This is a genomic window from Streptomyces sp. NPDC050264, from assembly GCF_040655895.1.
In the GTDB taxonomy this organism is placed as follows: domain Bacteria; phylum Actinomycetota; class Actinomycetes; order Streptomycetales; family Streptomycetaceae; genus Streptomyces.
Window position 1 is genome coordinate 114,808 of record NZ_JBFAKV010000024.1, and the last position, 45,263, is coordinate 160,070.

At 67.7% G+C, this 45,263-nt stretch carries 49 protein-coding genes and 1 pseudogene (1 of these 50 running past the window's edge); 25 read left to right on the forward strand and 25 right to left on the reverse strand.

Going from position 1 to position 45,263, the window contains the following annotated elements:
- The 3 genes from AB0J02_RS33880 to fdxA (AB0J02_RS33890) all read right to left on the reverse strand — a co-directional run.
- Positions 1-514, reverse strand: the 5' portion of a protein-coding gene (locus tag AB0J02_RS33880) for an IclR family transcriptional regulator (protein ID WP_363197665.1). Its footprint begins 314 nt before the window's first position; 514 of the gene's 828 nt are visible here — the first part of the coding sequence; its start codon is at positions 512-514; its stop codon lies beyond the left edge, outside the window.
- 166 nt (positions 515-680) lie between these two features.
- Positions 681-2,003, reverse strand: a complete 1,323-nt coding sequence (locus AB0J02_RS33885) for an FAD-dependent oxidoreductase (RefSeq protein WP_363197666.1) — start codon at positions 2,001-2,003, stop codon at positions 681-683.
- A 2-nt stretch (positions 2,004-2,005) separates the two neighbouring features.
- Entirely contained in the window at positions 2,006-2,326 is a 321-nt protein-coding gene (fdxA, locus tag AB0J02_RS33890; protein ID WP_363197667.1) for a ferredoxin, read from the reverse strand.
- Positions 2,327-2,687: 361 nt separating this feature from the next.
- Between fdxA (AB0J02_RS33890) and mftD (AB0J02_RS33895) the strand changes: the two genes are divergently transcribed.
- Positions 2,688-3,869: a pre-mycofactocin synthase MftD gene (gene mftD / locus AB0J02_RS33895; RefSeq protein WP_363197668.1), complete on the forward strand. Its 1,182-nt coding sequence runs from the start codon at positions 2,688-2,690 to the stop codon at positions 3,867-3,869.
- A gap of 77 nt (positions 3,870-3,946) precedes the next feature.
- Here the strand turns inward: mftD (AB0J02_RS33895) and AB0J02_RS33900 are convergent, their stop codons facing one another.
- On the reverse strand, positions 3,947-5,176 hold the full coding sequence (locus AB0J02_RS33900; protein WP_363197669.1) for an FAD/NAD(P)-binding oxidoreductase: 1,230 nt from the start codon (positions 5,174-5,176) through the stop codon (positions 3,947-3,949).
- A 252-nt stretch (positions 5,177-5,428) separates the two neighbouring features.
- Between AB0J02_RS33900 and AB0J02_RS33905 the strand changes: the two genes are divergently transcribed.
- From AB0J02_RS33905 to AB0J02_RS33920, 4 genes are read left to right on the forward strand one after another with little or no spacing between them, the layout of a single operon-like run.
- On the forward strand, positions 5,429-6,175 hold the full coding sequence (locus AB0J02_RS33905) for an SDR family NAD(P)-dependent oxidoreductase (protein WP_363197670.1): 747 nt from the start codon (positions 5,429-5,431) through the stop codon (positions 6,173-6,175).
- A 4-nt stretch (positions 6,176-6,179) separates the two neighbouring features.
- The gene (locus AB0J02_RS33910) at positions 6,180-6,797 is read left to right on the forward strand and encodes a carboxymuconolactone decarboxylase family protein (RefSeq protein WP_363197671.1); all 618 of its coding nucleotides are present in this window, start codon (positions 6,180-6,182) and stop codon (positions 6,795-6,797) included.
- Positions 6,794-7,276, forward strand: a complete 483-nt coding sequence (locus AB0J02_RS33915; RefSeq protein WP_363197672.1) for an HtaA domain-containing protein — start codon at positions 6,794-6,796, stop codon at positions 7,274-7,276. The genes AB0J02_RS33910 and AB0J02_RS33915 overlap by 4 nt, the downstream gene beginning before the upstream one ends.
- Before the next feature lie 3 nt (positions 7,277-7,279).
- Positions 7,280-7,993, forward strand: coding sequence for a TetR family transcriptional regulator (locus tag AB0J02_RS33920; RefSeq protein WP_363197673.1), 714 nt, complete (start codon positions 7,280-7,282; stop codon positions 7,991-7,993).
- Positions 7,994-8,067: 74 nt separating this feature from the next.
- Here AB0J02_RS33920 and AB0J02_RS33925 read toward each other — a convergent pair whose 3' ends face one another.
- Positions 8,068-9,009 (reverse strand): SDR family NAD(P)-dependent oxidoreductase, encoded by a 942-nt coding sequence (locus AB0J02_RS33925; protein WP_363197674.1) that lies wholly within the window; start codon positions 9,007-9,009, stop codon positions 8,068-8,070.
- A gap of 172 nt (positions 9,010-9,181) precedes the next feature.
- Here AB0J02_RS33925 and AB0J02_RS33930 point away from each other — a divergent pair, with 172 nt between their 5' ends.
- From AB0J02_RS33930 to AB0J02_RS33955, 6 genes are all read left to right on the forward strand, one after another.
- Positions 9,182-10,834 carry an NAD(P)/FAD-dependent oxidoreductase gene (locus tag AB0J02_RS33930; protein WP_363197675.1) on the forward strand — a complete coding sequence of 551 codons (1,653 nt, stop codon included), beginning with the start codon at positions 9,182-9,184 and terminating at the stop codon, positions 10,832-10,834.
- Positions 10,831-11,760, forward strand: a complete 930-nt coding sequence (locus AB0J02_RS33935) for a hypothetical protein (RefSeq protein ID WP_363197676.1) — start codon at positions 10,831-10,833, stop codon at positions 11,758-11,760. Before AB0J02_RS33930 ends, AB0J02_RS33935 begins: the two co-directional genes overlap by 4 nt.
- The gene (locus AB0J02_RS33940; protein WP_363197677.1) at positions 11,757-12,092 is read left to right on the forward strand and encodes a DUF4286 family protein; all 336 of its coding nucleotides are present in this window, start codon (positions 11,757-11,759) and stop codon (positions 12,090-12,092) included. The genes AB0J02_RS33935 and AB0J02_RS33940 overlap by 4 nt, the downstream gene beginning before the upstream one ends.
- Positions 12,093-12,229: 137 nt before the next feature.
- Entirely contained in the window at positions 12,230-12,670 is a 441-nt protein-coding gene (locus AB0J02_RS33945) for a helix-turn-helix domain-containing protein (RefSeq protein WP_363197678.1), read from the forward strand.
- A gap of 86 nt (positions 12,671-12,756) precedes the next feature.
- Positions 12,757-13,350: a zinc-binding dehydrogenase gene (locus AB0J02_RS33950; protein WP_363197679.1), complete on the forward strand. Its 594-nt coding sequence runs from the start codon at positions 12,757-12,759 to the stop codon at positions 13,348-13,350.
- Positions 13,347-13,562, forward strand: a complete 216-nt coding sequence (locus AB0J02_RS33955) for a hypothetical protein (RefSeq protein ID WP_363197680.1) — start codon at positions 13,347-13,349, stop codon at positions 13,560-13,562. Before AB0J02_RS33950 ends, AB0J02_RS33955 begins: the two co-directional genes overlap by 4 nt.
- A 6-nt stretch (positions 13,563-13,568) precedes the next feature.
- Here AB0J02_RS33955 and mftG read toward each other — a convergent pair whose 3' ends face one another.
- Positions 13,569-15,188, reverse strand: a complete 1,620-nt coding sequence (gene mftG, locus AB0J02_RS33960; RefSeq protein WP_363197681.1) for a mycofactocin system GMC family oxidoreductase MftG — start codon at positions 15,186-15,188, stop codon at positions 13,569-13,571.
- A 235-nt stretch (positions 15,189-15,423) separates the two neighbouring features.
- Here mftG and mftA point away from each other — a divergent pair, with 235 nt between their 5' ends.
- The 6 genes from mftA to mftF all read left to right on the forward strand — a co-directional run bounded on the left by mftA (position 15,424) and on the right by mftF (position 20,690).
- Positions 15,424-15,564 (forward strand): mycofactocin precursor MftA, encoded by a 141-nt coding sequence (gene mftA / locus AB0J02_RS33965; protein ID WP_363197682.1) that lies wholly within the window; start codon positions 15,424-15,426, stop codon positions 15,562-15,564.
- 82 nt (positions 15,565-15,646) lie between these two features.
- On the forward strand, positions 15,647-15,904 hold the full coding sequence (mftB, locus tag AB0J02_RS33970; protein WP_363197712.1) for a mycofactocin biosynthesis chaperone MftB: 258 nt from the start codon (positions 15,647-15,649) through the stop codon (positions 15,902-15,904).
- A gap of 5 nt (positions 15,905-15,909) precedes the next feature.
- Entirely contained in the window at positions 15,910-17,154 is a 1,245-nt protein-coding gene (gene mftC / locus AB0J02_RS33975) for a mycofactocin radical SAM maturase (protein ID WP_363197683.1), read from the forward strand.
- Positions 17,155-17,156: 2 nt separating this feature from the next.
- A complete protein-coding gene (gene mftD / locus AB0J02_RS33980; RefSeq protein ID WP_363197684.1) occupies positions 17,157-18,362 on the forward strand; it encodes a pre-mycofactocin synthase MftD in 1,206 nt (401 codons plus the stop codon).
- A 4-nt stretch (positions 18,363-18,366) separates the two neighbouring features.
- Entirely contained in the window at positions 18,367-19,179 is an 813-nt protein-coding gene (gene mftE, locus AB0J02_RS33985) for a mycofactocin biosynthesis peptidyl-dipeptidase MftE (RefSeq protein ID WP_363197685.1), read from the forward strand.
- Positions 19,176-20,690, forward strand: coding sequence for a mycofactocin biosynthesis glycosyltransferase MftF (gene mftF, locus AB0J02_RS33990; protein WP_363197686.1), 1,515 nt, complete (start codon positions 19,176-19,178; stop codon positions 20,688-20,690). The genes mftE and mftF overlap by 4 nt, the downstream gene beginning before the upstream one ends.
- Positions 20,691-20,745: 55 nt before the next feature.
- On the opposite strand, the gene mftR is transcribed toward mftF, so the two are convergent.
- From mftR to AB0J02_RS34015, 5 genes are all read right to left on the reverse strand, one after another.
- On the reverse strand, positions 20,746-21,366 hold the full coding sequence (mftR, locus tag AB0J02_RS33995) for a mycofactocin system transcriptional regulator (RefSeq protein WP_363197687.1): 621 nt from the start codon (positions 21,364-21,366) through the stop codon (positions 20,746-20,748).
- A 149-nt stretch (positions 21,367-21,515) separates the two neighbouring features.
- The gene (locus tag AB0J02_RS34000; RefSeq protein WP_363197713.1) at positions 21,516-21,713 is read right to left on the reverse strand and encodes a ferredoxin; all 198 of its coding nucleotides are present in this window, start codon (positions 21,711-21,713) and stop codon (positions 21,516-21,518) included.
- Between the two features lie 2 nt (positions 21,714-21,715).
- Positions 21,716-22,885 carry a cytochrome P450 gene (locus AB0J02_RS34005; RefSeq protein ID WP_363197688.1) on the reverse strand — a complete coding sequence of 390 codons (1,170 nt, stop codon included), beginning with the start codon at positions 22,883-22,885 and terminating at the stop codon, positions 21,716-21,718.
- Between the two features lie 52 nt (positions 22,886-22,937).
- The gene (gene fdxA, locus AB0J02_RS34010; protein ID WP_363197689.1) at positions 22,938-23,258 is read right to left on the reverse strand and encodes a ferredoxin; all 321 of its coding nucleotides are present in this window, start codon (positions 23,256-23,258) and stop codon (positions 22,938-22,940) included.
- A 252-nt stretch (positions 23,259-23,510) separates the two neighbouring features.
- Entirely contained in the window at positions 23,511-24,068 is a 558-nt protein-coding gene (locus AB0J02_RS34015) for an isochorismatase family cysteine hydrolase (protein WP_363197690.1), read from the reverse strand.
- 226 nt (positions 24,069-24,294) lie between these two features.
- Here AB0J02_RS34015 and AB0J02_RS34020 point away from each other — a divergent pair, with 226 nt between their 5' ends.
- The 3 genes from AB0J02_RS34020 (at position 24,295) to AB0J02_RS34030 (ending at position 26,658) form a co-directional block, all read left to right on the forward strand.
- Positions 24,295-24,897 carry a TetR family transcriptional regulator gene (locus AB0J02_RS34020; RefSeq protein WP_363197691.1) on the forward strand — a complete coding sequence of 201 codons (603 nt, stop codon included), beginning with the start codon at positions 24,295-24,297 and terminating at the stop codon, positions 24,895-24,897.
- 458 nt (positions 24,898-25,355) lie between these two features.
- Positions 25,356-25,577, forward strand: a complete 222-nt coding sequence (locus AB0J02_RS34025; RefSeq protein ID WP_363197692.1) for a hypothetical protein — start codon at positions 25,356-25,358, stop codon at positions 25,575-25,577.
- 34 nt (positions 25,578-25,611) lie between these two features.
- Positions 25,612-26,658 (forward strand): zinc-binding dehydrogenase, encoded by a 1,047-nt coding sequence (locus tag AB0J02_RS34030; protein WP_363197693.1) that lies wholly within the window; start codon positions 25,612-25,614, stop codon positions 26,656-26,658.
- Here AB0J02_RS34030 and AB0J02_RS34035 read toward each other — a convergent pair.
- Positions 26,648-27,178: a MarR family transcriptional regulator gene (locus AB0J02_RS34035; RefSeq protein ID WP_363197694.1), complete on the reverse strand. Its 531-nt coding sequence runs from the start codon at positions 27,176-27,178 to the stop codon at positions 26,648-26,650. The genes AB0J02_RS34030 and AB0J02_RS34035 overlap by 11 nt on opposite strands.
- Positions 27,179-27,305: 127 nt before the next feature.
- On the opposite strand from AB0J02_RS34035, the gene AB0J02_RS34040 reads away from it, so the two are divergent.
- Positions 27,306-27,821 (forward strand): YceI family protein, encoded by a 516-nt coding sequence (locus AB0J02_RS34040; RefSeq protein ID WP_363197695.1) that lies wholly within the window; start codon positions 27,306-27,308, stop codon positions 27,819-27,821.
- A 577-nt stretch (positions 27,822-28,398) separates the two neighbouring features.
- Here the strand turns inward: AB0J02_RS34040 and AB0J02_RS34045 are convergent.
- The gene (locus tag AB0J02_RS34045) at positions 28,399-28,971 is read right to left on the reverse strand and encodes a TetR/AcrR family transcriptional regulator (protein WP_363197696.1); all 573 of its coding nucleotides are present in this window, start codon (positions 28,969-28,971) and stop codon (positions 28,399-28,401) included.
- A gap of 182 nt (positions 28,972-29,153) precedes the next feature.
- Here AB0J02_RS34045 and AB0J02_RS34050 point away from each other — a divergent pair, with 182 nt between their 5' ends.
- Complete coding sequence (locus tag AB0J02_RS34050; RefSeq protein WP_363197697.1) at positions 29,154-29,891, forward strand: NAD(P)-binding domain-containing protein; 738 nt, start codon at positions 29,154-29,156, stop codon at positions 29,889-29,891.
- Positions 29,892-29,945: 54 nt separating this feature from the next.
- Here the strand turns inward: AB0J02_RS34050 and AB0J02_RS34055 are convergent, their stop codons facing one another.
- Complete coding sequence (locus AB0J02_RS34055) at positions 29,946-30,701, reverse strand: glucose 1-dehydrogenase (RefSeq protein ID WP_363197698.1); 756 nt, start codon at positions 30,699-30,701, stop codon at positions 29,946-29,948.
- Between the two features lie 17 nt (positions 30,702-30,718).
- On the reverse strand, positions 30,719-31,282 hold the full coding sequence (locus AB0J02_RS34060) for a nuclear transport factor 2 family protein (protein WP_363197699.1): 564 nt from the start codon (positions 31,280-31,282) through the stop codon (positions 30,719-30,721).
- A 131-nt stretch (positions 31,283-31,413) separates the two neighbouring features.
- On the opposite strand from AB0J02_RS34060, the pseudogene AB0J02_RS34065 reads away from it, so the two are divergent.
- Positions 31,414-31,800: pseudogene (locus tag AB0J02_RS34065) on the forward strand (IS5/IS1182 family transposase); the annotation flags it as partial.
- A 352-nt stretch (positions 31,801-32,152) separates the two neighbouring features.
- Here the strand turns inward: AB0J02_RS34065 and AB0J02_RS34070 are convergent.
- The 9 genes from AB0J02_RS34070 to AB0J02_RS34110 all read right to left on the reverse strand — a co-directional run bounded on the left by AB0J02_RS34070 (position 32,153) and on the right by AB0J02_RS34110 (position 40,839).
- Positions 32,153-34,093, reverse strand: a complete 1,941-nt coding sequence (locus tag AB0J02_RS34070) for an ABC transporter ATP-binding protein (protein ID WP_363197700.1) — start codon at positions 34,091-34,093, stop codon at positions 32,153-32,155.
- Between the two features lie 1,166 nt (positions 34,094-35,259).
- On the reverse strand, positions 35,260-35,688 hold the full coding sequence (locus AB0J02_RS34075; RefSeq protein WP_363197701.1) for an NUDIX hydrolase: 429 nt from the start codon (positions 35,686-35,688) through the stop codon (positions 35,260-35,262).
- A gap of 18 nt (positions 35,689-35,706) precedes the next feature.
- Positions 35,707-36,501: an STM4013/SEN3800 family hydrolase gene (locus tag AB0J02_RS34080; protein WP_363197702.1), complete on the reverse strand. Its 795-nt coding sequence runs from the start codon at positions 36,499-36,501 to the stop codon at positions 35,707-35,709.
- Positions 36,498-36,986 carry a hypothetical protein gene (locus AB0J02_RS34085; protein WP_363197703.1) on the reverse strand — a complete coding sequence of 163 codons (489 nt, stop codon included), beginning with the start codon at positions 36,984-36,986 and terminating at the stop codon, positions 36,498-36,500. The genes AB0J02_RS34080 and AB0J02_RS34085 overlap by 4 nt, the downstream gene beginning before the upstream one ends.
- Positions 36,979-37,623, reverse strand: coding sequence for a thymidylate kinase (locus tag AB0J02_RS34090; RefSeq protein ID WP_363197704.1), 645 nt, complete (start codon positions 37,621-37,623; stop codon positions 36,979-36,981). The genes AB0J02_RS34085 and AB0J02_RS34090 overlap by 8 nt, the downstream gene beginning before the upstream one ends.
- On the reverse strand, positions 37,620-38,657 hold the full coding sequence (locus tag AB0J02_RS34095; RefSeq protein ID WP_363197705.1) for a radical SAM protein: 1,038 nt from the start codon (positions 38,655-38,657) through the stop codon (positions 37,620-37,622). The genes AB0J02_RS34090 and AB0J02_RS34095 overlap by 4 nt, the downstream gene beginning before the upstream one ends.
- Positions 38,658-38,767: 110 nt before the next feature.
- Entirely contained in the window at positions 38,768-39,439 is a 672-nt protein-coding gene (locus AB0J02_RS34100; protein WP_363197706.1) for a hypothetical protein, read from the reverse strand.
- 435 nt (positions 39,440-39,874) lie between these two features.
- Positions 39,875-40,288: a hypothetical protein gene (locus AB0J02_RS34105; protein WP_363197707.1), complete on the reverse strand. Its 414-nt coding sequence runs from the start codon at positions 40,286-40,288 to the stop codon at positions 39,875-39,877.
- Positions 40,285-40,839 (reverse strand): ATP-binding protein, encoded by a 555-nt coding sequence (locus AB0J02_RS34110; protein WP_363197708.1) that lies wholly within the window; start codon positions 40,837-40,839, stop codon positions 40,285-40,287. Before AB0J02_RS34110 ends, AB0J02_RS34105 begins: the two co-directional genes overlap by 4 nt.
- A 224-nt stretch (positions 40,840-41,063) precedes the next feature.
- Between AB0J02_RS34110 and AB0J02_RS34115 the strand changes: the two genes are divergently transcribed.
- Positions 41,064-42,344, forward strand: a complete 1,281-nt coding sequence (locus AB0J02_RS34115) for an XRE family transcriptional regulator (RefSeq protein ID WP_363197709.1) — start codon at positions 41,064-41,066, stop codon at positions 42,342-42,344.
- Positions 42,341-42,880, forward strand: a complete 540-nt coding sequence (locus tag AB0J02_RS34120) for a GNAT family N-acetyltransferase (RefSeq protein WP_363197710.1) — start codon at positions 42,341-42,343, stop codon at positions 42,878-42,880. Before AB0J02_RS34115 ends, AB0J02_RS34120 begins: the two co-directional genes overlap by 4 nt.
- A 253-nt stretch (positions 42,881-43,133) precedes the next feature.
- On the opposite strand, the gene AB0J02_RS34125 is transcribed toward AB0J02_RS34120, so the two are convergent.
- A complete protein-coding gene (locus AB0J02_RS34125) occupies positions 43,134-43,991 on the reverse strand; it encodes a helix-turn-helix transcriptional regulator (RefSeq protein WP_363197711.1) in 858 nt (285 codons plus the stop codon).
- Between the last annotated feature and the right edge of the window lie 1,272 nt (positions 43,992-45,263).

Below are 45,263 nucleotides of genomic sequence, written 5' to 3' on the forward strand. Positions count from 1 at the left end.
TGATCTCGTGCCTGATCTGCGAGGGGAGGAAGGCGAGGATGGCGAGCCCGCTGGCGCCGGCGTGGAGGGGAAGCCAGACGCCCTGCGGCACCGTGTACCGCAAGGGGTGCGAGGACTCGACCGAGACGGCGAACATCATCTGCCGACGCTGCTCGTTGAATACGGCGAAGAACGAGGACTCGCCGCTGTGTTCCGTCAGCTCGGCCAGGATGTCATTGGCGGCCTCGCGCAGCGGGAAGCGCGTGTTGACGGTCCAGGCCAGGCGCAGGAACTCCATGCCGAGCCGGTAGTTGCCCGTCGCGGTGCGGCTGACCATGCCGAGCTCCTCCAGATCGCCGAGGAGGCGATGGGCGGTACTCGCGCTGACCCCGAGCCGGGAACCGACCTCTCGAACACCGTAGGTGTCGCCGCCTCCGTCGATCATCAGGGTGAGGATCTCGATGCCGCGTGCGAGGGGATGGCGCTGCCGCTCAGGGGCACCCGCCGTGCCCTCCGCTGTGATCTGCGTCTTCACTCCCAGCTCCTTCGGGCGCCCAGTCCCGCTCAGTAGAATCCGAATTTCCTTAAAGGGAACACTATCAGGGCTGCTCCATCGTGCCTGCCGATCGCAGAAGTACGTCGACGTAGCGCGAGAGGCCTCCCCGGGTGGGAGAGGCCTCTCGCGCTCAAGGGCTGCGGTGCTACGCCGCCACTCCGGCGGCGATCAGCATGTCGGTACGGTCGTGCAGCTTGACGCGGCCGCGCCCGCCGGCGGCACCGAGTGAGGCTTCTGCTGCCTCGATCGCCCGCCACCGGCTCCAGTCGACGACGGCCACACCGCGTGAGCGCAGTAGTGCGTCGATACCTTCGCGGCCGGAACCGGTTCCGATCAGGGAGGAGGCGTCGGCCAGCAAAGCGCCGGCGGTCTCGGCCGCGCACAGACGATTGGTTCCGATGACTCCGCTGGGGCCGCGCTTGACCCAGCCCACCGCGTACAGGCCGGGCAGGGGACGCTCGCCGTCGACCACGCGGGAGTCGCGATGGGGGATCGTGCCGGAGGCTTCGTCGAAGGGAACCCCGCCCATGGCCACCCCCCGGTAGCCGACCGCAGGGAGGACGAGTCCCGCCGCGAGGTCTTCCACGTTCTCCGGGCGGCTGGTGTGCGTCAGGCGGACGGTGCCGACGGCGCCCGCGCCCGCGAACTCCACTGGCGTGCGGTGGAACAGGAATCGCACGGACCGCTCCCGTCCGAGCGGTGCGCGCGCCGCGACCTTCCCCAGGGACGCGAGCAGGCGGGCGGTCGCGGGTTTTACCGCCACGTGGGCGCGGTCCTCCTCGGACAGTTCGAGGTCGTCCGGGGAGACAAGTACGTCCGCGCCCTCCACGCCCGCCAGCTCCAGAAACTCCTTGTTCGTGAATTTGGCATGGGCGGGGCCACGTCGCCCCACGATGTACACCTTGCGGATGCTGTGGCCGCCCAGCGCGTCGACGACATGCTCGGGCACATCGGTCCTGCGCAGTTCGTCAGGCGTGCGGACGAGCATGCGCGCGACGTCGAGCGCCACGTTCCCCACGCCGACCACGACGGCTCGGTCCGCTGTGAGGACCGACGTGTCGAAGCTGGCGTCGGGATGCCCGCTGTACCACGACACGAAATTGCGGGCCGCGACAACGCCGGGCAACTCCTCTCCTGGAACACCGAGTTGACGGTTGAGCGGAGCTCCGCAGGCGAGTACGACGGCGTCGTAGTGCGCGCGCAATTCGTCGATCGTGATGTCCGATCCGACCGTGACATTGCCCAGGAAGCGTACGGACGGCGACTCGTAGACCTCGGTGAGGGACTCCACGATCGACTTGATCTTCTGGTGGTCGGGGGCGACTCCGTACCGTACGAGACCGAAAGGCGTGGGCAGTCGCTCGAAGACATCGACCTGGACTTCGTGCCCGGTGTCCTCCGACAGAATCTCGGCACAGAAGGTCCCGGCGGGGCCGGAGCCGACGACGGCGACGCGCAGCGGTGACACGGTCAGCCCTCCTTGCGGGGGAGTGCCGCGACGAACTCGACGTCACGGTCTATCTTGCCGAGCTTCCGGGCGCCTTTGAGTGTCCCCATACCTTCGAAGAACTCGGCGTTCAGATCGAGGAACTGCACGTTGTCACTGGTCAGGTCGGCGTCGTAGCGGACCGCGGACATCGGGCAGGCTTCCTCGCACGCGCCGCAGTCGATGCACTGGTCGGGGTTGATGTACATCATCCGGCCGCCCTCGTAGATGCAGTCGGCCGGACACACCTGCACACAGCTCTTGTCCTGGATGTCCACGCATGCCTGTGTCACCACAAAGGTCACTTCTTCTCCCTGGAATCCGTCGGAAATGGGAAGGGAAGCCCGCGGCGGATGGCGCGCCACCGGAATCGGAGGGAGCCCTCGGAAGCGGTGGTCGTTCAACGGAACGAGCGATCCTTTCAACGGCGCAAGTGTCGGCATGAGGGTCGCGCATGTCAAGGGAGTGTCGGCGGGCGTGCTGGGGCTTCCCTTTTGGCATCGGGTGCCATTAGTCTCCGAGAGTTCGCCTGGCGGGTTCAGCGGGCTTCTGCCGCCCTGCCCTTGGTGGGGCGTCTCCTCAGCCGATGTTCGGCCGTCTCCGGTAGGTGGCCTGTCGGTCGCCCTGTCTCCCCTTCTACGACACGTAACGAAGGAAGTGCCGCACGTGGGTAAGAATCCCTGGTTCGAGACCGTCGCAGAGGCTCAGCGGCGCGCGAAGAAGTACCTCCCGAGTTCCGTCTACGGGGCTCTCGTAGCCGGATCCGAGCGCGGTCGCACCATTGACGACAACACGGCGGCGTTCGCCGAGCTGGGATTCGCTCCCCGCGTCGCCGGTCACTTCGCCCAGCGTGATCTGTCCACCAGCGTGCTGGGCGTCGACTGCTCGTTCCCCGTGGTGATTTCGCCGACCGGTGTGCAGGCCGTCCATCCGGAGGGTGAGGTGGCGGTGGCGCGCGCGGCCGCCGAGCGCGGAGTGATCATGGGGCTGAGTTCGTTCGCCAGCAAGCCCGTGGAAGAGGTGGCGGCGGCCAACGAGAACACGTTTTACCAGATGTACTGGACCGGCAGCCGCGAGGCCATGGTGCAGCGTATGGACCGTGCGCGTGCCGCAGGAGCGAAGGCTCTGATCGCTACGCTGGACTGGTCGTTCTCCAACGGCCGGGACTGGGGATCGCCGGCCATTCCGGAGAAGGTCGACCTCAAGACGGCGGTGAAGATGGCGCCGGAAGTCCTGCAACGGCCGCGCTGGCTCTGGACGTTCGGCAAGACCGGGCGTATTCCCGACCTGACCGCCCCCAACCTTCAGCCTCCCGGCGGCAGCGCCCCCACGTTCTTCGGCGCCTACTTCGAGTGGATGCAGACCGCGCCGCCCAGCTGGGACGACGTCAAGTGGATGCGTGAGGAGTGGGGCGGGCCGTTCCTGCTCAAGGGCGTGTCCCGGGTGGACGACGCCAAGCGTGCCGTGGACGCCGGGGTGAACGGCATCTCGGTGTCCAACCACGGCGGCAACAACCTGGACACGACTCCCGCCAGCATCCGTCTGCTGCCATCGATCGCCGAGGCGGTCGGCGACGAGATCGAGGTCCTGCTCGACGGTGGAGTGCGACGTGGGGGCGACGTCGCCAAGGCGCTCGCGCTGGGGGCGCGCGCGGTCCTGATCGGCCGCGCCTACCTGTGGGGTCTGGCCGCCAACGGGCAGGGGGGCGTGGCGAACGTCCTCGACATTCTGCGCGGCGGACTCGACTCCGCGGTTCTCGGCCTCGGCCGGTCCTCGGTCCACGACCTGTGCCCCGACGATCTGCACGTCCCCGACGGCTTCACACGTGCCCTGGGTACCTCGGCGTAGGTAGTGCCCAGGCGATGCGACAGTCGCACGGCGGAGGGGGCGGTCCCATGGGGACCGCCCCCTCCGCCGTGCTGCACTCATAGCAACTGTCGGACCGTGTCGGCGACGGACTCCGCGGAAGGACCGCTCGGCAGCTGTCGGCGTGCCTGGTTCAGGGCGCGCACCCAGTTCACGGTGACAGCCCCGCAGGTGATCCCCTGCGCGTCGGCGTGGATGACGGCTGCCCTTCCGTCCGCCTCCAGGTCGCCGACGACGATCGACCGGCCGGCCGGGTCGCGCCAGCCGACCGCGTTCACCTTCCAGTCGTACTGGTCCGACCATACGTAGTCCGACGGCTGGTACACCTCCTCCACCCCCTTGGCGATCGCGGAGGCGACGTGCCGCGCCTGGTCGCCGGCGTTCGTCCAGTGCTCCGCTCGCACTTCGGTGCCACGGCCCATGTGGGGCCAGCGGGCGACATCGCCGATCGCGTACACGTCCTGGACGCCGACCGCGCGCAGGAACCCGTCGGTGATGACGCCGTTGTCGAGCTCGATGCCACTGCCTTCCAGCCAGTCGGTGGCAGGCACGGAGCCGATGCCCACCACGGCCGTGGAGGCGATCAGGCGCTCACCACTGTCGAGTTCGACCGTCAGGGCGCCGGCCCGGCCCTTGATGGCGACCACGCCGGTCCCGAACCGGGTCTGTACCCCGTGCCGTCGGTGGAGCTCGACGAGACTGCCCGCGATCTCCGGACCGACGAGCCGCGCCATCGGCTCGGGCAGCGGGTCGACGACGGTCACCGGGCAGCCGCGGCCGATCGCCGCGGCGGCCACCTCGGTCCCGATGAAACCGCCTCCGACAATGACGACGGGTTCGCCCAGCGCCAGGCGTCCCGTGAGGGCGCGGGCGTCCGCCAGCGTCCGCAGCTGGAACACACCCGAGACCGGCCGCCAGGGGGAGGGGCGGGCGGCCGCTCCGGTCGCGACGACCAGCACGTCGTACGACATGGCCGTCCCGTCTGCGAGGTGCACCTGCCGTGAGTCGGTGTCGAGACCGACCGCCGCGACCCCGAGGCGCAAGGCGACATCCTGCGCGTCCAGTTCGGTCCGGGTGCCGAGCCGGATCCCGTCGACGGCGTCCGGGGACCACTCGCCCGCGAGCAGTTGCTTCGACAGCGGCGGACGGTCGTAGGGAAGCTCCGACTCCGCGCCGATGAGGGTGAGGCGGCCGTCGAAGCCGAGGGAACGGAGTCCCTGCACGGTCCGGATTCCCGCCAACGACGCGCCGATGACGACGACATGGCGAGGCTGGGCGGCTTCGAGCATCTGGGCTCCTGTAGCTAGTGCCTTCAAAGGAACATTTGATCCGTACAGTGAAACACTGACATCGTGATCTGGCGTTGGGTGTGGAGTCAATGGCTCAACATCCCTGGATGTCTTGACATCGCTTTTCGCGTGACGCCATGCTGAGGCCTTCACGTAACAGAACGTGCGTTTCGTTCGCCGGTAAATCTAAGAGATATCGAGGACACACCCCATGACCAGCGCTCCCATCGCGCGACACCGCAGAGGCACCCGATGACGGCCGCAGGCCGCGTGGCCGTCGTCACCGGAGGTGGCGCGGGCATCGGTCTGGCCATCGCGCAGCGACTCTCGAAGGACGGGTACAAGGTCGCGATCCTCGACGTCGTCGAAGGCGCCGCCGAACAAGCCGCGGCTTCTCTTGGCGGTGAAGCGCGCGGCTACCGTGCCGACGTCAGCGACAGGGAACAGGTGGATGCCGCACTGACCGCGGCCCGCCGTGACCTCGGTCCGCTCGCCGTCGTCGTGGCGAACGCCGCCGTCGCACTCCGGCGCCCGTTCCTGGAGATGACGGCCGACGAATGGAACCGCACCCTGGCGATCAATCTGACCGGAACGTTCCACGTCGTGCAGTCCGCACTGCCGGATCTTGTCGACGCCGGCTGGGGGCGCGTCGTACTGATCTCCTCGTCCAGTGCTCAGCGGGGTGCTCCCAAGATGGCGCATTACGCCGCTTCCAAGGGTGGCCAAATGGCCCTCACCAAAGCCCTCGCCGTGGAGTTCGCTGCCTCCGGCGTCACGGTCAACACGGTCGCCCCGTCGTCGATCGACACCCCCAGCGTGGAGAAGAAGCGCGCTACGGGCGCCATACCCTCCGCGCAGGACATGGCGAAATTCATCCCTGTCGGGCGGACCGGAACCGGTGCGGACATCGCGGCAGCGGTCTCCTACCTGGCCTCGGACGACGCTTCCTACGTGACCGGCCAGACCGTCAGTGTCAACGGCGGCTCCTTCATCGGGTGACAACATGACTCAGCCTCACGCTCCGCGTATTCCGCCGCGCCCCGTCGACGACTGGAACGACGAGGTGGACGAAGCCTTCTCCGCGCTGCGCGCACACGCGCCCGGCGCGAAAGCCTCCGCGGCGGATCAGCCCGCGGCGCGCCCGCGATCGCACATCCTCGGTATCTACGCCTGGCACCCGGCCCTGATCCGCGGCTGGCTCCCCTTCTCCAACCATCTGCGCCACTCCACGCTGTCCGACCGGGTGCGCGAGATGGTGATCATCCGGACGACCTGGCTCGGCTTCGGCGAGTACGAGTGGGCCCAGCACGTCCGGCTCAGTCAGGCGGCCGGTCAGCTGACCGAAGCCGAGACTGCGGCGCTCACCGAGGGCCCGGACGCCGTCCAGTGGTCTGCCGAGGACGCCGCGATCGTCCGGGCCGTGGACGAGATGTGCACGGTCAAGAACATCTCGGACGAGACGTGGAAGACCCTTGAGCAGCAGTTCTCCCGGGAGCAGCTGATCGACCTCGTCTTCACGGTGGGCACCTACGACATGCACTGCACGGCGTTCAACACGCTCGGACTCGAGCTGGAGCCTGGCATGACCCCGTTCCCCGACGGCCACCGGCCGAGCGCATGAGCGCGGCGGCACGCTCGGGGGTGCTGAGCTGGGGTGTGAAAGCATCCTTCGTCCATTACGTCCGGGCTGTGGCTGCGGGTACGTGCGAGGCGGTGGACGGCGCCGAGCTGGACGCCGACACGGTGTTCCGTTTCCCGCTCACCGAGGCGGACCGGAACGACGACGGCTGGACCCTGCGGTTCGAGGGAGGGGCGCGCTTTTGGGCCCACCACGGTTTCCTGGACGTGGAACTCCGCCGCCTGGCGCTCGACTTGACGTCCCACGCCTCGGGCGGCACGCTCAGCGCCGTGAACGGGGACGGCGACCGGGTTGTCCTCGGTACCCTGCCTCCTGCCGCTCCCGCCGAGCGCGGGGGCGTCATCCGCTGGTCAGGCCTCGTCCCCTGCCTGACCGAGGCCGGGGCAGAGCTCTTCGGCACCGTCTATCCACCTGGCTCCGAGCTGGCATCGCTCGATGCCCTCGTCCTGTTAGATTCGTAGGTCATGCCACCCACGTCCCCTCAGCAGTCCGCGCGGCGCAGCACGCCCCGAAGCGGCCAAGGCCGCAAGAACGTCCGCGGTGAAGCCACGCGTCGGCTCATCATCACCGCGGCCGAAAAGCTGTTCGCGGAGAATGGAATCTCCGCCGTACCGCTGCGCGACATCGGCGTCGCCGCAGGCCAACGCAATCACGCCGCTGTGCAGTATCACTTCGGCGACCGCGACGAGGTCGTGAAGGCGATCCTCGAACTGCGGGGAGCGGAGAGTGAGGAGAGCCGCACCGGCATCGTCGCCGAACTGATGACGGGGCCGACGCCGCCCACCGTCGTAGACGTCGTCGGCGCGTTCGTCCGTCCGCTCGCCATCCACCTTCGGGAGGACAACCACTACCTCGCCTTTCTCTCCCACTTCATCACCGAGGAGGGTGGGTACCAGGGCCTCGGCGACGTGCGCGCCGGCGCCTCCGTGCTCACCCTGCGGGCCACGCTGAGCCGGCTCGTACCGCAGATCCCCGAAGCGGTCCTCGAGGAGAGATGGTGGGTCGTCCTGACCGGTGCCGTGCACACACTCGCGCGGTACCAGGCGGCTCAGCGCAAGGGGCGAACCCACCTGACGGCCGGTATCGACGTGCTCGTCGACGATCTCGTGACGTTCCTCAGCGGCGGCCTGGCCGCCCCCCTCGTCGAGGGCGACCCGCGCGTCGAGGCGTCGGGCTGACCGGCGCTCGCCACACGCCCACCCGAAGGAGCCCGGTCGACGACCGGGCTCCTTCGGGTTTCAGCTGCCGGACATCAGGCGCCGAGGTGCGCCATGTACTTCGCCGTCCACTCGTGCAGGCTCTTGGGCACGTAGTAGTCGCCCTCGTCGGTGATGGCGCCCCAGTGCTGCGCGATCTCCTCGACCGACGGCGTCGCCGTTCCGGGGGACTGGTAGCCGGGGGTGACGCCGAGGAACCAGCGCGCGAACCGCTGGGCACCGGCGACGAGGATCTCGCCGTTCACCGAGCAGTCCTCGTGCGCCAAGTACGCCACCATCGGTGAGACCAGTTCGGTGCGCAGCGCCTGCAGCCGCGCCTCGTCCAGGGTGTTGGTCGTGATGTTCGGCTTGGCGGCCGAGGTGCTCGGGCGCGTGACGGCGTTGGGTGCCACACAGTTGACGAGAATCCCGTGCTTCTCGGCCTCGATAGCGAGGCTCCGGGTGAAGCCGATCAGGGCCCCCTTCGCGGTCGCGTAGGCGAGGTTGTCCGGCAGCCCGAACATCCCCGTCGACGTGGTGGTGATGATCCGGCCGTAGCCCTGCTCGGTCATGTGGGGCCACGCCGCCCGCGTCGTGTGCCACGTGCCGCGCAGATGAACGTCGAGGGTCCGCTCCAGGTTGTCCGCGTCCGCCTCGGGGAACGTCGCGAAGCGCGAGATGCCGGCGTTGTTCACGACGATGTCGATGCGACCGAACTCGCGGACGGCCGTCTCCACGAGCGCGTGGCAGCCGTCCTCCGTACCCACGTTGTGCGTGTCGCCGACCGCGGACCCCCCGGCTGCCGTGATCTCCCGGACGACGTCGTTGGCCGGCCCCGAGTCGCTGCCCTCGCCCTCCTTGGTCCCGCCGAGATCGTTGACGACGACCTTCGCGCCGCGCTCGGCCAGCTGGAGTGCGTGGGCCCGGCCGAGGCCGCGTCCGGCTCCGGTGACCACGGCCACCCGGCCGTCGAATCGGTAGTCAGGGATAGCGCTCATGGTTCTCCTTTGACGTGTCGGTCGCTGGATTTCATCACGCTGTTTCATATCTGACAACGCCTATGGCGTGGTCTGGAGTCCACTGGGCTGCGGAGTCTTCTAAATTTTGAGCGCATGTGCTTATCTATGGCTGCTGCCGTCCGGCAGTCGCACCGACCGGGAGTGGGGCACAGTGACAGGAGAGTTCGACAACTTCGACAACAAGGTGGACGTCGAGGTGCTGGTGATCGGCGCCGGAGTGGTCGGCATCTACGCGCTTTACCGGGCGCTCGACGCGGGCTTCTCGGCGCGGACGCTGGAGGCCGGCGACGGGGTGGGGGGTGTCTGGTACTGGAACCGCTATCCGTCGGCACGCTTCGACTCCGAGAGCTACACGTACGCCTACCTCTTCTCCAAAGAGCTGTTCGACGAGTGGCGCTGGAAGGAGGAGTTCGCCACGCAGCCGGAGATCGAGAGCTACCTCAACCACGTCGTCGACCGCTTCGACCTGCGCCGGCACATCAGCACCGGGGAGAAGGTGGTGTCCGCCGAGTACGACGCGGCGGGCAGGGCGTGGACGGTGACGACGGACAAGGGCGCCACCGTACGTGCGCGCTGGGTCATCTCGGCTTCCGGCGGTCTGTCTGTGCCGAACTACCCCGAGATCGACGGTCTCGAGCGGTTCCAGGGACAGGCGTACCACACCGGCGCCTGGCCGCACACGCCCGTCGACTTCGCCGGCAAGCGCGTCGCCATCATCGGCAACGGTCCCAGCGGCGCCCAGCTGCTGCCCGCGATCGTCGACATCGTCGAGTCCGTGGACCTGTATCAGCGCACGCCCACCTGGACCACTCCGCTGAACAACGCGCCTATATCGGACGAGCGCCAGGCGTGGCTCAGTGACCACTTCGACGAGGTCGTCAAGATCCTCACCACCTCGCCGTCCGGCTTCCTCCACGAGCCGGCGGGGAAGTTCTCCTCGCAGGACACCGCGGAGGAGCGGCAGGAGTTCTACGAGAAGATCTGGCGCAGCCCCGGCTTCGCGAAGCTGACGTCGAACTACTACGACATGACGACGAACCGCGAGGTGAACCTCGAGTTCTGCGCGTTCCTCGCCGGCAAGATCCGCTCCATCGTCGAGGACCCGGTGACCGCCGAGCGCCTCACCCCCAAGGACCATCTGTTCGGGGCCAAGCGGCCGCCGTTCGTCACCGGCTACTACGAGTCCTTCAACAAGGCGAACGCGTCGCTCGTCTCCCTGCGCGAGACGCCGTTCGTACGCGTCGACGCCACGGGCATTGAGACCACCGAGCGCCACCGTGACCACGACATCATCGTGTTCGCCACCGGATTCGACTTCGGTACGGGCGCGCTCACCCGGATGGGCGTCAAGGGACGCGAGGGGCTCGACCTCAGCGTCGACTGGGAGGACGGCCCGTCCGACTTCTGCGGCTTCAGCGCACACCGGATGCCGAACTTCTTCTTCCCTGGCGGTCCGCACGGCGCCGGCGGCGGCAACTACCCGCGCTACTCGCAGGACCAGGTCGACTGGATCACCAAGACTCTCGTCCACGCCCGGGACCACGGCTTCGACACCTTCGAGCCGACCGCGGCACAGCAGGACCAGTGGATGACCATGGTCGAGACGCTCGCCCCGCAGTCGATCTTCTCCGCCGAGCACAGCCACTACTACGGCGCCAACGTCGAGGGCAAAGTCCGCAAGTTCCTCCTCAACCCCGGCGGGCGGCCGAAACTGCACGAGATCCTCGACGAGATGTCCTCGACGACGGACTTCGGCGGGGCGTTCTCGCGCGCGGAGGAGATCGTGGGGGAGGGCGTCAAGTGACCGGCCCAAAGCGCCGGTTCAGCGTCCGGATGCTGTACCACCCGGTGATCCACGTGCCCAGCCTCGACGAGGCGGAGGACTTCTACGCGCGCGTCTTCGGCCGCTCCAGCATCAACTTCTCCGTGGTCATGCCGGAGCCCCCGGCGCCCGGGCACTCCGTCGGCTACTCGACGTTCACCGCGATCAGCGACGTCCTCATCGACAACCTGGAACCGAAGCGGTATCTCACCGGCGGGGTCCAGCGGTACCCGGACGTCGACAACCCGCGCCTTGTCACCACCGGCTGGTACGTGGAGGGCGTGAAGGAGCTGTACAAGGACCTGCGCGCGCACGGCTTCCGGCTGGTCGACGTGCGTGACGAGCCCCTCGACGCCGACGAATGGTCCGGCGGCCCGTCGCCGTTCGTCAGCCTCAAGGACGACGCCGGCCTGCCCTACCGCTTCTTCGAGACGTTCCCCTTCCCGCTCGACCCGCGTGTGAAGGACGGCTGGACGGTTCCGGAGGTCAGCGACGACGACCCGCTCGGCATCGTCCATGCCTCGCACCACACGGTGCTGACGGCACAGCCGGAGCGCGCCCTCAAGCTCGTCGTCGACGTCCTCGGCGGCGAGGTCGTGCACACCGGACGTGACGAACTACGTGGTGTCTACGGGCCCTACGTTCGGCTCGCCGACTCCGTGTTCCACTTCGCGTCCCCCGACCCCTGCGGCGAACCGGTCCCGGACACCACGGGGAACGCACCTCTGGACTCGTACCACGCCCTGACCTGGCTGGTCGCCGATCTGGAGAGGGCTGCCAAGCACTTGGAGAACGAGGGCGTGCGCATCGCCCACCGCTCCGACAGCGCCCTGGTCACCGACCCGTCGACAAGTCTCGGCGTCCCGTGGGGCTTTACCACCACATCCATTCCAGGAGACAACCGATGAGTGACAACGCACAGCCCGGCCGTGAGGTGCTCCTCGCCCTCACCAACCCCGTCGAGGGCAAGGACGAGGAGTTCCAGGACTGGTACTGGGAAACGCACATCCCGGAGATCCTCGCGCTGCCCGGCTTCAAGGCGGCGCGGCGCTACCGGGTCGCGGACAGCGCGGCCGACACGGTGCCGTACCGGTACGTCACGCTGTACGAGGTGGAGGGCTCCGCCGACGAGGCGCGCGGAAGGCTGTTCACCTCCGGGCTCGGAACCAGCGACACACTGGACGTGGCCAGCGTCGCCATGATCCCGCTGGTCCCCGAGGACGACGCACCCCGCGGGTGAGAGCGGGCTCCTGAGTGGAAGGGCCTCAGTGGGCTGAGGCTTCCGTCGTCACACCGGATGCCGGGTGCCGAAGAGGGGGAGACGCGGTGAGTGCCGGACAGCGCACTGGTGGGTCCGTCCGTCCGGTGTCCTCCCGTATGGAGGAGAAGCGCGCAAAGGTGTCGGAGCCGGCGCTCGAGCTGTTCGCCGGGCACGGGTTCGAAGCGACTACGGTCGCCCAGATCGGTGAGGCGGCAGGGATCACCGAGCGCACCTTCTTCAACTACTTCCGGAGCAAAATCGACGCGATCTTCCCTCGGGCCGAGTACCAGTCCTTCATGAGTCTGCAGACCATGGTGGCCGAGCAGCCTCCTGAGCTGGACGACGTGGAGACGCTGTGCGCCTGCGGATTCGACTGGCTGCGTGCCGAGTTGTCGGTGGACCCCCTGAGGCACCATCGCAGCGCGGCCGTCTCCGCGTGCGCGTGTCCGGAGCGCTCGGTGATTGTGCTGAGCACGCGCGCTGCCGCGCAGCGGAGGATGACCGCCGCGCTGACCCAGCCTGGCAGTTCGTCGAGACCAATGAGCCTCTCGCTCTGAACGAGGTCGCCGACCCCGTCCCCGGCGCCGGCGAGGTGGTCGTTGACGTGCGCGTTTGCGGGCTGTGTCACTCGGACATCACCTATATGACCCACCCCGGTGTGAAGTCGGCGATGCCCTTCACACCGATGACCCTGGGCCACGAGACCGCTGGAGTCATCACGGCACTGGGCGAAGTGGTCACCTGCTGGCAGCTCGGCGACGTCGTCGGCGTGTGCCCCTCCGGCACCGGTCCCGTGCCGGGATTCTTCGCTCCCGGCGGCTTCGCCGAGCGGCAGCTCGTCCACGCCGACGACCTCGCCCGCGTTCCTGAGGGCCTGGACATCTCCCTGGGGGCCGTTGCCACGGACGCGGGCATGACCTCATACCACGCGTTGGTGGTGCGCGGCGGCGCCGAGGAGGGCATGAAGGTGGGTGTCATCGGTACCGGCGGGCTCGGGCAGATCGGGGCCCGGGTCGCGGTGCTGAAGGGCGCCGAGGTGTATGTGGCCGAGCCCAAGGCGGAGGCACGCGAGATGGCACTGACCCTCGGAGTGGCCGGCGTCGTCGCCGACGCCGCGGAGCGGCAGGGGCAGGGCTTCGACCTCATCGTCGATTACGCGGGCTTCAACACCGCCGCCGCCGCGATCGACGCGATCCGTCCGGGCGGAACGCCCGTCACTGTCGGGCCAAGGAGATGACGATTCCGTCCAACGCGCTCCTGCGGAACAAGAACCTCATCGGGTCCTACGCCGGCACCGTGGAGGACATCGAGGAGCCCTACCGCCTCATGCTCGACGGTTCGATCGCCCCCGTCTACGAGGAGATCGGCTTCAACGACATCCCGGACGGCCTGGAGCGCCTCGCCAAGGGGCAGGTGACCGGTCGCCTGGTGGCGCGCTTCGGGGGGTGAGGCGGTTCAGGGCAGGTCGCGGCGTACCGCGTCGGCGATCAGTTCCCCGATGAGGACTGCCGTGGCCGCGGGGCCGCGCTGCGGGGCATCGGGAAGGATCGAGGTGTCCGCGACGCGCAGCCCCCTCACCCCGTGGACGCGACCCCACTGATCGACGGCTGCGATCTCGGGGGCGTCCACCGGCCCCATGGGAACGGTTCCGCAGGTGTGCTGTGCGGTGCCCAGGCTGCCGCGAATCCAGTCGTCCAACCCTTTGTCCTCCGCCAGGACATGAGCGCTCGGGGCGAGCGGGGCGGGGGACGCCGCGAGGTCGGCGAGCGATGGGACTTGGAGGAGGGCGGCCGCACTGCGAACCGCCTCGCGAAGACGCCGCATGTCGTTGGAGGTGGAGAGGTAGTTGTAGTCGATGCGAGGGGGAACGGTCGGCTCGGGGGAGCGGAGGCGGAGCCGGCCGGTGGGGCGCGGGGTCTGGTCCGAGACGAGAAGCGGCAGTGGCGCCCCCGGCACATGTGTGACTCCCCGGACGAGTCCCTCCATGGGAACGAGCGACTGGAGTATCTCCAGGTTCCCGGGCCCTCGCGGGCAGTCGGAGGACACCAGGTGAAGGCTGCCGCCCAGCCAGGAGTCGCGCGGCTCGCCCGGGTCGTCACGGAACCGGAAGTCCAGGACGACCTGGGGATGGTCACTGAACCGGGAACCCACTGCCGGGGCGTCGCGCACGACGGGAACCCCGAGCCGTTCGAGATCGGCCCGCGGCCCGATTCCCGACAGGAGGAGCAGGTGGGCAGACCCGAAGGCGCCCGCGCTCAGGACGACACTCGCGGCGGGCAGGACCGTCAAGGCCCCCTCGTGCTCGACCGCGACGCCCGTCGTCCGGTTCCCCGCCGTGATGATCCGCCGTACCGTGCAGTCGCCGAGGACCGTCAGGTTCGGTCGGTCGAGAACGTCCGGAGTGAGATAGGACAAAGCCGTGTTGCGCCGGACGCCGTCCACGGAGTTGCTGGGGACGGGGCCGAAGCCGGGTGTGGCCTGGGCGTTCTTGTCGGGTTCGGCGGGGAAGCCGAGCACATGTGCCGCCTCGCGCAGTGCGCGGGCCGCCGGATGCTTCAGGGGGGCGCGGCGGACCTGGACCGGTCCCCGGTCCCCGTGCAGGAGCCCGGGAACCGGCACGGAACCCGGGCCGGCGAGGTGGTCCAGGTCGGTCTCCAGCGCACGGAGGAACGGCAGGACACGCTCGTAGGCCCAGGCAGGATTGCCCGCGGCGGCCCAGCGGGCGAAGTCCGCGCTGCGGGCCCGGATGAAGTAGCCGCCGTTGACAGTGGTGGAGCCGCCGAGCACACGACCTCGCGGCACTGCCCAGGGCCGCTGCGCGGTGAGACGGACGTCGTACGCGAGCGTGTCGGGGTGCGCGGGCCGGGCCCCGGGGACGAGCCGGGCGTCGATCAGCTCCCTGCCGAAACTCCCGGGTCCGCGCCCGGCTTCGAGGAGCAGAACGGTGCGGTCCGAGTCCTCGCTCAGCCGAGCGGCCAGCACGGCCCCCGAGCCACCGCCGCCGACCACGACGACATCCGGGCAGGGCCCGGACAGCGCGACGGAGAGCGGTGTGGACGGACGGATTATGGCCATGGGCGGACGCTCCTGCCTCGTTGTGCGATCTCCGGCCGGACACCGGCGGAGCGGCTCCGACCTGCGCGGACCTACGGGACCCGTTCTGGTGCGCGAAGAACCCGGCGGCCCGGACCTAGTTTTATGCACTCGATGCCAATACTATCGTCAACAGATCAACGCGCCTGTGGCGAGAACGTATTGACGACGCCGCGCGTGACCGTATCCATCCCCCTGACTGTCACGGAGGAGAGCCATGCGTCCTGTTGCCACACCCGAGAGCGGCACTGTTTCCCGGTCCGAGGACACCCACGTCGACGAGACCGACGACCAGCTGATCCAGGCCGACGACCTGATCGAAGAGGTCTCGATCGACGGCATGTGCGGCGTCTACTAAGGAGCACGCCGTGACCACACCGACTTCCACGGTGGGCACCTCGGCGGACCCGTCGTCGCCCCTCCGTCCCGGAACGTTCGTCCTGGACCGGGCCTGGGACCTGCATCCGCAGGTCTCCGTCCGGCCCGAGCCTTTCGGTGCCCTGCTTTACCACTTCGGCACCCGCAAGCTGTCCTTTCTCAAGGACCTCCGTCTGCTTGCCGCCGTCCAGGCCCTCGGCGCCTCACCGACGGCCCGCTCGGCCTGCACCACCGCCGGCATCCCGGACGCGGAACTCCCTCGGTACGGCCGAGCCCTGGCCGCCCTGGCCACCTCCGCGATGCTGGTCGAAAGGAGCTGAACCTCATGACCACGGCATCCCCGCCGTCCGCACGGCCCGCACGGCTCGTCGATCTCTTCGAGCAGGGCCTCAACTCGCCGATCTGCCTGACCTGGGAACTCACCTACGCCTGCAATCTGTCCTGCGTCCACTGCCTGTCGAGCTCGGGCCGACGCGATCCGCGTGAACTGAGCACGGCGGAAGCGAAGGCCGTCATCGACGAACTGGAGGCCATGCAGGTCTTCTACGTCAACATCGGCGGCGGGGAGCCCACGGTCCGCCCCGACTTCTTCGAACTTCTCGACTACGCGACCGCGCACCACGTCGGCGTGAAGTTCTCCACCAACGGTGTGCGGATCACCCCCGACGTCGCACGCCGCCTCGCGGCCAACGACTACGTCGACGTGCAGCTCTCCTTCGACGGTGCCACCGCCGAGGTCAACGACGCGGTGCGCGGCCCCGGTTCGTACGCCACCGCCCTGGGGGCACTGCGCAATCTGTACGAGGCCGGCATGCGCGGCGTCAAACTGTCCGTCGTCTGCACGCGGCACAACATCCCGCAGCTGGACGACTTCAAAGCACTCGCCGACGAGTACGGCGCGCAACTGCGCCTCACCCGGCTGCGCCCTTCCGGGCGCGGCGCGGACACGTGGGACGACCTGCATCCCCTTCCACACCAGCAGCGCGAGCTGTACGAATGGCTGCTCGCACACGGGGACTCCGTCCTGACGGGCGACTCCTTCTTCCACCTGTCCGCCTACGGCGAGTCGCTGCCAGGACTGAACCTGTGCGGCGCCGGGCGAGTGGTCTGCCTCATCGACCCGGTGGGCGACGTGTACGCCTGCCCCTTCGCCATCCACGACGAATTCCTCGCCGGAAACGTCCGGCAGCCGGGCGGTTTCGCGAACGTCTGGCGCGAATCGGCGCTCTTCCGGCGGCTGCGCGAGCCCCAGCAGGGCGGAGCCTGCGCGTCGTGCCAGTTCTACGACACGTGCAAGGGCGGCTGCATGGCGGCCAAATTCTTCACCGGGCTCCCACTCGACGGGCCCGACCCCGAGTGCGTACAAGGGCACGGTGAATCGCTGCTCGCGACGCGCGGCACCGTACCGAAACCCAGCGGGGATCACTCGCACCGCACGGTACCTCGCTCCGGTGCGTCGAACGGCCGTCGCACGGGCCCCGTCCCGATCACCCTCGGCCGCCGAGAGGACGTGGCACAGCCACCGGTCAGCGCCTGCGCGGAGTCGCCGCTCGCGGGATTCCGGCCGTAGCCATGGTGAGAAACCCTTGGTTCGAGACTGTCGCCGAGGCGCAGCGACGGGCGAAGCGGCGGCTGCCGAACATGGTGTACGGCGCGCTGCTCGCCGGGTCCGAGCGGGGACGCACCGTCGAGGACAACGTTGGAGCCTTCGCCGAGCTGGGCTTCGCGCCACGCGTCGTCGGCCACCACGCGGACCGCTCCCTGGGGCGCACGATCCTCGGCATGGACGCGTCGTTCCCCGTCATGATCTCGCCGACGGGCGTTCAGGCCGTCCACCCGGAGGGCGAGGTAGCCGTCGCGCGCGCGGCCGCCGCACGTGGCATCCCCATGGGGCTCAGTTCGTTCGCGAGTAAGCCGGTCGAGGAGGTGGTCGCGGCCAACGCCGACACCGCCTTTCAGATCTACTGGTCCGGCTCGCGCGACACGATCGTCCAGCGGATGGAGCGGGCACGGGCGGCGGGGTGCAGGGCGCTGATCCTGACGCTGGACTGGTCGTTCTCCAACGGCCGGGACTGGGGAAGCCCCGTGATCCCGCAGAAGGTCGACCTCAGGACGATGGCCAAGCTGGCCCCCGACGTGCTGCCGCACCCGGGCTGGCTCTGGCGCTTCGCCCGCGCCAGGAGCCTCCCGGACCTGACGACACCCAACCTCACGCCGCACGGCGGCTCAGCCCCCACGTTCTTCGGCGCGTACGGGGAGTGGATGCAGACGACACCGCCCAACTGGGACGACGTCGGCTGGCTGGCGAAGGAGTGGGGAGGTCCCTTCCTGCTGAAGGGAGTCGCCAGGGTCGACGACGCGTTGCGGGCCGCGGACGCCGGAGTGAGCGCGATCTCCGTCTCCAACCACGGCGGCAACAACCTCGACACCACACCGGCCACCATCCGACTGCTCCCCGCCATCGCCGAGGCCGTCGGCGACCACGTGGAGGTCCTTCTTGATGGGGGCGTTCGACGCGGCGGCGACGTGGCCAAGGCACTGGCGCTTGGTGCCCACGGGGTCCTGGTGGGGCGCGCCTACCTGTGGGGGCTGGCCGCCAACGGACAAGCTGGCGTGGAGAACGTCCTGGACATCCTGCGAGGCGGACTCGACTCCGCCGTACTCGGACTCGGCCGTGCCTCCGTCGACGAACTCGCCCCGGACGACCTAGTCGTCCCCGCGGGGTTCACCCGGACGCTCGGCGCTGGCCAGGTCCCTCCCAAGGCATCGGGCGATTAACGGCATGGGCACCACACTCTCCGACTCCACGTGGCCCTCACTGCCGGCTGGCCGAGCGCTGGTGCTGCTGCCCGTCGGCTCCACCGAGCAGCACGGGCCGCATCTGCCGCTCGATACCGACAGCGTGATCGCCGAAACCGTCGCGCACCGGGCCGCGAAGGCTCTGACCGAGACCGAGACCGAGACCGAGACCGAGACCGGTGCGGAGCGTGCGCCCGTCCTGGTCGCTCCCGTCCTTGCCTATGGCAACAGCGGTGAACACGCCGGTTTTCCCGGCACGATCTCCATCGGCCACGAGGCACTGCGTTTCCTGCTGGTCGAGGTGGTGCGCTCGCTGTCCCTTTGGGCGGCCCGCGTGGTCCTCGTCAACGGACACGGCGGCAACGTCCGCACCCTCGATGCCGCCGTCACCCAACTTCGCGACGAGGGACACGACGCGGCCTGGACAGGCTGCGAGCTCCCCGGAGCCGACGCGCACGCGGGCCGAGCGGAGACCTCGGTGATGCTCCATCTCGCCCCGAGGAAGGTGGACTTGGCGGCCGCGGCTCCTGGGGACACCCGATCACTGAGCGAGCTTATGCCCGAGCTCATGGCCAGGGGCGTACAAGCAATCGCCCCCAACGGAGTGCTCGGCGACCCCACGGGGGCCAGCGCGGAAGAGGGGCGGCGACTGCTGGACGAGGCGGTGCACCTGGCCGTCCGCCGGATCAGGGCCGCCCACTCGGACGCCCGGGGGCGCCTTGCACTTCGGGGCCCCGAGCACGCCCCCGGGAAGGCCGCATCCCCCGCAGCACGAACGGAGACACAGGCTCGATGAACAGCTCGCCCAGGAGTACGAACGACGAGTCGACCACCGCCGTGCGGCAGTCGGCACCGTCCGGCGCGCCCTCGCTGCCACCGGGTTTCACCGTGCTGCTCGACGCGCGCACCAAGGTTCTGGACGACGGCGCCGCCCTTCTCGGCGGCGCGCCCACCACACGTCTGTTGCGCCTCACCCCGCGGGCACGCGCGCTCCTCGACGGCCGGCGCGTGCTGCGGGTGACGGAGAAGGAGAGGGCGAGCGCGGTCCTGGCCGACCGGCTTCTCGACCTCGGTCTGGCACACCCTGTCGCCGATCGGTTGCCGACCGCACCCGACACGCGGTGCACCTACGTGATCCCCGTCCGGGACCGCCCCCAGCAGCTGAACCGGCTGCTGGCCTGCATCCCGCAGGACAGCGGCGAGGTGATCGTCGTGGACGACGCGTCGCACGACCGCGCCGCTGTCGAGGCCGTCGCCGCGCGCCATGGAGCCCGCCTCATTCCGCTTCCGCGAAACGTGGGCCCGGCTGGTGCGCGCAACGCCGGACTGCGTCACGTGCGTACCCCGTTCGTCGTCTTTGTCGACTCCGACATCGTCCTCAACGAGGCGACAGTGCCGACACTGCTCCGGCACTTCTCCGACCCGCGGGTGGGTGTCGCGGTGCCGCGCATCACCGGTCTGCACTCTCCCGGTTCTGGCGGCCTCACCTGGATCGGCCGCTACGAACACGCCCGGTCCTCCTTGGACCTGGGCGAGCGTCCCGCACTGGTCCACCCCGGATCGTTCGTGTCGTGGGCCTCGACGGCTTGTGTGGTTGCGCGGACCGAATGCCTGGGCGACGGGTTCGACGAGCGCATGCGGGTGGGTGAGGACGTCGACCTGGGGTGGCGGGTCATCGAACGCGGTTGGCGCATGCGGTACGAGCCGCAGGCCACCGCCGCACATGAACACCGAACCGACTTCCGTGACTGGCTGACCCGCAAAGCCTTCTACGGCACGGGCGCCCACCCCCTTGCCGAGCGGCACCCGCAGGCCATCGCGCCGGCGGTCCTGGTCCCCTGGAGCACGGTGGCCGTCGGGGCTCTGCTGGCCCAGCGCAAGTGGTCGCTGCCGGTCGCGGCAGCCGCCTGCGCGGTGACGACGATCCGCATCGCGCGTCGGCTCGACGGCACGAAGCGCCCACTGCGCACCGGAGCGCAGCTCACGGCGAACGGAGCGGTCGCCGCGGCAAGCCAGGCCGGCGCCCTGCTCACCCGCCACTGGTGGCCGGCGACCGCGGTGGGTTGCCTGGTCTCCCGCCGCGTGCGACGGGCGGCGGCGGTGGCCGCGGTCGTCGACGTCGCGCTTGAATACAGGCCCAGCAAGGCCGCGGGTCTCGATCCGCTGCGTTACGGGGTCGCACGCCGCCTGGACGATCTGGCCTACGGCGCCGGGGTGTGGCTCTCGGCGGTACGCGGCAGATCGGTGGCGCCGCTGCGACCACGCCTGCTCTGGAACAGGCGGTCGGGCCGGGCTGCGGAGAAGTGAGGACCTGTGCCGAAGCCGCCAGGGGCATCGGCACAGAGGCTCACGCCCGACGGGGTCAGCTCTGCAGCAGATCGCCGAAGGACAGGCGGCGGAAGGCGGTCTCCATCACCTCGGACAGATCGGTCTCGTCGTCCTCGAGCCACATCTCGTAGGAGACGACGGACGTGGCCAGCGCCAGGCTGCCGAGCAGCCGCGGCTCCAGCGCGGAAACCGGCACCCCCGCTCGGGCCGCGGCGAACTCGGTGATGATCTCCCGCCAGGCGTTGAACCGTACGGCGGAGTCCGCCTGCAGGGCCGGGACCCGGAGGATCAGCTCCATCCGACGCCGATGCCACGGCACGACATCGGGATCGAAGCTGTTGAACGCGATGATGGCCGTGCGGAGCCCGTCCAGCACCGATGTGCTGGACGGGACAGCGGCGAGGAGCCTGCGCAACTCCTCCAACTGCCCTTCGAAGTCGCCCCACACCAGGTCGTTCTTCGAGGCGAAGTATCGGAAGAAGGTACGGCGGGCGATACCCGCCTCGGCGGCGATGTCGTCGACCGTGGTCGCCGCGAAGCCTTTGCGCGCGAACAGCTCGAAGCCGACCCGCTCCAGACTGTCGCGTGATGCCACCCGAGGGCGACCGCTTCGGCTCCGCGTCTTCTGCGCCGTGCCACGACCCCCGACAGCCACCTGTGATCCCCTCAAAGCCCGACTTCAGGTCAGCCGCAACTCTGAGCGGCATCTGCTCCGACCTCGAGCGGCCATAGTACTTACCTGTACGTGGCCGTCGCCGATCCGGCAGGTGCCCTGTCCGTGATCCAGGTGCCTGTGTCTGTGGTTCAGTCGGCGAGGGAGAGCGCCCGGCCCGGACAGAGGCCGACCGCTTCCTTGGCCCTGGCCAGTTCCTCGTCGCTGCCGGGAACGGGGCGCAGCACGTCCACCGTTCCGTCGCTGTCGTTCTGATCGAAGGTCTCCGGGGCCGCGAGGACGCACTGCCCCGACCCCACACACTGCTGTACATCGGCGACGATACGCATGGTCACCACGCCACTTTCAGCTCGAAGACGCCGTAGTTGGGGCCCTGTTCCTTGAAGGGAATGTCCTCGAAGGGCATGGCGAGCCGCAGGTTCGGGATGCGGCGCAGCAGCGTGGCCAAGACGATCTCGAGCTCGATGCGGGCCAGATTCTGGCCCAGGCACTGGTGCGGCCCGAAGCCGAAGGCGAGGTGATTGCGCGCCATGCGCGTGAAGTCGAGCGCGTCCGGGTCGGGGAAGACATCGGGATCACGGTTGGCCGTGTTCGTCAGACCGAGCACACCCTCCCCGGCACGGATCAGCGAACCGCCGATCTCGACGTCCTCTGTGGCCAGACGAGCCGCTCCGACCTCGGCGATCGAGAAGTACCGGAGCAGTTCCTCCACCGCGCCGACCGTGAGCTGTGGGTCGTCACGAAGCGCCGAAAGGTGTTCCCGCTTGTCGAGCAACGTCGCCACGGACAGAGAAATCATGTTCGCGGTCGTCTCGTGCCCCGCTACGAGCAATAGGAAGCCCAGTGCTTCCACCTCTGCGAGATCCGCTCCGGAGGCCAGCTGCCGGCTGAGCAGGTCGTTCCCCGGAGAGGTCACCTTGTGCTGGACGAGGTCGGCCAAGTACGACTTGAGGTGCCCGATCGCCTTGCCCTTCTCTTCGTCGGTCGAGTCCCTGCGGCTGAAGTCCGCGCTGTTCTCCTGGAAGAAGTCGTGGTCGGCGTAGGGCACACCGAGCAGCTCGGAGATGACCTTCGACGGGACAGGGAGCGAGAGTGCCTCGACCAGATCGACCTCGGAGGGGCCAGCCAGCATGGCGTCGATCGCCTCGTCGACGATCTCCTGGATTCGAGGGCGCCACGCCGCCAGGCGCTGCACGGTGAACTCGCCGACAACCGAACGGCGCAGGCGCGTGTGATCCGGAGCGTCCATCTCGATCAGCTGCTGGCGGTGATCAGGGCCCACATACGGTGTGTGGCTCGGATGCCGGGGATCGCGCCGGTCGGAACTGAACCGCCGGTCGCCGAGCATGGCCCTGACGTCTTCGTGTCGCGTCAACACCCAGAGCTGGCGGCCGTCCGCCATCTGCACCCAGGTGATGGGCGCTTCCGACTGCAGCTGAAGGTGCGAACGGGGCGGGTGATACGGGTCCGTGCGGTCGATCGAGATTGTGGGCGTAGCCATCGTGTTCTCCTGAGTAGAGACGACCGAGGGGAGGGGCCTGTGTCCGGCGAGGTCAGCTGTCCGCGTGGGGGAGGGCCGCCACGAACGGAACGTCCCGGTCGATCTTTCCGAGCTTCCGCGCGCCCTTGGGGGCGTCCATGCCGTCGAAGAACTCCGCGTTGAGGGAGATGAACTGCTGGTCCGCGTCCGGCAGATCGCCGTCGTAACTGATCGCGGACATGGGGCAGGCCTCTTCGCAGGCACCGCAGTCGATGCACTGATCGGGGTTGATGTACATCATCCGGCCGCCCTCGTAGATGCAGTCGGCAGGGCACACCTGCGTGCAGCTCTTGTCCTGCACGTCTACACAAGCCTGGGTCACGACGAAGGTCACTTTTTCTCCTTGGAGTACGAGGAGCGGTGAAGGCGGGGTCCGGAAGGACGCGGCTTTGCTCGATAGCGGGAAGCTGAGGGCGCCGTTCTGTTTAATAGAACAAGCAGTCCATTGAATGATCGATAGTTTTGTGTGCTGGTGGGGGAGTGTCAAGCGGGGTGCACTGCAATATCCCTGACGAGGTGCAACCTTGCGTGAGGAAGACCTGAGAGGGCTGAAACGGGCGTTCCGTTCAACGAGGATGTGGTGGTGTCAGGGCCGCAGCCCGGTCAACCATTCCCGCACGGTGACGACCTCGGCCTGCTGCGGAAACACCTTCTCCGTCAGCACGCGGTGGACCTCCGGGTCGCTGTCCGCGCATCCGTCCGAGAGGACGGTGAGGCTGTAGTCGAGGTCCGCTGCCTGCCGGACGGTGGAAAGGACCACGCCACTGGTGGCGATGCCCGCGAGGACGAGATGGTCGACATCGTTCGAGCGCAGCACCATGTCCAGATCGCTGCCCGCGAACCCGCTGACGCGGCGCTTGACGACGACCGGTTCGGGCGGGAGGGGAGCTACCGCGGCGTGAATCGCGTTCGCCTGCCCTTCCTGGGGTGACGCGGTTCTGCGCGTGAGGGCGCCGAACATCTTGTTGCGGGGGCTGACCTCGGCGCGATCGGGCCGGAAACCGACGGCTACATGGATCACCATCAGGCCTGCCGCGCGGGCACCTTCGACGGCTTCACGCAGTCGGTCGAGGTAGGCCTGGTCTGCGTAGCGTTCGACGATGACGTTCTGGACGTCCATGACCATGAGTGCAGTGCGGGGCATCGCGCACCTTCTGTCGTGGCGACACTTGCCGACCGCTATGTCAACAAGTGATTACTTGGCAACGTAGGTCAGTGGACAGTGCATGTCAACGAGTGATTACAAAGTTCGGAGAGTGAGCCCTGCGCGGTCCGCTCCACGCAGTAGGTTGTCGTTCATGGACCAGCAAGCGGAGGACGCTGAACAGCCCGGGCGTCGCAGGAACGCCTCAGCCACACAAGGAGCGCTGGTGCGTGCCGCGCACAGCCGCTTCATCCGCCTCGGCTACGAGCGGACCACCCTGCGCGACGTCGCGGCCGACGCGGGCGTCAACATCGCCCTCGTCAAGCGGTACTTCGGTTCGAAGGAGGGGCTGTTCAAGGCCGCCCTCGCCGCCAATCCGCGCTTCCTGGACTCGGCGGAGAGCTATCCGGCCGGGGCCACGGAACTGGCCGACGTCCTGGCACGGCAGTTGTCCGTCGACGCGTGGCCCGAGTTCGGCGAACACCCGGTACTGATGTTGCTCCGCGCGCCGAGCGAAGGCGAGCTGGGCAATATGCGACGGGCGGCCCTTGAGGACTACGCCCATCGCATCCTCGACTCCGCCGGAGGCTCGCTTCCCGAGGCGGATGACCGGGAGCGGGCTTTGCGGTCCCAACTCGTCGTCGCCCTGGGCGTGGGGGTGGCGGCGCTTCGCTCCTCGGTCGCCCTCCAGCCCCTCGGCGACGCGGAACCCGACGACCTCGCTCCCTTGCTCCGGCTGGTCCTGACGGCGTTGCTACGGACGCCGGAAGGGGGCGGTGCTCCTGAGGCCCGGTCAACTGGCGAGGAGATCCCGGCGAACGGCCGCTGACGATGCGGAACGGTGAGGGGAGGCTCTTCCTCTGATGGCCCCTGGCACCGTCGGCGGTTGTGATCACGGGTTCGCCTGAATGACAGCGCGTGTGTGCCGCTGGAAGCCGGCCCACGTCCGCGTGCGGCAGGGATTCCTGGCCCCGTGCGGAACTGCCGACTGGCCACTCCAGAGTGGGTATGTCTCAGGGGTTGCGGGGTGCCGGGCGCCCGCTCAACAGAACGGCAATGTGCCCGGCACCGCATGAGCGAGCGGCTGCGGCTCGCTGTCGTTCCCGCGATTGACGAAAGTCCTGGGCGACGACGCACAGGCAGGGGTACGTACATCAGATTCAGTACGAGTGATGCCTGCACTGGCACGACGACAGGAGAAATCTGCCGGGGCACTCTGGAAGCGTTCCTGAAGCCCGGACGAGGCGAGAGGGAAAAGTCTCCGACTGCGATCCCAAGGATTTCGACATGAACGCCTTCAAGAAGCTGGTTACGGCGAAGCCCACACTGTGGTTCCTTTTCCTTTTCAATCTCGTTGCCGCTGCCATCATCCCGCTCGTGAACGATGGACCCCAGGGCGTGGCGGCGGTCATCGGCATGGGTGCTGTTTCTCTCAAGGCCGGAATCGGCCTGCTCATTGTGAACCGCAGGAAGCGTACGCACACGACGCGATCGGCTCAGCTGGCCTGATTGTCGAGAAGACAATCGAAAGATCTGGCCCACGATGACGTGTGTCGGTGAATTCCAGAAAGGAAAGAACCTCGTGCGAGCAGCTGTTTACAACGGCCCCAGGGACATCTCTCTGGTCGAGATGAAGACGCCCGCGTGCGGTGACGACGACGTCCTGCTCCGGAACCTGTATGCGAGCGTCTGCGGGTCCGACATCTCTGCCTACTTCCACGGCCCCCGCGCCCACAGGATCACACCGGGCAGCGAGTTCGGTCATGAAATGGTCTCGGAGGTGGCGGTCAAGGGCAAGAACGTCACAGGGCTTGAGGTTGGAGACCGGGTATACCCCTATCCCGCGCTCGCCGCGGGGGACTCGTCCCGTGCGGGGACGCTGGGCGGCTTCTCCGAGTACATCCTTGTGCCGAACTGTGAAGTCGGGAGGCAGGTCTATCCCGTCAGCACGAAGGTGTCGTCCAGAACTGCCGCTCTGATCGAACCGTTCACGGTGGCCACGCACGCGGCGCGCCGGTCGAACCCGAAGGCCGGCGAGACGGCTGTCGTCTTCGGGGCGGGCACGATCGGAATGGGCGTTGCCATTGCCTTGAGGTATTTTGGATGTTCGACGGTGATGGTCGTCGATATTTCAGATTTCCGTCTGCGGAAAGCGGCTGATCTGGGCTTCGCCACCTGTAATTCTGCGAAACAAGACCTAGGTGCAAAGGCGCGGGAAGTGTTCGGAACGGCGCGGTCGCTTTCTGGACACACCGCTGACGTCGACATCTTCGTCGAGGCGACTGGAGTGAATGCACCTATCGACACCTACCAGGTGATGGGGAAACTCTTCAGTCGTCTGGTCGTGGTAGGAGTGCATCACACTCCGTACCCGGTCGATTTTGCCTCTCTCGCCTACGCTCAGCACAGCATCATCGGCTCCGGTGGTTATCTTCCCGAAGATGTCGACACGGTGATGGACATCATGGAGAGTGGTGATTTCGACATTGAGTCGATCATCACGCATGAATTTCCCCAGCACGAGATCGTGCGGGCCATCGAGACGGCAAGCGCGACGGATGGCGCCCTTAACGTCGTCATCAAGTACTGAGAGGTGGGCTGTCCTGCTGCGGCCGGGATCCGCCGAAAACGTCCGGCAGCAGCAGGTCGCGCAGCGCTTGTTGCTGAGTTGGCCCCACGAAGCGTGCCAGGGCCGAGGTGACCGTACCGGCGAGGGGGCCTGAGGCCTCCTGGAGGAGGGTGCGGGCCTTATCGGTGAGGGCAACTGCGATGCCCCGCCGGTCGCCTGGGACCGGGGTCCGCGTGACCAGGCCGCCGTGCTGGAGGCAGGCGATCTGGTAGGTGAGCCGGGTCTTGGGGCGGCCGAGGAGCTCGGCGATCTGCGTCATCCGTACGCCCGTCGCGGGCTGCTCGGCGAGCAGGCACAGGATCAGGAACTCGTCGTGGGAGACGCCGAGCCGCTCCTTCACCAAGGCGCGCAGTTCCTGCTCCACGGCCCCGGTGGCCGCCAGTAGGAGCATCCAGGCCCGAAGCTCCTCCGGCAGCAGGTCGCCGCCCTGCGCCGACGGGCGCGCGGGAAGGTCGGTGGAGGGCGGCTCTGCGTCGGTCATGGCGTCGATCCTACCTGTTGTCCATTTTTGGACCGATGGGTTGTTCAGATTTGGATTATGAGTTAACTTGCAGTCGTCCAAATTTGAAGCACATGCCTGTGACTCCCTGGATGGCTGGAGAAGGAACATGACCGTTGCCGTGGAAACCGGCCTGTGGCGCCTTGACGCGGATACCTCAGCTGTCGCCCTGCGGCACAAGACGATGTGGGGACTCGTCACCGTGAAGGGCGCCTTCGGCGTCGTCAGTGGGGAGGGGGAGGCTCGATCCGACGGCTCCGTCGTCGGCACCCTCATCCTTGACGCCGCGTCCGTCGACACCAAGAACGCGAAGCGCGACGAACACCTGCGCTCCGCCGACTTCTTCGACGTGGCCAACCACCCCGAGATCACCTTCGCCGTCCGCGGAGTGGATTCCTGGCAGGGTGACACCGTGCAGCTCTCCGGGCAGCTCACCGTGCGTGGCGTCAGCAGGCCGCAATCCCTCACTGCGCATCTGGCGGACGTGCGCGCCGACGCACTCACGGCTACCACGGAATTCACGGTCGACCGTGAGGAATTCGGACTGGGGTGGAACCAGATGGGTATGGTCCGTGGGCTGACCACGGTCACTGCCACGCTGCGCTTCCTGCGTACAGCAGCCTGACACGTCGGGCTGCCCCGGGACATGATCCACGCCGCCGCAGAGTTGCTGCGGCGGCGCGTAGCGTGTGCGGTGGTACTTCGTGCAGCTCTCGCGGAGGAAGCTGGAGGAGTTCCCTGGGTCAGAAGTGCGAGGTCCCCTCTCACGGCGACATTTCTGCACCGGCTGGGGCGTGCGTCCTTCGGTAGGCACCGATATGCGGCGCCGCTGTGGATCGCTGTCCTGGCAACGGTCGGCTTCGCCGCAGTCGTCATCGATGTCGCGGCCGGCGGTGGCGCGCTCACCGCGGCTGCCTCTGCGGTTCTCATCGGGCACGTCGCCCAGACCCTGGTGTGCGGGCCTAGCCTCCGTGCGGTCGCCCTGTTCGGGGCGCTCACCGGGTGCGAACTGGAGGTCGTCGAGGAAGTCACGACCGGACTCAGTACCGCAGACGTCGCAGCCCGGATGCGTGCCTCGTTGCTCGCGGTGAAGACGCATGCGAACCGGGCGACAGCGAAAGTCGGGGCACGGGCTCGTCCCCGGCGGATGTCCTCGGCGGTGCGTGGCGGATCTACGCCGCGTGGCCACGGTGGGAGCGTCGTCAGCTGGCGGCGACCACGGCGAAGGCATCGTCGAGGAGTGCGGTCAGACCCAGCGTGCCGTCCGACGAGTACCACTGCTCGACGGCAAGGTACACGCAGTCCAAGGCGGCTGCAGCGCGCACCTGCTGAGGCAGCGTCGGAGACGCGGAACCCGCGCGCTCGGCGAGAGCCTCCGCCATGAGGGGTCGCCAGCGGCGCTGCTTGTCGAACTGCCGCTTGGACAGTGCCGGGGTCTCCAGGATGAGTCGGGTCAGGGCCAGCGTGCCGACCGGGTCCTGCTGGTACTCCTCGACAAGGATCCCCAGTGCATGCCTCAGGGCAGCCCATTCGTCCTCGTCGGCGGGACGGTTGCGCAGAGCGTCGACCACGCGCTCGCCTTTGGCGTCGAAAGTGCTGAGGACCGCGTCCTCCTTCGTGCCGAAGTACCTGATGAAGGTGCTGCGTGACACTCCGGCGGCTTCGGCGAGTGTGTCGAAGGTGACTTGCTCGAAACCTTCTTTGCGGAACAACTCGACCGCGACTTGCGAGAGTCGGGATCGCACGGCTTCGCGAGCGATGTCTCTGGTGTTCAAGCGGCCTGCTCCCCTCACGACACGATCGTACCTTTCTGTGTTCCCGTACCTTGCCGGGTCTGAACCACAGTAGCTAGCCTGACACTCAGTTTCACATAGGGAACGGAGCGTCCTCCGTCGGTGCTGCAGGCTTCTTGCCTGCGGATGACGCTTTCACGCGCTCGATCTGGAGGCATGTGGCAATGCGGACTCTCGGGCTCATCGGCGTCGGGATGATCGGCGGAACCCTCGCCCGCTTGGCTGTCGCGGCGGGTCTGCATGTAGTGATCAGCAACTCCCGTGAGCCGGATACGCTTGATCCTCTCGTTGCTGATCTCGGCGGACGCGCACGCGCCGCCACGGCCGAGGAGACGGCGCTCGCAGGTGATCTGGTGGTTGCCGCCATCCCGCAGAGGGCGTACAGGAACCTTCCGGCCGCTGCCCTCGCGGGCAAGACGGTGATCGATACGACGAACTACTTCCCTGAGCGCGACGGTCGAACTGCGGCGCTCGATTCGGGTGAGATCGCATCCAGCGCCCTGGTGCAGCAGCTTCTGGTCCGCTCGCACGTGGTGAAAGCGTTCAACAACATCGACTTCTGGCACTTGTTCACCGGTGCCCGTCCGGCCGGTGCTGCGGACCGTAGCGCCCTTCCCATCGCGGGCGATTGCGACAGGGCGAAAGAGTCGGCGGCCACACTGCTGGACCTCGTCGGCTACGACACCGTGGACATCGGTGACCTGGCCAGCAGCTGGCGCACTGAACCGGGCACGCCGGCCTATGTGTGGCCCTACATGGCCGTTCGGCCCGAGGATCTTCCGGCAGAGGACGTGTGCTGCCAGTTCCTGGAGGCGCCGGGTGTCGTGGTTCCCGCACACAAGGTGCGGGAACTGGTCGACAGCGCGGAGTCAGGTGGCGACCGTCAGCCGGTGCGCTGGTGAGTGTGGAGGACGCTCCTCCGGCCGGCCCCTCGCCCGCATCATGACCATCCGTTGTCAGAGCGACAGGGCGAAGCCGCCGGTGACCCGCAAGGTCTCCCCGGTCACGAAAGAGGCTTTGGAAGAGAGCAGGTAGAGAAGCGCATCCACGACATCCGCTTCCTCTCCGTGGCGCTCAAGTATCTGCTCGCCCAGCACCCGTGAGGCCTCGGCCTGCGACAGCTCGGCGCGAACGGCGTCCGTGAGGATCAATCCCGGCGCAATGGCGTTGACCCGAATCCCGGCGACGCCGAATTCGCGCGCGAAGGAGACGGTCAGACCTCTGACCGCCAGCTTGGACACGCCGTACACCGCGCGGTTGGCGTACGCGGCCGAGGAGGAGATGTTGACGATCGAGGCGCCGGTTCGTCCCTTCATCGCATGGTGTGCCGCCATCGAGCAGATGATGGTGCCCATGACGTTGACGTCGAACACGCGTCGAACCGCACTCAGGCCCAGCTCCATGAACGGCCGGTTGTAGGCGGCATGGAGCCCCGCATTGTTGACCAGAATGTCCAAGCCGCCATGTTCGTCAGTGACTTGGCTGATCATTTCAGAGACCGCTGCTTCATCCGTGACGTCACAGCGCACCGCTGTGGCACTCCCACCGCGGTCCGTCAGCTCCTGGGTGGCTTCCTCGGCGGCTTCCCCGTCAATGTCCGCGAGGAACACGTGTGCACCGAGTTCCGTCAGTGCTGAGGCAAAGGCCTTGCCGAAGCCGCGCCCTCCTCCCGTGATGACAGCGGTTCTTCCCTGGTGCTCGCTCGTCGGCATTCAATGTCTCCTGCGCGTTAGGCCTTGAACGCCATGTACGAGGGGTCGTTCACATCGCGCCGCCCCGATGGCGTGCCAAGAGTGGAAGCCGCGTGTGTGACCTCGCGGTACAGGTCGGCGACGAAGGTGCGGTGATCGATGCCCCAAACGTCGTCGCGGCAGGACCAGGTGTCTATGTAACGGCCACGGTGGAACAGGTCGCTCACCCGGCCGTCGACGGGGTGAGTCCTCAGCCAGACCGACACATAGCTCTCGCTCACCGCGGTTCCCGCCGCGTCGTCGACGTCGATGAGGACGTTGGACACTTGGTGGGAGTGCCGGTCGAGTTGAGCGTGGTACGCCCATACGAAGTCCAGAAAGCCGGACGCGGAACCCCGGTAGTCGGGGCCGTAGTCGGCGGTCCCGTCGGCATGCCAGACGGTATCGGCGACTGTACGGTCCATGCGATCGAGGCCTCGACAGTACCTGTGCAGCGCCTCCGTGATCGACAGCTTCGCTGTCAGCTTTCTGACCAGCTCGGATGTGGCCGGCACGGGCCCTCCTCTCGTGTACCCAGGGCGTGGGAGAGCGTGTGATGCCACACACCCTTGGTGAGTGGACGCCTCACGCTGCAGGGGCAATTTATGAGGCGCCGAGGTGCGGAGTCTGGCCCTGTTTCCGCTGAGCGGGACTGTATTCGGAAGGGGGAGAAGGCCATCGCTGCTGGAAGGGGCGGGACGTTCCGGCCGAAAGCATGGGCTGTTCGGGAGTTACGGCCTGGCGCCGACTGCGGGACTGGGCCGAGGTTGGCGTCCGGCCCCTCCTGCACGCCGCCTTCTTGTACGAGTTGTGCCCGTGCCAGCCCACTTGGCCTTACCGATTGCGCCGTGGACGGCTCGCATGCCCGGGCGTTCAAGGGGGGACCACCATGCCGGCCCCTCACTTGCCGACCGGGCCGTTGCGGCTCCAAGTACCACCTCATTCGACCGCCACGGAACCCTGCTCGCTGTGACACTCCCAGCGGAAATCGGCACGACGTCGCCCAGCTGCTACCCCTGTGGGACGCGTCTTACCGATCCGGGGCCTGGGTGGCCGACTCCGCCGTAAGCCCCATCGTTTGTAAGCCGATCGTGGTTGCGACTTCGAGAAGTGCCGCCGCCTGCTGTGGAGGCGCGGCGATCTCGCGCGGCAGGCATCCAACGTGTGCTCGTCGGGTTCGGCGGCGCCACCGGGCAGCAACTACCGACCGTCCTCGCGGTAGGTCGGGCGTATCAATAGGGAACGGCCGATCTGGTCAGTGATGATCGCGGCGGCACTGAGCTATACCGCGTGGCAGGAGGCGGCGTACTGCGCTGCTGGTAGGGCAGCCTGCGGCGCAACGGGATCTGACGGGGAGACGTAAAAGGCCACGGGGCTCTGCCTTTCAAAAAGGTGCGCTGGGGAGGCCTCGGGCGAGGGCCAGGGCCGGAACATCAGGCGATTTCTCCGCTCATCCGGCGCTGCAATTCCCACAAGGACCGGAAGAGCCCCGGAGACTGCGTGAGCTCGGCATACGTGCCTTCCTGCACGATCCGCCCCTCGTCCAGGACAACGATCCGGTCGGCCACGGCCACATTGGTGAGCCGGTGCGTGATCAGCAGGATGGCGCGGTCTTTGGCCAGTTCACGCAGACCGGAGAAGATCCGGTGTTCCGCCCGCGCGTCGAGGGCTGCCGTGGGTTCATCCATCACCAGCAGCGCCGCCTGCCGGTGAAAGGCGCGGGTGAGTATGAGCCGCTGCCACTGGCCGCCGGAGAGCTGCTGTCCGCCGAACCACTCGCTGGTCAGCAGGGTGTTCAGGCCGGATCGGAGGTTGGGCAGCATCTCGGCGGCGCCGGACGCCTCGCACGCGGCGAGCAGGGCAGCGTCGCTGGTGTCGCCCTGCCCGAAGGTGATGTTGTCGCGCATCGTCAGTGGGAGGTACGTGAACTTCTGCGGGACCAGGGCGACTTGCTTCCACGCATCCCAGGGATCCAGCTCCGCCGTGGAGGCGTGGTCCCAGGCCACTTCGCCGTCGGTGGGCAGCAGCAGTCCGCACAGCAGGCGGGAGAGGGTCGATTTGCCGGAGCCGTTTTCCCCGACCAGGGCCACGATCTCGCCGCGCCGCACATGAAGGGACACGTTGCTGAGGCTGTTCGTTGGGGCGCCGTCGTAGCGGTAGGTGACGTCGCGGACCTCGAAGCGCTCCGGCACCGCGGGCAGAGCCGCGGTGCCGCGGGAGTCGACCATGGCCTGGCCGTGGGCGTTGTCGAGGAAGTTCTGCCAGTCCTGCACGTACCAGCCGGTGCGTACCAGGCGGGCCCCGCCGTTGATGATGCCGCGAACGGAGCCGGTGGCCGTCTGGAGCGCGAAGACGGCGCCGCCTCCGGCGGCCAGGCTCATGCGCCCGGAGGCGAGGAGCCACAGCAGTGCCGCCCACACCGCGATGGAGGCGATCCCGCCGGCGACAGCGCCTGCGAGTCCCATCCAGGCGCCGGTGTTCGCGGCGGTGCGCTCGGCCGCGTTGACGGATGCGGCGAGCTTTCGGTAGCGGCCGATCAGGAAGGGGCCGGCGAGGCAGGCTCGCATCTCTTCGCTGGATTCCATGTAGGCCATGTGCCAGCGCAGTTTGCCCAGCATCCGGCGACGTCCGGAGGTCTCCAGGCCCGCGAGGTAGATCACCCGTGCCGACCGGACGTAGGCGGCGGCCTGCGGCAGGCATGCGAGGAAAAGCAGGGGCAAGAGTAGCGGGTGCAGGACGGTCAGGACGGCCGCGCCAGCCGCCAGGGTCGCGGTCGCCGCCAGCACGTCCTGTGCTTCCTCTACGAGGTCGGGGGTGACCTGGGCGCCGCGGTCCGCGATGTCGTAGGCGTCGTTGTAGCCGGGCTCGTTGTTCGCGGCCAGTTCCGTGCCGAGCGCCGCCTCGATCATCGTCAGCTCCGCCGCGCGGCCGAGCACGGGGCGCAGGCGCCCGGTCAGCCAGACGACCGCGATGCCCAGCAGCGCGCGCAGGCCGGTGGCCGCGGCGATGACGGCCAGCTGCGGGGCGGCGTCCCACAGCCGCTCGGTGATCTCGCCGGAGGAGATCAGCGCGGTGATCGTTCCGGTGACGGCCAGGAGGCCAAGGGCTGCGAATACGCCCGTCCCGATCTGGCACACCAGCAGTCCGATGGCCGCGCCGCGATCGACTCGCCAGGCCATCTTCTGGGAGCGGAGCACGAGCGTGGGCAGGCGCCGTGCCATCGAACGGGTGGTCATCAGTGATCCCGCCCGGAGCCGTGACGTGTCGCGGTAGAGGTACTCCTCCTCTCGAACACTGGCGTGTTGTGGTTCGTCGTCCTGCGCGGTGCCGTTCGGTGGCTGAGGCGGCTGATCCTGTGTGGTGGCCGAGGTCATCGTTCCCCTTTGGATGGTCGCTGAGGCGGAGTCGTGAGGACCAACGACCCGGCCGCGATATCGAACACACGTCATTCGGTCGTGCTGGGAAGCCCGCGATTGCCTGTGCGACGGAGGGCTGCGGGTCTGGCATCCCTGGTCGGGCTTGGAGTGGTCCTGGGCAGCAGATGGCCGAAACGCCGACGCCTCCGTACGTGGATACCGGCCCAGAAGAATCAGGACCTGTTTCCGTCCCGACGGGCGCGTCCGGGCCCGCGCAGCGAGCTGGCATTGCTGCAGGTCATTCCCGCTGGCAGTCCCCGTGGCTGCACGTGGCGTCGGCCTGCAGCAGCCCGCCAGCCCAGTCTCGGCGGCGGCGACCACGCCCATCAGCGCCCCGCGGTCGCGCGTGGGCAACTCGCTGGTTCGCAGGTCCGCCGCGTCGATTACAGCGCTGAGGGTGTCTGCGCGGTCGGTGCTTGAGGTGGAATCGGCGAGGGGATTCTGCAGGACTTCGCGCGCGGCGTAGGCGTCGAGCCGGGCGACGTTGACGAGGGTGTCGAGCAGCGGGCCGCCGTGTCGGCCTGCGGGGTTCAACTCCAGGGCAGATAGGCCCGTGCGGGTCTGGAAGGTGCCGGTCGACGGGTCGGGGTGGGGTGTGCGAGGAGCCGGATGCCTTTGTGGAGGTCTGGCCCGGTGACGGGCCTGTTGGCGGTGCGGCAGTGGGCGCGTAGGAGGAGGACGATGGCGTCTCCCAGCGTTCCGTGGGCCAGCTGGCGTCGATCGTGGCGCGGGCTTGTTGGTCGAGCCCTTCTTCCATCAGGGACATGACCTTGATCTGGCGGCCGTCGAGGAGGCGGTTGCCGATGCCGCGGTGCTGGGCCATCGCCCGGGCTGGCCGCCTCTTCTACCGAGTTCTTCCTCGGCCATCGGCGTGGCCTTATGGCCAGACACGCCGAACAGAGGGGCAAGCAGGTCGAGTTCGATTTGCTCACTGTCCTCGTGAATTGAGGACGGCACAGGTTCATTCTTCCTGGCGGCGATACCTCGAGCTTGCGGCCGCCCGCCTACGGCTGGATTTGCTGTGATCGACGGAGGAGCGCCACCAGGCGTTACATGTGAGATGTGCGCCAAGCCCCACAAGTGCTGCCCCAGCGCTCCTGACGCTGGGGGGCGGAGAGAAGTGGTCAGGCTGTTGCGCGAGTGGCCAGGAGCAGTGCGAGCGGTCCGGCGGGCAGGAGGAAGCGGCTCTTCTCGACGGCGTCGAGCGTGGCATCGAGAGGCCACCATTCCAGCTTGAAATCCTGCTCGCTGTCGGTGAGTTCCTGCGGTCCCAGGACGAGGTTCCTGGCCAGGAACAGGTCGATGCGGGCCGTCGAAGCGAGTGTCATGGCGTAGCTGCCCAGGTGCGTCCATGACGAAGCGGTGACCCCGGCTTCCTCCTTGAGTTCGCGCCGCGCGCAGGTTGCTGCGTCCTCGCCGTCTTCGCGTCGGCCGCCGGGCAGGAACAGGAACTCGCCTCCGTGCTGGGGAAAGTCTGCGCTGAGAATCGCGACCTTGTCGGTGTCGTCGATCGCCACGACCACCGAGGCGTCGCGCGTGGGAGCATCGCTCATGTTGGGTGAGCGTAGCGGTCATGCGGCCAGCCATGCGGCATACGGCACGGTGGTGACGACGGGGTGCGCGATGCCTCGGCCGTGGAAGCCGTCTTCGCCGAAGGCGTCGCCGTGGTCGGCGCACAGGATGATCAACCACGGTCCTTGGGAGGTGAGTTGGTTGATTAGCCGGCCAAGGTGTTCGTCGGCGTAGCCGAGGGCGGCCTTCTGGGAGGCAGCGGTGTCGGTGCTGTCTCCCAGGTAGTGGCTGTGGGGGACGTGGGTTGCGCTGATGTTCATGAACAGGAACAGCGGCGCCTTGGACACATCCTCGGCGAGCGTGAGTGCGAAGTCGACTTGGTGGCGAGTGGAGTCCGGTTCCGGGGAGCCCCACTCGGGCCGCCAGTAGGCATCGTCAAACATGGCGGGTAGCACGCAGCCAAGATGGGTCTCCCCGGAAAAGTAGGTGACGCCACCGATGCAAACGGTCGTATACCTCAGCCAGTTGAGGCCGCGCAGCAGATTCGGGGCGTCGAACACGAAGGTGCGGGGATCCACCGTCTTGACGGCGGGCGGCCGGCACTCCCACAGCCTCGGTGGCTGCTGCGGGGTGGGGAGCTTGGGCAGGAAGCCGGAGAAGAACGCCATGTGCGCGGGGAGGGTGAAGGTGCCGGGCGTCCATCGGCGCTCCCACTGTCCGCCGGGCAGAAGCTGGGCGAGCTGGGGGGTTCGGCCCTCGTCGATGGCGGAGGCGGCGACGTCATATCGCAGCGAGTCGATGGTGACGAACAGGATCGGTGTGCGGGATCTGATGACTGCACGGGCATTGATCATCTGGCGTCAGTCTTCTCTCGGTGTTGGATGGTTCCCCGGGAGCTGTCATTGACGGGGAGGGGCACGCGGTCGCGCTCGATCAGGGTCCGGATCTCGGCGAGCCCTGACTCCTCGGTGAGGGCTTTGCCCTCCGCGTCGAACAGCGCGACGGCGACCTCGCTGCCTGGGCTGGTGGTGATGTAGGCGAAAGGCGCGCCACCCAGCTCCTGCGCGTGCTGCCGCAGTTCCTCCGGGCTGGTCGGAGAGAGGAAGAGGGTGACGCGGCACCGGTAGTGCAGTGCGTTGGTCGCTCCGCGGGCGAGTCGGGCGGCGTACTCGGCACTGAGGCTGTCGCCGTCGTGTGCCACGGCGACTGTGGTGGCCTTCTGTGTGACGACCAGGCAGGCGCCGAGCCACCAGGCGACGCCTGCGTGGATCTGGGAAGGGTGGAGGCCGGTGGCGCGGCCGTCGCGCAGGACGGCCGCGGCGTCGATGGGGTTAAGCACGGATTCTCTCCAGGGATTGCACGATCTCGTGGACGAGCTGGTCGGGGGTCTTGCCTTCGGTGTCGATCCAGACGGCGCTCGGGTCGTCGGCGGCGGTGGCTCTGAAGTTGTCCAGGAGCTGCTTGAGGCGTCCGTCCACCTTGAACAGGTCGGTGTCGTCCTGCTTCAGGTCCCGCTTGGTGCGCATGCGGGCGCGCAGCGTTTCTTCCGAACAGTGCAGGTAGAACGTGTGGGTGGGCTGGACCAGGTAGGGCAGGAACGGGTCGGCGAGTTGGCGGACCTGATCGACTGCGATGTTGTGTACGGCGGCGTGGCAGGCCAGCACGGAGGAGGTGTAGCGGTCGGCTATGACCGGGCTGACCGCGCGGGAGGTACGTACGCGGTCGGAGGCGTATAGCAGGCCGGACAGGTAGAAGCAGAGTTGTGGCAGCGGCGCGAGCCGGGTGTTGACGTCCTTCGCCCAGTCGGTGTGGGGCCGGGGCAGGGTGTGCAGGCTGGTTGCCTTGAGCTGGTGGGTGAGGAGTGTTGCCAGGGTGGACTTTCCGATGCCGGAGACGCCCTCCAGGACGATGAACGGCTGGTCACAGCCGTTGTAGTCGTTGTTCCGCGGCTGGTAGGAGACGGGCAGCTTGTTCATAGGGTTCCCTCCGTGAAGGCGGTGACGTGGCGGGCGACGGCCGTGGCCAGGGCCTGCGGGTCGTCAAGGTGAGGGAGCAGGTCCATGCGCAGATCCTCACGAAGGAGGCAGGGCTGAAGGCCGCCGGCGTGGTCGACACGTAGCGCCCAGAACCCTTCGATGCACTGGGAGCGCAGGGCGCACGATCCGCACTGGCCGACGTGGTGGCGGCCGAGGTCGCGGTGGATGACATCGATCTCGATGCCGTCCACGCGGAAGACGCGTCGTCCCTGCCCGACTCCGGCGATCTCGGTGTGCTCGTCGCTGGTGAGGGTGCGCAGGTGGCGGATGATCTCCTCGGCGGAGACCGCGGCGGCCGAGCCCGGCTGGTTGTAGGGGGTGTCGACGAGTTCGATGAACTGCACCGGCATCCGCCGCTCCAGCGCGTAGTCGAGAATCGCGCGAATCTCGTGCGTGTTCTGGCGTTGGATCAGGCAGTTCAGCTCGACACGGGGCAGGACTTCGCGGGCGGCCTCGATCCCGTCGAGGATGACCCCGATGCCCTGGGGGACCTGCGCGATCTCCCTGAGCGACTCGTCGGAGAAGTAGTGCAGGCTCACCTTCACCTTGTCGAGCGGGGTCTTGGCGAGCCAGTGCTGATTGCGGCGGACCAGCAGTCCGTTCGTGATGAGCGTGTACGAGGAATCCGGGCCCGACCGGGGAAGCTGTTCCAGCACCGGGCGCGCCCAGCGGGAGGTCAACGGCTCGCCACCGGTGAAGTACACGCGCTTGAGCCCTGAAGCCATGAGGCTTGTGATGGTCTGCACGAACGCGGCGGCGTCGACCTGCCGTGCACGGGGCTTATGAGCGTGGTCGCGGCGGGTCTCCGGCGGCGGCACGTCGCCCTCGTTGTGGCAGAACCAGCATGCGGCGTTGCAGTGGGGGGTGAAGGACACGCGCAACTGCCCGCGCAGGGCCGCGAAGTTGCGTATAGCCGTGTAGTCGACGTCCCCGATGGGAGAGGGCGGGGTCGACAGATTGAGGGGCAACGGCATGGGAGACCTCCAAAGATCGTGGAGCGAGTCCGTACTCGTGGAGCCGTTCGGGAGGTGCACAGGCGGAGCCGACAACTGCGTAGATGGCCAGCGGGCTGCTGGGCGGTCGTCTACGGGGCGGTTACCAGGTCCGCCAGATCGACGACGTCGAAGTCGGAGAGTTCGCGGACAAGCTGTGAGGCGAGGAACCAGCGCAGCCGTGGGTCGCCGTACGGGACAGGCGTGTCGTCGGACGGCTGAGGGCGCAGGCCTTGGCCTGTCTGCTCGTACGGTGTGCCGATGACGCCGTATAGGCGGTACCGCCGGGCCAGCAGCGCGATGTGCCCCTTGCGGACAAGATGCGGGCAGCTCTCTGCGGACAGCCGTGCGTGCTCGATGCATACAGGCGGCTGCGCTGTGCGCACCGGGCGCGTGAGATCGGCGCCCTCGGCGGCCAGGAACAGCACGCCGGGGCGCGCGGTTGGTGCATCGCGGCGGCGCACGTCGCGCACCCGCGTCACACACACCTGGCACTGGAGGTAGAGCATGGTCTCCCGCTGCCGGGCGGGGTGGACGAGCTGCCACCGGGGTGCGCCCTCCGGTCGTCGGTCGACGCCGAGCGAAGAGGAGACCCGGCCCCACAGCACGTCGCGCAAGTCGCGGTCGCCGGGTCCCTCGTTGACCCAGGCGAGCCGCTGACGGCCGTCGGGTCCAGGGCGGACACACAGGTGTCGCTGTTTGTCCGCCTCCTCGCCGCGCCGAACGGTGATGTACGGGACGATGAGGCCCGCTCCGGTGGTCATGGTGTTCCCTTCACGGACGTCGCTCCTTGAAAAGGTGATGGCGTGTGTTGAGAAACCGGGAGTTGACGCTCCCCACACGCCTCTCCGGGTAGGGCCCTTGCGACAAGGCCGTGCCCGGGTATTGCGCCGCCCGCCACTGACGGTGGACGGGTCGAGTGGGCCGTTGCGAACTCCCTCACAGAACGCGCAGCCGGGGCGTCAGGCGAGACCTGCACCAACTCCCAGACACCATGGGAGCCCCAGTTCAATGGGCGTGGGGTGTGTACGTCACCACCACCCACGCGGCTCCGCCGACGAGCGTCGGCAGGAGTATGAGCTGGACCGGACCGAAACCGAGCGTGGCCAGATACCGCAACGGATTACGCATCACCCACCGCAACCGCGGCAACCGCAGAAGCTGACGGCCGCGCGCCCGACGCGGGCGGACTCCCGCGATCACGACGCTGTCCGTCCAGGCCGTGAGGCGCCGAGTCGGGAGGTGATCTCCGTCGTGTTCCACGGGCTCGACAGCCACGCGCCCGTCCGCACCTGCCAGTCTGTGATCTCGGCACGCTCCTCCGGGCCGTGCCAGAGCATCGAGTAGCTCGGCGCCACGACGCCCTTCGCCTCACCGCGCGTCACCAGGGCCAAGGCCATCGCCCGTTCGGGACGTTCCTCGGCCGACGACGCGAACTCCGCGATGTCGATGAAGGTCTCCACCGATGCCCATCCGTGCCGTCGGACGAAGTCCTCAACTCCGCGCAGTGCTGCGTCTCGGAAGGTGGGGCTGGCCAGGCAGGCGTACACGGCTACCGGCGTGCCCGGTGGCGCGCCCGCAAGCGGTGCCTCGATCACGGTTGCGCTGCTCACAGTTCCCTCCGCCCGCATACGGGCTGGTCGTCATCGTGGATGGGCAGGCAGCACCAAGCGGTGGTGCCGTTCTTGCAGAAGCCCCAGTCACCACCCAGGTCCTGGACGAGCATGTCTACGAGGAACAAGCCGCGCCCGGACTCGGCCAGTGGCGACGCCTGTTGGGGCAGAGGTTCCGCGGCTTCGGTCGCATCGTCGACCTCGATGCGAATCAGACCTGGCTGCGAAGACCAGCTCCGATATCCCACCGATTCACCCTTGCCGTGCAGGACGGCGTTGGTGACCAGCTCCGAGAGGACGACAAGGGTCGTCTCGACTCGGGCCTCCGGCATCCGGCAGGCATACCGGAGCCACGCAGCCCCGATCCGGCGTAGCCGCGGTACGTACTCCCTTTCTCGCACGACAGAGGCAGCGACCGCTGACGGCCGGGCCGACGGCAGGTCCGTGAGCGCACATGGGGAGGGCGGTGCGAATATGCTGCGCCGCTGCCGTCCGAGGTCTACCCGGTTCACCGCGCTCGTGACGCTTGCTCTTCCAGTGAAGGAGTTCATGGCGTGCTCCTACTTGTCCGGATGGCTGTGCGGCGACCCTCAATGAGGCACTCGTGTGGGCCCCTTCGATGCCGTCACGCACGTTGTTCGGTGCCGTGAACACAGGTAACTCCCCGGCCGAAGCTCCTGGTTAGGGGATCTCGCTGGCGTCGCGCCGGGCTCCCTAGGGGGTTTTGACCATCCACTTGTGGGACTGTGTGTGCTCAAAGGTCTACGGTGCGGTCATGGGCAGCACCATGCGTAACGAGGCGTTCGAGGCATGGATGGACGAACGCAAGTACAGCGCCAACAGCCTTGCCAACGAAGCGAATTCAGCTCTGGAACGTCTCACCGGCAGACCGGGAACCTACGATGGACGCCAGGTCCGGGAATGGCGCGCGGGGAGGGTCCGTTGGCCCAACGCGGCCACACGGAGGGTCTTGGAGGATCTATCCGGTCGGACCGCCGTCGACCTAGGGTTCGTGCCACGGGGCCGGTCTTTGCCTACGGCAGCCCCACCGCAGGAGGACCCCATGCATCGCCGCACTCTCGTCACCGGCCCGCTTGCAGCGGCTGTGGCCGCCGCCGCGCCAGGCACCACCTCGACCCGAAAGATCGGCATGTCCGATGTCGGCCGACTGCAGCAGCAGTTCGCCGACGTAGTCGCCAGCGATCACAAGCGCGGTGGACAACCCGACATCGAGAAGCGCGCCGTCGACCTCGCCAATCGAGCTCTGAACCTTCAGAACTCCGGCAGCGCCACCCAGCGCGTACGCGGCAGTCTCTACGCCACTGCCGCCAGCTTCCGTTCGTCGGCGATGTGGGCCGCCATCGACGGCCGCCGTTTCCGGGACGCCATCGAGCACATGCGCGAAGCGCAGACCTTGGCGGAACTCTCGGGCGACCAGGCCATCAAGTTCCGCATCTGGTCGCACGCCGGCAGCCTCTACCGGCACATGGGACGCCCTGCTGATGCCCGCGCCGCCAATGACGTCGCGCGGAACCTGCACATCACTCGCCGCGACCCCATGTTCGCCTCGCTCGGCATGGCCAGGCAGATGGCCATCCAGGGCACCGCCCACGAGCGCGCCGGGTTGCCGCGCACCTTCGATCAGGCATGGGAAGCGATGAGCCGTGCCGACGCGGGAGCTTTCCGTCCGGTGTGGCTCCTGGCCTTCTACGACGAAGCGGAACTGCACTCGCTCGCTCTCACCGCCCACCTCTCTGCCGGCGACTGGTCCACCGCTGAGTACCATGCCCACCAGTGCCTAGCCGCGCTCAGACCGCACATGCGTCGTTCCCGCCACATCGCTACCAGCCGTCTCTCGCAGGCCCAGCTGGCCCAGGGCGACGTCGACACGGCCACCCACAGCGCCATGGGAATTCCGGCGGAGGCGGCTACCCAACACGCCCGGGTATCGCGCATGCTTCAGGAGTTCGGCGCTGCCCTGCGCGCTACAGCACCGGGCAGCGCCAGCGCACGCACCTGGACCGAGCACACCGCCGCCTGGAGGATCTCAGCATGACCTCGGCACCCGCCATCGAACTCCGATCGTTCACCGACCTGGATGCCGCCCGCGGCGACCTGCTCGACGTATACGCCGAAGTACGTGCCCCGCTGCTGCACCTTGCGAACTACGCGGTCTCCTCCTTCGGCGAACGCCTGGACCGGCACGCATCCGAGCCCGGCTTCCAGGCCGTGCTTGCGTACGAAGGCGAACATCCGGTGGGCTACGCCTACGGCAACAGGATCGAGGACGGCGACCGGTACTGGCAGCGGACTGACCCGGCACCTGACGAGAAGTGGTCGGCGCAGTCAGCCGTGGCCCTCAAGGAGATCGGCGTACGTCCAGGATGGCGCGGTACGGGGGTGGCGCGACGCATCCACGACACGCTCCTCGCGGGCCGCGACGAGCCGTACGTGACGCTGATGGTGAACGAAGCGGCTGGGGACGGGAAGGTCCATGCTCTGTATCGGGCTTGGGGATATGAGGACATTGGCCACAGTCAGCCGTCACCTGCCTCACCCCGGCTCACTGTGATGGTCCGTCCTATCCGATGAACCTCTTGCGAGGCAGAGCCCATTAGCTGCCGCGTTCGAAACGCCTGGAGTGCCCGCGGCGGACCGCTATACCGCTCGGCCGGGCGCTGCGGATGGACCAGAACTCCAGCACGTTTGCGCCGTATCGAGGGCACTCGACGATTCGAGGAGAACGAGCCCGAGTTTATGAACGTGAAGGCTGGACGGCTGCTGCCGCTCCCCAGCCACGGAGAGCCAGTCCGGCCTTCCTGGGCCCCTGGTGCGCAGACTGCGTTTATGCCCCTCGTCCTCTGCGATCGCTGCTTACCGAACTTGGGAACAGCGCCTCAGTTCCCGACGCTCGTCCACGCGCATCCGTGGGCTCATTCTGCGCAGACTCGACGTCCTGGAGCCAGGTCACGACGACCAGTCGGCAACCCGGCAGGCTCCCCGGTTGCAATACGTGGCTCACGACCTCGACGGTGTCGAATCCATGCTTGGGCAGCGACACCCAGTAGCGGTGACTGTCCCGTGACTTGGCGACATCGCTTCCCGACTCCCAAATGCGGCGGCAGACCGGATCGTTGTGAATCTTGTTGAGAAGTTCGGCCAGTTGCTGGTCATGTGGCCGCTCGAACGCGGCGAAGCGAAGTAGAGCCAAGTACTCCGTCGCATGTTGCGTCCAGTCGACGTACTGTCGACGGGCTTCGTCGGAGAGCAGGGCCCACCGCATCAGGTTCGCTTCCGGAGCGAGAACCCACGGCCACCACTCGGTCATCGCCGCGTTGTAGCCGACGATGTTCCAGTTGGCGTCGCAGAGGTATGCAGGACTCGGCATCACCTGGTCGGCGAGGAGGAGCAGGTCGCGGAGTGCCGGGCTGTTGATAGCCGGGGCAGATATTGCCGGTAGCGAGCCGCCGAGAGCGTACAGGTGCAGCGCTTGTCGCTCGTCCCGTTCCAGAGCGAGGACGTTCGCGAGTGCGTCGAGGGTCGGTCGTTCTAATCGGGGCGTGGCCCCGCTCTCAAGGCTGCGGTACCAGCGGACACTGCGTCCGATGCTGTCCGCAACCTCGTCCTGGGTGAGCTGACGGTGCAGGCCGCGTTTACGTCCAGCGGCCTCTCGCCAGGCCCGCAGCAGGCCGGCAAGCCCCATGAGTTCACCGGGAGGAGGGGGAGTGGGGTGGGCAGTTGTGGGCAGGGGAGCGCCGTTGAGCATGAGTCCTCCGTGTCAGCGGCCCGGCCCCGACCCGGACACTATGAACTAACCGGACCCCCGTGGCGAGTCCAGTCCTTTGCTTCTGCATGTTTCACAACAGATGCTATGTGAACGGAAATCTGCCGCACATGGGGCACATGGCCGCCGCGACAGGGTCGAAGGTCCTGATGCTTGTGCAACGTTCAATCGTTGAATGTGCGATCACCTCTCGCTGCAACCGTGTGTAACGTGTCGCCAACGGGTTAAATCGGGCGGCAAATCATCTCCGCTAAGGCGAAGCTGCAAAAGATTGCCGGTCCGGATTCTGCTCGGATGTTGTCCCGATTGAGCGTCTCGCGATGGCGCACAGCCGGGGAAGTGGATCTCTGAGGGTTTTGCCCCTGTGCTGTCAACGCGGCGCTTTGGAAGGGTTGTTGGGGTGATCGGGTGTGCCTGGTTCGTTGCGTTGACTGCAGCTCCTAAGCCCGTGACGGTGGGTCCGCGTGCATGCCTTGCATTTCATTGACGGCGACGTAAGTGAACCGTTTTAATTCCCAGCAGCAGCAACTGAGCGGCAAATCCAGAAGCTCGCTGCAAGGAGGGAGAACCCATGCAGAAGACAATCTGTGCCCTTACTGCTGCCGCAGCGGCAGCAGTAAGGGAACCCTTCCTCCTCCTTCTCCCTTGCGTGGGCTCTGTCCGGCGTACCCGTCGGCCCCGCGTAGGTGCCCCCTCTGATCAGGGCGCTGTGCGCAGCCCCATGTCGCCAGTCCCCTGCGGCCGCCTGGCTTAAGGCCCCGGTCGCGGCAGCCGGCGGGCGGGACTTCGTGTCGATTTGGCGTCGCTGCGATGCCTCGGCGGCTATCCGCTGGAGTGTTGAAGCCGCCGGACGTATGTTCCTGCTCCCTCGGAAATCAAGCGCGGGGGAGAGGCGCGACTGATCGACCACGTCAACTTCGCTTGATCTAGCAGGAAATGAAACCGGCGCCCAGAAGCCGCAAGCTTCCAGGCGCCGGATCGCCCCAAGAGGAGCGGTTCATAACCGGAGCGGGTCGGCTGACCTTTTCGACGAGAACGGCCGTCCCACTCCACCTACAAGTGAGGAATTCTCGCATGTCCGAGTCCCGAGACGGAAGGGCCGCACCCGCCGAGTTCGCTGAGGCCGTTCATCGCATAGAGCTCGTAACACGATCTTGGTGAAACGTGCTGGTTGGCCGTGACGGGTGTGAA

Excerpts from the sequence above, each read along its gene's own strand:
- AB0J02_RS33900 (WP_363197669.1), bottom strand. The coding sequence starts at position 5,176 with ATGCTCGAAGCCGCCCAGCCTCGCCATGTCGTCGTCATCGGCGCGTCG.
- AB0J02_RS33905 (WP_363197670.1), top strand. The coding sequence starts at position 5,429 with ATGACGGCCGCAGGCCGCGTGGCCGTCGTCACCGGAGGTGGCGCGGGC.
- AB0J02_RS33910 (WP_363197671.1), top strand. The coding sequence starts at position 6,180 with ATGACTCAGCCTCACGCTCCGCGTATTCCGCCGCGCCCCGTCGACGAC.
- AB0J02_RS33915 (WP_363197672.1), top strand. The coding sequence starts at position 6,794 with ATGAGCGCGGCGGCACGCTCGGGGGTGCTGAGCTGGGGTGTGAAAGCA.
- AB0J02_RS33920 (WP_363197673.1), top strand. The coding sequence starts at position 7,280 with ATGCCACCCACGTCCCCTCAGCAGTCCGCGCGGCGCAGCACGCCCCGA.
- AB0J02_RS33925 (WP_363197674.1), bottom strand. The coding sequence starts at position 9,009 with ATGAGCGCTATCCCTGACTACCGATTCGACGGCCGGGTGGCCGTGGTC.
- AB0J02_RS33940 (WP_363197677.1), top strand. The coding sequence starts at position 11,757 with ATGAGTGACAACGCACAGCCCGGCCGTGAGGTGCTCCTCGCCCTCACC.
- AB0J02_RS33945 (WP_363197678.1), top strand. The coding sequence starts at position 12,230 with ATGGAGGAGAAGCGCGCAAAGGTGTCGGAGCCGGCGCTCGAGCTGTTC.
- AB0J02_RS33950 (WP_363197679.1), top strand. The coding sequence starts at position 12,757 with ATGACCCACCCCGGTGTGAAGTCGGCGATGCCCTTCACACCGATGACC.
- AB0J02_RS33955 (WP_363197680.1), top strand. The coding sequence starts at position 13,347 with ATGACGATTCCGTCCAACGCGCTCCTGCGGAACAAGAACCTCATCGGG.
- mftG (WP_363197681.1), bottom strand. The coding sequence starts at position 15,188 with ATGGCCATAATCCGTCCGTCCACACCGCTCTCCGTCGCGCTGTCCGGG.
- mftA (WP_363197682.1), top strand. The coding sequence starts at position 15,424 with ATGCGTCCTGTTGCCACACCCGAGAGCGGCACTGTTTCCCGGTCCGAG.
- mftC (WP_363197683.1), top strand. The coding sequence starts at position 15,910 with ATGACCACGGCATCCCCGCCGTCCGCACGGCCCGCACGGCTCGTCGAT.
- mftD (WP_363197684.1), top strand. The coding sequence starts at position 17,157 with ATGGTGAGAAACCCTTGGTTCGAGACTGTCGCCGAGGCGCAGCGACGG.
- mftE (WP_363197685.1), top strand. The coding sequence starts at position 18,367 with ATGGGCACCACACTCTCCGACTCCACGTGGCCCTCACTGCCGGCTGGC.
- mftF (WP_363197686.1), top strand. The coding sequence starts at position 19,176 with ATGAACAGCTCGCCCAGGAGTACGAACGACGAGTCGACCACCGCCGTG.
- AB0J02_RS34000 (WP_363197713.1), bottom strand. The coding sequence starts at position 21,713 with ATGCGTATCGTCGCCGATGTACAGCAGTGTGTGGGGTCGGGGCAGTGC.
- AB0J02_RS34005 (WP_363197688.1), bottom strand. The coding sequence starts at position 22,885 with ATGGCTACGCCCACAATCTCGATCGACCGCACGGACCCGTATCACCCG.
- AB0J02_RS34015 (WP_363197690.1), bottom strand. The coding sequence starts at position 24,068 with ATGCCCCGCACTGCACTCATGGTCATGGACGTCCAGAACGTCATCGTC.
- AB0J02_RS34025 (WP_363197692.1), top strand. The coding sequence starts at position 25,356 with ATGAACGCCTTCAAGAAGCTGGTTACGGCGAAGCCCACACTGTGGTTC.
- AB0J02_RS34030 (WP_363197693.1), top strand. The coding sequence starts at position 25,612 with ATGACGTGTGTCGGTGAATTCCAGAAAGGAAAGAACCTCGTGCGAGCA.
- AB0J02_RS34035 (WP_363197694.1), bottom strand. The coding sequence starts at position 27,178 with ATGACCGACGCAGAGCCGCCCTCCACCGACCTTCCCGCGCGCCCGTCG.
- AB0J02_RS34040 (WP_363197695.1), top strand. The coding sequence starts at position 27,306 with ATGACCGTTGCCGTGGAAACCGGCCTGTGGCGCCTTGACGCGGATACC.
- AB0J02_RS34050 (WP_363197697.1), top strand. The coding sequence starts at position 29,154 with ATGCGGACTCTCGGGCTCATCGGCGTCGGGATGATCGGCGGAACCCTC.
- AB0J02_RS34055 (WP_363197698.1), bottom strand. The coding sequence starts at position 30,701 with ATGCCGACGAGCGAGCACCAGGGAAGAACCGCTGTCATCACGGGAGGA.
- AB0J02_RS34070 (WP_363197700.1), bottom strand. The coding sequence starts at position 34,093 with ATGACCTCGGCCACCACACAGGATCAGCCGCCTCAGCCACCGAACGGC.
- AB0J02_RS34075 (WP_363197701.1), bottom strand. The coding sequence starts at position 35,688 with ATGAGCGATGCTCCCACGCGCGACGCCTCGGTGGTCGTGGCGATCGAC.
- AB0J02_RS34080 (WP_363197702.1), bottom strand. The coding sequence starts at position 36,501 with ATGATCAATGCCCGTGCAGTCATCAGATCCCGCACACCGATCCTGTTC.
- AB0J02_RS34090 (WP_363197704.1), bottom strand. The coding sequence starts at position 37,623 with ATGAACAAGCTGCCCGTCTCCTACCAGCCGCGGAACAACGACTACAAC.
- AB0J02_RS34095 (WP_363197705.1), bottom strand. The coding sequence starts at position 38,657 with ATGCCGTTGCCCCTCAATCTGTCGACCCCGCCCTCTCCCATCGGGGAC.
- AB0J02_RS34100 (WP_363197706.1), bottom strand. The coding sequence starts at position 39,439 with ATGACCACCGGAGCGGGCCTCATCGTCCCGTACATCACCGTTCGGCGC.
- AB0J02_RS34110 (WP_363197708.1), bottom strand. The coding sequence starts at position 40,839 with ATGAACTCCTTCACTGGAAGAGCAAGCGTCACGAGCGCGGTGAACCGG.
- AB0J02_RS34115 (WP_363197709.1), top strand. The coding sequence starts at position 41,064 with ATGGGCAGCACCATGCGTAACGAGGCGTTCGAGGCATGGATGGACGAA.
- AB0J02_RS34120 (WP_363197710.1), top strand. The coding sequence starts at position 42,341 with ATGACCTCGGCACCCGCCATCGAACTCCGATCGTTCACCGACCTGGAT.
- AB0J02_RS34125 (WP_363197711.1), bottom strand. The coding sequence starts at position 43,991 with ATGGGGCTTGCCGGCCTGCTGCGGGCCTGGCGAGAGGCCGCTGGACGT.